Below are 57,522 nucleotides of genomic sequence, written 5' to 3'. Positions count from 1 at the left end.
TTTTGCATGATACAGGGAAAGGGCAAGGTGATCAGCAGATTGAAGGTGCCAAAACGGCGCGTGGAGCCTGTTTGCGATTGGGTATGGAGCCGGAAGAGGCTGAGCTTGTGGCATGGCTGGTCGGAAACCACCTCGAAATGAGTGACACCGCGCAAAGGCGGGATATTTCTGATCCTAGGACTGTGTCTACATTCGCGAAAAAAGTTGGTACTGTAGAACGGTTGCGTCTTCTTTTGATACTGACTGTTTGTGATATTCGCGCCGTTGGTCCAGGCGTTTGGAATAGTTGGAAAGGCCAATTGCTGAGGGAATTGTATTACGCCACCGAAGCTGCACTTCGTGGTGGACGGGCAGATGAAGTGTCTGTGCAGGCGCAAATTGCCAAAAGGGCGACCCTTGGACGTGAAGCTTTGTTTGAAAAGATTGGAAAGCTGCCAGCTTCTTTTGAAAATCTGGAAGATGCTTACTGGATTTCTTTTGAGACAGATGTACAAGCTTGGCATGCTGAAACTATCACCGCATCTGGTGGTGAGACGACATCTGCCGCCAGAATAGAAAAAGAATTAAGTGCCACTCAAGTTCTTGTTTTTGCTGATGATCGTGCGCGTTTATATGCGGATTTGTGTAAAGTGCTTACGAGCGCAGGGGCAGATATTTTATCGGCACGCTTATTCTCTACTGGCAATGATAAAGTGCTGGATGTTTTTGAAATTCAAACCAGTTCGGGGGAGCCTTTTTGTGAAGGTGATCCAGAGCGATTGAAGTTTCTTACGACTGCATTACAAGCGGTGGCTGCTGGTGAAAAACCTGAGCATGAATTGGCGGACGATAATTTTAAGGCCTCTCGTCGCCAAGCCGCGTTTATCGTCGAGCCAGTTGTTTCAATTGATAAAAAAGCATCTGATAATGCTATTGTGCTTGAATTATCTGGTCGCAACCGACAAGGTCTGATGCAGGAAATAGCAAATGTTTTTGTTAATCAGGGCTTGTCCATTCAATCGGCTCACGCCGAAAGTTATGGAATGCTTGTGCATGATGTTTTCTATGTTGAGGCTCAGGGTGAAGATGTCCTTGATGAAGCATTGCTGACAAAAGAATTGTTGGAAGTCTTGCGTCGCGGTGATTTAGAGGCTCCAAGAACACCAGCGCGAGCCTTGAAGCGCGCGAAGACCTCAGAAAACAGATAGGCCTGATATGAGCTTAGCCCGCAATGTCTTTGTCCAATCAAGTTTGACATTTGGAAGCAGAATTCTGGGCTTTATTCGTGAGGCCGTGATTTTTGCAAAATTGGGGGCAGGCCCTCTTACAGATGCCTATTTAACAGCGCAGCAATTTCCCAACCTGTTTCGGCGCTTGTTAGCTGAAGGAGCATTCGCGCAGGCATTTGTTCCTTTATATACGCGGTCGCAGGCAGAAGAGGGTGATGAAGTCGCGACACGGATGGCGACAGAAACGCTCTCCATGTTGTTTACGGTGACGATAATTCTGTCACTTATTGCCCAGTTTTGTATGCCGTGGATTATGATGGTTTTACAGGCGGGTTATCGTAATGATCCTGACATATTCAACCTGTCTATTTTACTCACTCAGATAACAATGCCCTATCTGGCGGGTATGGCACTTTCGGCCTTGTTTGCGGGTGTGTTAAACGCCGCTGGTCGGTTTGTGCTATCGGCAGCTGCGCCGACTTTGATGAATATCTGTTTGTTGATTGCTGCTTTCAGTTTTAATGAGCCCAGAATGGTCGCGCTTGCATGTTCTGTGGCAACTTTAATAGCGGGTATTTTGCAGGCAGCTGTTTTGTGGTTTGGCGCCCGTAATCAGGGTGTGCATTTAAAGTTCAGGCTGCCGCGCATTACGCCTGCTGTGAAAGATGTCGCTAAGATTGCTGTTCCCGGCGCTTTGGCTGCCAGTGCAACGCAGATAAATATCATTGTTTCATCATCAATTGCTTCTTTTGAAGCAGGTGCAAAAGGTTGGCTGGCTTCAGCGGATCGGTTTTATCAATTGCCGCTGGGTATTGTCGGTGTGGCTGTTGGGGTAGCGATATTGCCTAGATTATCCCGTGCTATGAGCAAGGTGGGGTCTTCTGAGGACACGCATAGGACGCTGGATGAAGGTATCTCATTGGCAATGGCTTTAACGCTGCCTGCCGCTGTGGCGCTGGCGATAATACCGTTCTTTTTGATTGATGCTTTGTTTGGCCGGGGCCAGTTTGATGCATCGGATTCAACATTAGCTGCGAGTGCTTTAATCCATTATGCGTGGGGTGTGCCGGCTTTTGTGTTGGTGAAGGTGTTGGCTCCAGCATTTTTTGCGCGCCATGATACAAAACGTCCAATGCAATTTGCTGTCGTGTCAGTTCTGGTCAACACAGTTTTGGGTGCGGGTGCTTTTTTCTGGCTACGTGGGCAAGGTGAATATGGGTTTCCTGCATTAGCTGCGGCGACAAGTTTTGCAGCTTGGCTGAATGTTTCCATGCTATGGCTGACATTGATTAAGCGGGGCGATTACAAACCTAGCGGGTTGTTGATTAGCCGAATGCTGCGCGTCTTTGTTTCGTGCGGAATACTGGGAGGCTTCCTGTATTTTGCTAATGATTATAAAAATTTGACCCAGACATATCTTTGGGAATCTCAGATATTGGCGTTAATCGCGACGGTTGCAGTCGGTGGTATATTGTATGGGATCGCCGCATTGGTGACGGGTGCGGTTTCTTTGCGTGAAATTCGCAATGCCATGCGTAGGTCTGCAACTTAATCGAAGCGAGGTGTTGAAACGCTTGCATGTGCGGCTTGTTGTGCGTTAGAGGCTAGGTTCTCTTCCAATTAAAAGGCGCAATTAGATGAGCGATTTAAATACAGGTTATCAAGGTCCAGAACGCGTGTTTTCAGGCATGCAACCATCAGGAGACCTTCATCTTGGCAATTATCTTGGCGCATTGATCAATTGGGTAAATATGCAAGACGCGCATGAATGTGTTTTTTGTGCCGTTGACTTGCATGCGATTACAGTGCCTCAAGACCCCAAATTGCTGGCAGGTCAAACTCGGGAGATTGTTGCCGCTTGGTTGGCCGCTGGAATTGATCCAAAGAAGAACATCGTGTTCGCTCAATCATCGGTTCGGGCGCATACTGAATTGGCTTGGATTTTAAATTGTACCGCTCGCATGGGCTGGGCAGAACGCATGACGCAATTTAAAGACAAAGCAGGTAAAGATGCTGAGCGCGCGTCTGTAGGGTTGTTTACCTATCCCGTTTTGATGGCAGCGGATATTTTGGCGTACAAAGCGACACATGTCCCTGTGGGGGACGATCAAAAACAGCATTTAGAGTTAACGCGCGATTGTGCAAATCGATTTAACCGTGATTTCAATGCGCCGGACTTTTTCCCAATTCCTGAGCCGCTTATACAAGGGCCGGGTGCGCGGATTATGTCTCTAAAAGATGGGACAAAGAAAATGTCCAAATCTGATCCATCTGAATTGTCACGAATTAATTTGATTGATGATGCAGATACGATTGCAAAGAAAATCAAAAAAGCTAAATCCGATGCTGATGTTCTTCCTTCTGAAGTAGAGGGATTGGACGGACGCCCAGAAGCGCGTAATCTGGTTGGGATTTATGGCGCTTTGTCGAATAAAAGTAGCGCCGATGTGCTTGCTGAATTTGGCGGTGAAGGGTTTGGAAAATTCAAACCAGCTTTAGCAGAATTAGCAGTTGAAAAGATGGCTCCCATTTCTCAAAAAATGCGAGATTACATAGCCGACCCTGCTCAGATTGATGCGGTATTGGAAGAAGGCGCTGAACGCGCGAGCTCGCTTGCAGATCCGATTTTGAAAGAGGTACGTCAAATTGTTGGGTTTTGGGGAAACTAAGCCTGAATTTGAACAATTGCATACATAGACTAGCTATAATGGAGCTTTAAATAATGTCTTGGAATACTTTTGGAAACTCACTCGGTTTAGTTTGTTCAGCGTTGATTTTGGCCTCGGCTTGCTCGCCTAGCAATAAAGTTGATGAGAATGTGTCTTCTGCAACTGAGCCTTCAACAATAAGTCAGCCTGATGTGAGCCTCGTTGAGTCAGCGATCAACATCCAAAACGGAATTATTCGTCCGCCTCTGGGTGGTAAAACTGTTACGGCTGGGTATTTCACTATGGTGTTAGGGCAAGATGATCGCATTATTTCAGTGTCATCTGATGTTGCCGAAACTATAGAGCTTCACACGCATGAAATGTCAGATGGCATGATGCAGATGCGCAAAGTAGATAGTGTTGATGTGAACGCTGGCGTGCCCGTTGTTTTTGAGCCCAAAGGTTTGCACTTAATGATTTTCGGTGTGAATGACGTTAAAGAGGGTGACACTGCTGATGTGACGTTCACTTTTGAATCTGGACGAACCGCAAGTGCATTATTTACAGTTTCTACGCCAGATGTGTCAAAAGACGCTGGACATAAACATTAATGAAACGTAATTTTTAGAGACGTTGTAAAATTGGTGCACTCAGTTCCTATTGAGTGCGCCAGTATTCGTCTTTTAGGTTGTTTTTTTAATGAGTGTTCTTCAATTCAGTCGAAAGAGTGAAGTTATCGCTGAAGAGCCGACGCCGGTCGAGATAAAGAAACCTATACCTTTAAAAAAGAAAACGGCCGAAGCTCTTAAAAAATCTCGTATTCCAAAAATTTTAAAACGCTATTTATTGATAGCGACTGGATTTGTATTGATCCTTGCTTATCCATTTATGGTGTTGCAAGCCAATAAGATTAGCGATGATCTAAACTTTCCAGAATCTATTCAGCAGACTTGGTCTTCGCCTTGGGCGGGGGTAGGGGCTCAATTACTGGAGCGCGAAGTTGAACAGCATGGTTGGGCAAATGATGCTCCCATTTGGTCGCCTTTGGCGCGTTTAACCGCTATGCCTGCTTACCAAAAGGCAATGGGGCATGCGATTGGTGATTATGCTGAACTGGTCAATGAAGAATTGGGCGGAAGCGCAGCCGCTGATTTGAATACTGTAGCCTTATTGTTGTCTCGGGATATCTCCAAAAATGAAATTCGGGCAGCAAGTGAAGCTTTAATCAGCTTTAATGGCGGGGTTCGGTTACATCGATATGATGATACTTTAACGTCCAAACGCTATGCTGAGCGCGTGGATTTGATGATATCTTGGATGAGACAGTCAACAGGTGAATTAGCAAGCGTTATTAATTCCCCTGATAGAAAATTGTTTGAAAAATCTGCAATTGAAGCGGTTTATACAGCCAAAGCGCGCGCTTATGTGGCACACCGGTTTTTGAGTATTATGCAGGCTCCCGTGGGGCTATCCATTAAAAATGAACATGCGGAAGCAATTTCTCAGCTGGAAAAGGCCGCAAGTTTTAAACCCTTATTGGTTGCAAATGGAAAAGCTGACGGAATGATTTTTGCGTCTCATCCTGCCGCTCTATATCAACTTTTAAATCGGGTTGAAATGGCACTTCTTGAAGTTGCTGAAGCAGTAGAGTCTCAGAGTTAATTGCTTTCTATCTCGCCTAAATTGAAAATCGTGTTACATTTCGGAAAAATATAAAGTGACAAAACCAAATCCGGGGAGGATTTGTACATTGCAAATTGAAACTGCTCAGAATCAATCTGGACTTGACGAGATAGCATTGATGGAGCCTGATACAGGCATGGCTCTGACACGTAAATTTCTGACACTTGCTGACGATACTCAAGAGTGTTTTTCAGCGATTTTATTTGCAGCTATGCGTGCAAAACGCGTGGGTGCAGGATTGGTCATTATGCGCGCGGTTCAGGTGTCGGGCATGGGGCATTGGCGCGGCCTTGATGAAGATATGCGAACTGAGGCTATGGATAATGCTTTGGCTGAGGTAAAATCTATCGCAAGATTGATTAAAGATCGCATTGATATTGAAGCTGAAATTATTGTTGAAATTGGCAAGCCCGAGCAAGCAATTTCTAGAATAACAAATAAAGACAAGACTATAAAAGTGATTGTGCTCGGTTCTGGATCTGGACGAGCCGGGCCAGGTCCGCTTGTCTCAAGGATTGGTCGAGGTAAGGCACTGACTGAACGGCCCGTGGCCATTACAATTATTCCCGGTAATTTGACCGATGATGAATTGGACGAAATGGGCGGGGCTAGCCACTAATATCCCACTGTGTCAGTAGGAAAAACCGGAAAAGACACTTGTTTTTGGTTTGTAAAAGAGCCATTTCAGGACTCTTAAAGGAGACCTATCATGTTTATTCAGACCGAAGCTACACCAAATCCAGAAACCTTGAAGTTTCTTCCGGGTCGTGAAGTGTCTCCTAAGACGCCGTATGAATTTCTAAATGAGAAGGAAGCTGGCTCATCTCCGCTTGCAGCTTTCTTGTTTACTCTCAAGGGCGTAAAAACGGTTTTCCTTGGTGCTGATTTCGTGGCTCTCACAAAAACACAAGAAACAGACTGGGCGATTTTGAAGCCTCAAGCGCTGGCTGCAATCATGGATCATTTCGTATCTGGAATGCCCGTCATGGCGGATTATAGTGATCCGGCTCCGGTTGAAGAAGTCATATATGAAGGCGAAAATGCAGAAATAGTCGCAGAAATCAAAGAATTGATTGAAACACGTGTGCGTCCAGCCGTTGCCAATGATGGTGGTGACATTATTTTTGAAAAATTTGATGTTGATACGGGTGTGGTGACGCTGCAAATGCGGGGTGCATGTGCAGGATGTCCATCATCAACGATGACGTTGAAAAGTGGTATTGAGAACATGTTGCGCCACTATGTACCAGAGGTAACAGCGGTAGAAGCCGCTGCAATGTAAGCGGCTTAATCAGGCGATATTCTATGCGAATTTTGGCGATTAATACCGTAGGGCAGGCTTGTGAAGCTGGTATATGGGAAGGCGATAGATGTCTTTCTCATATTAGAGAACCTATGCGTAATGGTCATGATACGCGTTTGCCATTGATTACAAAACAAGCTGTTTTAGAAGCGGGGCTGAATTTTGATCAAATTCAGCGTATCGCTGCCGTTGCAGGTCCGGGGTCGTTTACGGGTGTGCGGGTTGGGGTCGCATTTGCTAGAGGGCTAGGGGTGGCTCTAAATGTGACTGTAGCTGGCATTAGCAGTCTAGAAGCAAGTTTGCCGGATGAGACACAGGGGCGAGTCTTGGTGGCGCTTCCTGCGCGTCGACGCGAACCTGACCTAAGCTGGTGGGCGCAGATGTTTGTTGATGGTGAGCGCGCAGGAGAGCCTGTCGAAGCTGATATTACTCAGATGCGAGGCTTGGTTGGTGAAGCTGATCATGTTTTTGGGGATGGTTTGGCAGTTCTCAAAGACGTTGTGTATGAGGAAGCGTTTCCCAAACTTTCAAGAGCTGCGAAGTGGGCGGTTTCGATCTCAAATAATGAACGGGCAAACCCCCAATATGTGAGGGAGCCTGATGCTGTGCCGATGAAACTATCGGTTTCCAACGAAAACACGTGAAAGTATCTCAATGACAGAAGTCAGAAAGATAGAGCTTTCAGATTGTCCAGCCATTGCGCAAATCCATGCCGATTGTTTTGATAAGCCATGGTTGAGTGGTGATATGGAAGAATTGTTGAAGCAATCTGCAAATTCTGGTTTGCTTATTACACAGCAAGGACAAGTTTCTGCGTTTGTGATGGTAATGGAGAGTGTAGATAGTATCGAAATTCTTACGATCGCGACCCATCCTGAAAAACAACGGCAGGGTTTAGCCAAAAAATTGCTGATATCGGCTGATCAAATGTGGGCTGATAATCAAGACAAGAATTGGTTTTTGGAAGTTTCGAAAGCCAATGAAAGCGCTATTTCTTTTTACGAAAAACTTGGATTTTTAAAGACAGGCATTCGGAAAAATTATTACAGAAAATTAGATAATAGCCGTGTTGATGCATTCATTTATAGTACTAAACTTGGTAAATTATCGCAGTAGTTGTAGGGTTTCTAAATATACTTGTAACGAATAATGGGTGGTCTCTGGACAATTAATAGCGATACGAGCATACAGTTTCTAAGGTAGGATAAGGGTTTGACATGATAGAGAAGCGTTGCATTGAAAAAGGCCTCCGTATGACGGAGCAACGTCGCGTTATTGCGAGAGTTTTATCTGACGCAAACGATCATCCCGATGCTGAGGAACTTCACCGTCGTGCGGCAGTGATCGATGATAATATCTCACTTGCAACAGTTTATCGTACCGTTCGTTTATTTGAAGAATATGACATTATCGAGCGTCTTGATTTTAGGGATGGTCGTGCACGGTATGAAGAAGCGGGTGCGGGCCACCACGATCATTTGATCAATGTGAAAACAGGTGAGGTCATTGAGTTTGTCGATGAAGATATTGAACGTCTTCAAGAAGAAATTGCCAAAAAACTTGGTTTTAAACTCGTAGATCACCGCCTTGAATTGTATGCAATTCCGATCGACAGTAAGGACAAATAATCCTGATATTTGATTTTCTTTTGCGTTGTGATTGTCACACGAAAAAATTGAATACAAATCGGGCTTGGAATCTCCTAGCGTCTTTGTTGGTTTTAGGGCATAACCCAGCCCCATGACTGATACGACACAAATACCGAGCCCTAAAAAGCTATTTATCAAAACATATGGCTGCCAAATGAACGTCTACGATTCCGATCGTATGAAGGATGTTCTTAAGCCACTTGGATACGCCCCGACAGATGCGCCGGAAGGTGCAGATCTTGTTGTGCTCAACACTTGCCATATTCGTGAGAAGGCGACTGAAAAGGTCTTTTCCGAACTTGGGCAATTAAAGCGCATGAAAGCAGACACTGGCGGCAAGATGACCATTGCTGTGGCAGGGTGTGTGGCACAAGCGGAAGGCGCAGAGATTATGCGCCGTCAGCCGGCAGTTGATTTGGTGCTAGGCCCGCAAAGTTATCACAAGCTTCCTGAGATGATTGCGAAAGTCGCACGTCAGACCGGTGATGTGCTTGAAACAGAATTTGACGTTGAAGAAAAATTCGATGCTCTGCCGATAAAACGTGATGCTGATGGCATGTCAGCGTTGGTTTCCATACAAGAAGGTTGCGATAAATTCTGTACTTTCTGTGTGGTTCCTTACACGCGGGGTGCAGAGTTTTCGCGTAATGTTGATGCGATTGTTGCAGAAGTGCGTGGATTGGCTGCGCAAGGTGTCAAAGAGATCACCTTGTTAGGTCAGAATGTGAATGCGTTTCACGGTGCTGCACCTGATGGCGGAGAGGGTGAGTGGGGCCTTGGCCAACTTTTGCGTCATCTTGCGAAAATTGGTGGATTGGAACGTCTACGTTTTACGACGTCTCACCCTAAAGATATGGAAGAGGATCTCATTACAGCTTATGGTGAGCTGGATGTGTTGATGCCGTATTTCCATCTGCCTGTTCAGGCCGGATCGAATAAAATTCTAAAATCTATGAATCGCAGCCATACGGCAGAATCCTACATTGAAACGATGAAGCAAATTCGTGCTCAACGTCCTGATGTGGCGCTTGCATCTGACTTTATCGTCGGTTTCCCTGGCGAAACAGATGAGGATTTTGAAGCGACAATGGATTTGGTGCGTGAAGTGAAATATGCTTCGGCATATTCATTTAAATATTCACGCCGCCCGGGTACACCAGGCGCTGAAATGTTTGGTCAGGTTGATGAAGCGGTAAAAGACGAGCGCTTACAACGTTTGCAGGCGCTTATTCGTGAGCAAACAACAGAGTTTAATAATAATCAGATTGGCAAAACACTGCCGGTCTTGTTTACGCATAATGGTAAACTTGAGGGACAAGCATTGGGCAAGTCGCCTTATTTACAATCAGTTCACGTCGAAAATGCGCAGCACTTGATAGGTAAGATTGTCGATGTTGAGATTGTTGGCGCAACATTAAGCTCACTCACAGGTGTGCTAACCACAAAGGAAGAGAATTAGGGCTTGAGCACTAAAAAAACAGCTTCAAAAAATAGAGCGAAATCTGCAAATCGTTCATCTCGCATATTTAAATTGGAAGACAGTAAACGTCTGCGTGATTTATGCGGTCCGGGACATCATAATTTACAGGTGCTCGAATTACATCTCGCCGATTTTGATTTGAAAGTGGAAAGCCAAGGCGGAGAAATTCGCATTGATGGTGAGGGGCAGGGCCCTAAACTTGCCGAGCAGGCGCTGACAGCTTTTGCTGATCGCGTAGAGGCTGGTGCAGATCCATCTGGCTTTGAATTGGAGGGCGTCATCCGTCTGGTGCGAGATGATGCTTTACCAACGGCATCTGGTGGCGGTGAAATTATTGCTGGGCTGAACAAGCCAGTCACGCCGCAAACACCGGGTCAACGCACATATTTGAAAACACTTCGTGATGATGCTTCGGGACTTGTCTTTGGAACGGGCCCTGCAGGAACCGGAAAGACATTTCTTGCGGTTGCGGTGGGTGCAGCTGAATTGAAGACGGGTAAGAGAGAGCGTTTAATTGTCGCACGTCCGGCTGTTGAGGCGGGTGAGCAATTGGGTTTCTTGCCGGGTGCTTTGGAAGAAAAAGTTGATCCTTATATGCTTCCAATTTGGGACGCATTGAATGAATTGCTTGGTGCACAAGAAGTAGAGCGCCGCAAAGCACGCAAAGAAATTGAAGTGGCACCACTTGCTTTTATGCGGGGACGGACGCTGAAAAATGCATTTGTCATTATTGATGAAGCGCAGAATGCAACAATTCCACAAATGAAAATGGTTTTGACGCGTTTAGGGCGTGGTTCACGCATGGTTGTGACGGGTGATCCATCACAAACTGATTTACCGGACCGTTCACCATCAGGTTTGGCGCATGGAATGCGAATTCTGGAAGGTGTTGAGGGCGTTGCGCAGACTGCGCTGACAGCCAAAGATGTTGTTAGGCATGATCTTGTTGCCCGTATTGTCACAGCTTATGATGATGACGAGAATGGACGCAATGCCTGATAATCCAGTTATTTTATCAGTTGATTTGAGAATCGAAGATGATGGCTGGTCTGTCGCGCTTGATGATTGTGAAGCAATCATCGAGACGGCACTTGAGGCTGCCGCTCAGAAAACAGGTGAGAGCGGTTTGGTCGAAGTTCTTTTGACAAATGACGCCGAAATGCAAACTTTGAATGCCCAATGGCGTGGCAAGGATAAGCCAACGGATGTGCTATCCTTTCCGGCTGAAGGTGCATCAATGCCCGGTATGCAGACTTTTCTAGGTGATCTTGCGCTTGGCCTAGACGTTGCAAAGGCAGATTCAGATAAACTTGGACGTGACTTTAGATTGCATGTTATGCATCTTTTGGTGCATGGCTTCTTGCATCTTTTAGGTTATGATCACATGTCTGATGATGAAGCGAACACAATGGAAGGGTTGGAGGCACAAATTCTTGCGCCGCTTGGACTACCAGACCCATATGGAGATGCGGCATAGACATGCCCGATGATGATTCGAGTAGCGAGGAAATCAGCCGTAGGAACGGCGGGCTTTTCTCGAAATTAGGAAATTTGTTTTCTGGTTCTAATCGTGCGACCCAAGACGTCGAAACGATAAATGAATCCAGTTCAACGACACCGTCCCCCTCAGAAATGCGATTGAGGGTGGCCGAGTTTGAAACAGCTACAGTTTCAGATGTCATGATCCCGAGAGTTGAGATAAAAGCTGTTGAGGTTGAGACGACTGTTGAAGAGTTGTTGAAAATCTTCACTGAGGAGTCTCATTCGCGGCTGCCAGTCTATCGCGAAGCTCTCGATGATCCGATCGGTCTTGTTCACATCAAAGACTTTGTGGCTGAACTTGCGAGCGGCGACGGCGTTGATAGCATGAGCAATGAAAAACTGCTTGCTAAGATAAAGCGGGAAATACTTTTTGTTCCGGCATCCATGCGTTTGCCTGATCTTCTTGTGAAAATGCAAACTAGCCGAATTCACCTTGCACTTGTGGTTGATGAATATGGTGGGACAGATGGTCTCGTATCTTTGGAGGATCTGGTAGAGCAGATTGTCGGAGATATTGAAGACGAGCATGATGAAGAAGAAGCGCATTTTGAACAAAGAGCGCCGGGTGTGTGGGAAGCGGATGCGCGGGCTGAAATTGAAGATTTTGAAGAAGAATCTGAACTTTCTCTTGCCCTAGCAGACTATGAAGATGAGATAGACACACTGGGCGGATTGGTGTTTGCGCTTGCAGGCCGAGTTCCCCATAGAGGGGAAATTGTTCAGCATCCTTCAAATGTCGCTTTTGAGGTTATAGAAGCAGATTCACGACGTATCAAAAAGCTGAGAGTCCGTTGCGGAGCAACCCATTCACCTGCTACGACAGCAGGCATAAAAGAGTCGGCCAAGGCGGTAAGCTAAGGCATATTTGAGGATGCCTATGTTTGAGAAGTTCAAGACTGTTGGTGAAGAGTTCGCGCCAAGCGGGAATTTTTTGGCAGTGCCATATAATTTTCTGAATGGCTTAAGTGGGACACCAGCATTAGTCGCTTGTTTTGTCTTCGGTGCTCTATCAAATTTGTCATTTGCGCCATTAAATTTCTGGCCAATGATGATGATATCATTGGTCGCTTTGGTTTGGATGATTGATGGGGCGACTCGTCAGAAAAAACCTCGATCAGCCGTGTTTGCGCGGACTTTATTGTTTGCTTTTGGACAATTTGGGGTTGGATTTCATTGGGTCGCTTTTGCGTTTCTTGTCGATGCAAAAGCCCATGCTGCACTTGTCTGGATGTCGATGCTCTTGCCATTAGGCTTGGCATTTATCTGGGCTGTTATTATGCGCTTGGCGATTAATTTCTGGGTTCCCGGTCCAGCGCGCGTTATGCTTTTTGCCCTGACTTTATTTATTGCTGAATGGACGCGCGGGCATTTATTTGGCGGCTTTCCTTGGAATATTCCAGCCATGGTTTGGGCACCGGGTGGGTCTGTTTCTCAGACAGCTTCCGTCTTCGGTGTTTGGGGGTTAAGTCTTCTCACACTTGTGTTTTTTAGTGCGCCTGCAGCCCTTTGTGATGGCCGCACACAAGTGGGTACTAAGATGGGAAGCGTTGGACGCTCCGTGCCTATTATCTTAGTTGCAGTCATTTTTGGATCGGCTTGGGGCTGGGGCTCACATCGTTTATCTGATGCAACTAGCCAAAGCGTTGGACCGGAAGTTCGACTCGTCGATGTTGGTGTGCCGCAAAGCGAAAAATTCAAGCCAGAAATTAGAAAGCTGGTTTTACGTCGTTACTTACAACTGACTCAACCAGACACGGGCGACAATCCAAGAATTGTGATCTGGCCGGAAGGGGCCGTTCCGTATGCATTATTGCAGTATCCCGATGCTTTAGACCCTGTCACTGAAACTTTGGGCGCGCGTCGTTTGATTGTCGGAACGAGTTTTGTAGATAGAACACAGCGTCCTGAACGTTGGTATAATTCAATGGCTGTTTTGTCCGCGGAAAGTCCCGTGGCAGAAGCAATCTACAAAAAGCACCGTCTGGTTCCCTTTGGAGAGATGGTTCCATTTCGTAAATTAGCCTCGCGTATTGGTATAGGTGCCTTACAACAAATAGCAGAAGCAGGTTTTCATGCAGGGCCACCGCCAGCGCCTTTATCAGTGGAAGGGGTTCCTGATTTTCAGCCTCTGATTTGCTATGAAGCTTTGTTTCCAGGGCTTCTTCCAAAGCGAAATGTTGAAACAGAATTTAGCGGTGTAGAATCCGACATGGCGTTCGAACGAGCCGACTGGATCGTCAATATTTCGATAGATTCATGGTTTGGACCGTTGTGGGCACCATATCAGCACTTTGAACATGCCAAATATCGTGCAATCGAAGAAGGGTTGCCTATGGCGAGGGTTGCATCTCGCGGTATTTCAGGGATGGTGGACGGTTATGGGCGTGTGACTGATTTAGCACACGCACCAGATTTTGAAATATATCCAGAAGATCCTAAAGGTTGGAAGTCGCGAATACTAGACTCACACATTCCGAACGCTTTGCCACCGACGATGTATAGTAAATATAGAGATGTATTCGCAATTGGAATGATTCTGTTAATTTTAATTTGTTGGATTACTTTGCCAAGAGATTGAACCTTTAGGTTGACAATTTAGACGATTTACTATGGAAAAAGATCATTGAGCTAGGGTAATCCCTACATATTCCCGTCTACTGTTGTGGGGCAGTAGTTTTACAAAGTGTTTTGAATGTCTGAGAATAAGTTACCAAATTCAATCGATAAACATGTCGGAAGACGTGTTCGCTGGAGACGACGAGAGTTAAACTTTAGTCAAGAGAAGTTAGGGGAACTTCTGGGGTTAACGTTTCAACAAATCCAGAAATATGAGAAGGGCGTGAATAGAATTTCAGCGGGACGGCTGTTTGAAATGTCACGCGTTCTCGAAACGACAATCGGTTATTTCTTCATGGGTGTTGAGGAAATGGACGAGGCGATGAATCGCTCGTTTGCCGAAAGTGATAAGGATCAAGCTTTGACGGGGTTGATCGATGCTGATGCAGTTGACCTTGTCGTTGCATTTCAATCGATTCCTGATCCGAAATTACGTCAGTCAATTTTGACGATGGTACGTAATTCTGCAGAAGCATTCGCAGACAATGAGTCAAACGCATAGTTTGACAAACAACATGTCACATCAACCTTTTTGAGGGATCGACCTCAAAAACTTATTTGGTTGCTGTGACGTGTTGATTGTTCTTACGGAAAATGCCAAATAGTCCAGCAAGTCTGCACCCATAGCTCAGCTGGATAGAGCGCTGCCCTCCGAAGGCAGAGGTCAGAGGTTCGAATCCTCTTGGGTGCACCATTACTTCTTTCTTCATATTGTCACGCCGCTTGTTAAAGATGTGCAGCTTTCAAAGCTTCCTACTTTATGCCGGAGCAGGCCCGGTTGAATTTCGGATGATGAGTTTATGAGGAAGAAAATTCTTTGTAGATACATCTTTTGTGTTTTGGGATTTTGCGATCAGCAATTCAGTTGCAACGCTTCCCAATTCCAAGAGGGGCTGGCGAATAGTTGTTAGAGTAGGCCAAATTTTTGAGGCTAGTTCTGAATCATCAAAACCAACAACAGAGAGTTGGTCAGGAACAGAAACCCCCAATTGGTGAGCAGCACTTAACACACCTGCCGCCATGTCATCATTTGATGCGAAGATCGCAGAAGGTGAATTAGACAATGTTAGTAGATGTTTACCCGCAGTGAAACCGCTTTCAAATTCGAAATTACCTGGCTGTGTTAGCGTAGGATCAATTTCAAGTTTATGCGCTTTTAACGCATCAACATAGCCATTATAGCGTTCGAGCGTGGCATTCTGATCTTCTTTACCGCGTATAAAACCAATGCGGTGATGACCAAGTTTGATTAGGTATTCGGTGATTTCTTGGGCGGCTTCACGTTCGTTTATTTTGACATCGTATTCATCATCTTCAATGTCATTGGGGCCAATACGTGCGATTGGGATTTTCATGCCTTTAAGGATATCATTGACTTTGGGATGATTGGAAAGGGGTGATACAAGCACAGCTCCATCGGGTGCCCCGTGTGTGGGTAGGCGTTCTAGACGCTGCACTATTTCATCATCGGACATTGCATCAATATTTTTCAGCATTGACACAACCAATTGATACCCATGGTCCTGACAGGTTTGGATGGTGCCTGCCTGAATAGAATTCACATAATTACTGCGATTATTGTGCATAATATAGTGAATCTTGTAGCCGCGATTGCTTCGCAGGCTGCGCGCATTGGCGCTGGGCACATAGCCAAGAGCTTCTATAGCATTTTTGACTTTATCTCGTAATTCGTCTTTGACGTGCGGTTCATTGTTTAAAACGCGAGAGACTGTTTTTATAGAGACGCCAGCAAGTTCTGCCACATCTTTCATTTTGGGGGGTAGACCGTTCATTAGAACATCCTCACACACTGCGTTTTAACCGTCATATTGGCGGGATTTTGATAATTCATTGATAATATTTGCATGCCGCCGTCTATTTAGAGGCATTATGAATATGACAATGGTGGAGATAAATAATAAGAGACCGGGTAAGAGAGAAATAAATAAGCGAATCCCTTGAACGACAGGCGTTGATTGGGTCTCAAGGTGGGCATCATATCCCAGATAAGACAGCATCATACCGACAAATAAGCCTGTCATGCCGCTGGAAATTTTTTGAACGAGTGTGACCGAGCCAAATACTGCTGCTTCATTTCTGACGCCTGATGTCCATTGCCCATATTCAACAGTATCCGGGATGAATGACCATACTAGGACACCAAATGCGCTACTTCCAAATCCAAGGCCTATTATCTCAGGCGGAATACGATGAATGAGAGGCAATTGGATGAAGGCTAAAGATATACCAGAAAGCGTGACAACTGAAGTCGCCGCTAGCCATGCGATTTTCTTACCAAATTTGGAGATAGCAATTGTCCATACAGGGACGCCTGCCAACATCGCAATGGCTGAAACTGTCAGAATTGCCTCTTTTGACGCAAATGTTGATTGATTGATTTCAATAAAGAAAGTGAGTGGGATTAAATAACTCGCACCGCCAGCAGATTGAAAGCATATTGCCAAAAGCATGAGCATGAGTGCTTTGTTGGAAATTGTGCTGGTGATGAAGTCTAGTAACTTCTTGGTTGGTAGTTGATCTTTTCCGGGGGGGCGGCGTTCCTTGGTATTGAAAAAACAAATGAGCAGCATACTGGTCGCAATGATACTGCCGAACGTCGCTGCGAGGAGGAAGCCGTTTGGCTCCGTTTCTTCACCATTATTGAAATATCTAACCAATGGAAACCACAAAAGTGAAACGGCAAGCATACCACTAAATGCGCAAAACATGCGGACGCCAGAAATTACTGTCCGGTTTCGACTGTCAAAGGACAATCTAGAAGATAGAGCGGAATAGGGGACGGCTACAAAAGTATAGCAAGTTCGAAATAATATATGTGTGATCAATAGAGATGCGATCAAAAGGCTTCCTTTGAAAGGAGGAATCCAAAAGAGCATTGCAAATACTAGCCCCAAAAGTCCACTTCCGAATAATATATAGGGCCGGTAAGTTCCGTATTTTGTTCGCGTTCTTTCAGCGAAATAGGCAACGATCGGATCTGAGATTGCATCCCATAGCAATCCGACAAAATAAATAACACCTGCTATTGCTGGGGGAAGACCCACAACATCAGCATACCAGAACATCAATATTAATGAGAGTGAGTTCCAGTATATGTTGAGGCCAAAATCTCCAACCCCGTAACCGATCATGGTTCGCCACGCGATTGAATCAGACCGTTTGTCCATGCAAATGCTTTCTTAATCGCTGGAATCTAATCGGTTTTCAATTCCAATCTGGTTTGAGGCAGCTTATGCGAATTTTACTTCAGGGACAAATTGGAGATTTTTGATTAGGCGTGACAAAGTGTTGGTAGTTTTAGCAAGCTATCGCCAGCTGTGATGAAAAGCGTGTTGCCGGCTTCTCCAAATACACAATTTGCTGTGGCTTTCCCAGTATTGATGCGTCCCAATGCTTTACCTTTAGGTGACAATAAGAACACGCCACCAGGTCCAGTAACGAAGAGGGCACCATCGCTCACCATTGCCATGCCATCAGGTAATCCCGGGCTGGTTTCTGATTGATATTCTTTGGCATCGAAGAACACAGAATCTGACACGACAGCATAATTTTCATCAATCGTGATATTTCTGACGATAGGATTTTCAGGATCTGATTGGCTAATCAGAATAGTTTTCTGATCGGGAGAAACTGCAATACCGTTTGGAAAAGTCATATCCTCAAGCAAGCGAAGAATTTCATTTTCGGAGGTTAGAACATAAACGCCATTGGCCTTCATTTCCTTGAGTGGAGACGCATCTAGATCGGTAAGTCCATAAGGGGGATCAGTAAAAAACAGATCACCATTTTTAGCTTTAGCCACATCATTTGGACTGTTAAATTTCTTACCTTCGAAAGAAGATACTAATTGCGTGCGTGTGCCTGATTTTAGGTCGAGGCGTTCAAGTGCGCGTTTACCGTGATTACATATGAGGAGGGTGTCACCATCTTCATACCAAAGGCCGTTTGCTCCGGGTTCGCGAAAACCATCTTCTGTTGTTACATCTGAACCCGATGGCTTTAGAAAAGTAGAAACACCATCTGCTTGGTTCCAAGCATAAGCAATATTTTGTGGGACATCAGTGAAATACAAAGTTTCACGATTGGAATCCCAAGCTGGGCCTTCCAACCATTGATGGCCCGTTGATAGACTGATTGCAGATGCATCTGGCGCAATGTATTTTGCAAAATCAGGGTCAAATGCTTCCAAAGTGACGAGGCCGTTGTCTTCAACAGGTGAGTTTGCGGCTGTACATGCAGCGATGGCGAGCGCGCCACTACCAAGTAAATATGTTCTTCTGGAGATCATTTAGAGACACTCACTTTTGTTTCAATGGCCGCAGCAGGGATTTTGCTTTTTGCGCTCGTTGTTATTTCAATAGTCTGACTAGATGTTAAATCTTGTGCAGAATGACCGATGAAAAACTCCAGTTCACCCGATTCAACCGCCCAATTATTTCTGCTTTTGTAGACTGCCGCTTGCTGTGGAGAAAGCGTAAATGTGACATTTGCAGTTTGGTTTGGTTCAAGCGAGATGCGTTTAAAGCCGCGTAATTCCAATTTAGGTCGCGCAACGAAAGAAAGTTTGTCTCTCATATAAAGTTGAACAACTTCATCGGCCGCAACATCACCGGTGTTTGTAACTTGCACTGAAAGTTCGATGGAGCCATCGGCAGTCACCTGATTGGATGCGGCGCTTAAATCACTGTATTCAAAGCTGGAATAGCTCAAGCCATGACCAAATGCATATAGCGGTGTGATTGGCAGGTCCATAAATCGGTTAGTATCTTTGGTGATGTCTGGATCTGCTGGACGACCACCGGGGTTTTCTGAATAAGTGAATGGTGCTTGTCCGGTTTTATGCGGAAAAGAAATCGGCAAACGACCTGCTGGGGATACTTTTCCGTAAACAAGGTCCGCTACTGCATTTCCAGTTTCGATACCGCCCATCCAGATGTTTAAGATTGCATCCGCGCCTGCATCAACCTCAGGAATGGCAAGTGCACGTCCGGTCACAAGAATAACAGAAACAGGTTTTCCTGTATCAATTGCCGCTTGCAGCATGGCTTGCTGGCTTGGGGGAATTTCTAGGTCGGAGCGGCTACGCGCTTCACCTGAAAGGTCGAAATGCTCACCCAATACGAGTAGGATACGATCTGCATTTGCTGCTTTTTCTGTCAGGTCTGATAGGCCGGAAACATCGTCATTATATGGATCAGCGCCGACCACATAATCTATTTCTATGCCTTCAGGGGCGTTGTTTTTTAGACCATCAATAATATTGACGACATCGTTAACATCACCGCGTGCACGCCATGAGCCAAGTTGAGTTAGCGCATCTTGAGCTAGAGCGCCTGCGACAAGCACTCTTTGGGGTTCAGTAGAAAGCGGAAGCGCATTATTGTCGTTTTTCAAAAGAACAGCAGCCATTTGCGCTGCTTTTCTGGCTTCAGCGCGATTAGCTGGTGTCAGCAATTGCGAAGCTTCTCGTGCTTCATCATGATAAGCCATAGCATTATCAAATAGTCCGAGTTTTTCTTTAATCGTAATGATACGGCCCGCAGCTAGATCAAGGTCAGCCATCAATGATGGATCGCGTTTTATGGCTTCAGCCAGATCATTTTTATAAACTTCGCTCGTCATATCCATATCGACACCGGCTTTAAGCGCGAGTGCAGCAGCATGTGGACGGTCGGCGGCGATGCCGTGGTTTCGTAGCTCGTCAATGGCGTTCCAATCGCTGACGATCATGCCACAAAAGCCCCAATCTTCGCGTAAAACGCCGTCTACGAGTTCTTCATTTGCTGTCGTTGGTATGCCGGCAATATCGTTAAATGCCGTCATGTAGGAGCCGCTTCCTGCAGCGTTCGCAGCATAGAAAGGAGGCATGTAGATTTCGTGGACTGTGCGCTCAGATACGTCGCTTGTTCCATAATCACGTCCACCTGTAGGTGCTCCATAAACACCTAAGTGTTTTGTGGTGGCGAGCATTGTGTTTCCAGCGGCAAGGTCATTTCCCTGAAAGCCTTTGACCTGAGCAACAGCCATAACTGAACCAAGATAGGGGTCAGCACCAGCACCTTCGACTATACGGCCCCAGCGTGGATCACGGGCAATGTCGACCATGGGTGCAAATGTCCAGTGTAGGCCGGAAGCTGTTGATTCTTCAGCGGCTATTTTGGAAGCTGATTCCCACATAGCTGGTTCCCATGTGCTTGCCATGCCAAGGGGAACAGGGAAGATGGTTTTATATCCATGCACAACATCCATTGCGAATAGAAGCGGAATGCCATGAGTGCTTTCTTCGATAGCAACTTTTTGCAACTCACCAAGTTCTTTTGCGCCAGCAACGTGAAGATAGGAACCGATTTCGCCGCGCCGTACCTTGTCTAATTCTTCAGGTGTCAGTTTTGAATTGAGGTTTTTGCTGCGTCCACCGGCAGCCTGATGCAGCTGCCCAATTTTTTCTTCAACGCTCATAACGGCTAATAGGTTTTTAGCGCGCTCAGAGAGACAAGCCATTGCCGCATCATTTTGTGTAACTTTACTAGCTGCGACCATTTCAGCTTGACTTGCAGCACTAGGGTTTTCTGCACCGGAGAGTGCGGTACATCCAGTTAAAGCTGCAATACATAAAGCTGATTGTAGGCTGTTTTTCAAAGAAATTTTCATGCTTTTATATGTGCTCCATTATTTGAAAGCTGTTTCAAATTCTGGTTCCGACACAAACCCCTATCTTTTATCAAATTAATATTTTGCCGTATTTATTCACAAGTATGGCTTATTTGTCAACGTTGTCAAAATATAGAATATGGTGTTTTTTATCTATAATTTTAATTAATCCGTATACTGATGATTATGGCTGGATTAGGTTATTAGCCAGAGCGAACACACAATCAGAAACGCCGTTCCGCCTAGTATCGTTGTGGACGCTGTCCAGCTTTTTAAGGTCTGTGCTTCACTAAATTTTAAATACCGACTGACCAACCAAAAACCTGAATCATTGACATGTGAAAGCACTGATGCGCCAGAAGCAATTGCGATAACGAGCAGGGCGAGTTGTGGGCCTTGTATGCCGATTGTTTCAGCAACGGGTGCTGTAAGCCCTGCAGCGGTTATCATTGCGACGGTAGACGAGCCTTGAGCAACGCGGACAATAACCGCAATAACAAAAGCAAAACAAACAATTGGCAAGGCATTGGCTTGCAATAGGGCTGCTACATCTGCACCAGCTCCTGATGAAACAAGCATTTGTTTAAACACGCCACCAGCACCAGTGACGAGTACGATAATTCCTGCTGGTTCTAGGGCTTTTACCATGGCTGTATTCAAGGTGGGGGCGTCTACACCGCGTCTAATACCGATGAAATACCATGAGAAAAGACAAGCAATTAACAAGGCGATGAAAGGGTGTCCGGTGAAGAGAATGACCTCAATATACAAAGGCGTTTCTTGTGTGTTGTCGATACTCATTTTTGTAAGTGTGCTTACGAGGATAAGCGCAAGAGGTATCAAAATGGTCGAGATCGCTGCCATAAACCCGATTGGATTTTTAATCTCTTCAATCGGGGTATCCGGACTTGTATCAAATAGACCTTCAGGTGTTAGAAATTCTTTCATTTTTGCGAGTTTTTTTGCGAAAATTGGCCCCGCAATAAGGGTGGCTGGCAGGCCTGCAATAGCCCCAAATGCGATGACCCATCCAAGGTCTGCATTTAAAATGTCGGCCACGGCGATTGGGCCGGGGGTTGGCGGGATGAATGCGTGTGTTGCGGCAAGGCCTGCAAGGAGGGGAATTGCGTAGAAAACAAGTGGCTTTTTCGTTGATTTTTGTAAGCCCATCAAAACGGGCATTAATATGATGAAGGCGATATCAAAGAAAACGGGGATGGCGACAATAAATCCAATAAGACCAAGTGCGTATTGAGATCTGTCAGCTCCAAATCGTTTGAGGACAGTGGTTGATATTGCCTGCACACCACCAGATTGTTCGAGCAATACTCCCATCATAGCGCCAAGTCCGACGACAATAGCAACAAAGCCTAACGTGCCGCCCATGCCTGATTTTACGGCTTCAATTACATTGTCGGGCGTCATGCCGACACATAATCCAAACCCTAAACTCACCATGAGCAAAGCGATGAATGCGGGGAGTTTTACTTTCAAAACCAGAAATAAGAGTGTGGCGATAGCGATGATCGTAAAGAGTATTGGTGCTGAAAACATGTCTTACCTCCCCAGGCGATTTTTGGGTTGACTAGGCCACCAAATGATAACGTTGTCAAACATTAATCTGTAGTTTCTCGACGCTAAGATGGGGTTTTTGATATGATTAAAAGGGTCTGTAGTAACGCAAATTTATCGGGTGATATTGTCGACAGAAGTGTCATTGAGGGCGGAATGTGTGATGACCTTCTGTGGTTTTCGTGTTGCTATAGTCTCGCGTTTTTGGGTTTGTCATGTGGTTTTGGTGGGTTCGTGTGCTTGCGGGTAGGGATTGCTTGTGGTTGACGTATTGTAACGAATTATTACTAAGTTAATTCAACCGATTTTTTATTCGACGGAGATCCCCATATGGCGGACTGGAACTTCCCTAAAGGTGACTTGATGGCTGGCAAGCGTGGCTTGGTCATGGGTGTCGCAAACCAAAACTCCATTGCATGGGGTATTGCCCAGCAATTGGCCGCACAGGGTGCGGAAATGGCTTTTACTTATCAAGGTGAAGCTTTGGAGCGCCGCGTACGTCCCCTGATTGAATCCATCGGCATGGACACGATGATTTCAGCGGATGTGACAAATGATGATGAGATGGACGCAGCTTTTGCGACACTCAAAGAAAAATACGGCAAGTTGGATTTCGTTGTTCACGCAATTGCCTATGCTGGCAAGGATGAGCTGAAAGGTTCCATGGTTCACAACACAACGCGTGAAGGTTTTGCGCGTGCGATGGATATTTCTGTTTTCTCTTTTATTGATGTATGTCGCCGTGCTTCTGAAATGATGGAAGAGGGTGGGTCTATCATCAACCTGACTTATCTTGGGTCTGAGCGTGTTATTCCATCTTACAATGTGATGGGTGTGGCAAAGGCTGGACTTGAAGCGGCGACACGCTATGCCGCCCGCGATATGGGTAAACAGGGCGTGCGCGTGAACGCGATTTCTGCGGGACCAATGCGGACTTTGGCGTTGATGGGTATTAAAGGGTCTAAGTCTCTTATGTCTGCTGGACGTGATATGTCTCTTTTGGGTGAAGATACAAAAATGGAAGGTGTGGCTGGAGCCGCTCTTTATCTATTGTCTCCTATTGGTGCTTCTATCACGGGTGAAGTGCTTCACGTAGATGCAGGTTTCCATGTTGTGGGTGTGCCTGAGCCATCTGAGGAATAGAAAAATTGCGTTACACCCTGATTGGAATATCCTTGCTTTTAGGTTTTGTGTTCCTTTCAGGGTGCATGCATCAAGTGCCTGTTTTATCCCAACAGTCTGAGCAATCAACGCACATTGAAGGTGTTGCGGAAAAGCCCGTAGAGTTTGTAAAACTCGGGACGGGCGTATGGATGCACACGGGTTATAAAGTTGTGCCGCCATGGGGAAATATCCGTACAAATGGACTGATCATTGAGCGCGGCGATTATAGCGTGCTTGTTGATACGGCTTGGAATGATGCCCAAACTGCTGAAATTGTTGCATGGGCAAAAGATACCTTACAAAAGCCGATACGGGCTTCCATTCATACGCATGCACACAGCGATAAAATGGGCGGCATGGACGCTTTGCATATGCTGGGGGTTGAAACCTTTGCAACTGATTTAACAAATAGATTGGCGATTGAGCGCGGTTTAATGCCGGCTAAAAATGTTCTGAATATTTCTGAAATTGGAAGCCAGATTGAATGGGAAGGGTTGACGATTCTCTACCCTGGCGGTGGGCATTCCGAAGATAATATCGTGGTCAATGAGGGCGTGAATAACATATTATTTGGCGGGTGCATGATCCGCCCCGGAATGACGACTTCATTGGGAAATATCGATGATGCAAATCTTGGCTATTGGTCAAAGGCTGTTGAAAACGCAGCAAACGCATTCCCAGATAGCCAGATTGTTATTCCAAGCCATGGCAAGCCAGCGGGGCGCGAGATTTTGAAAAATACAGCGTATATTGCACGGCCAAAACTTGATTAAATCCTGAGATCATTTTCATGCCAGCATCACGATCAAAAAATAATGAATTGGGACCTGACCCGCTGACCCCGCGACCGATATGGGATACGGAATTTTTAAAAGCTGTTGTGACATCCCCTAATATCGAAGTGGGGGAGTATAGCTATTATAATGATCCGAAGGGCCCTGAGCATTTTCAAACACATTGCGTGAAATATCACTTTGATTTCATTGGTGATAAACTCATCATTGGGAAATTTTGTGCCTTTGCAACAGACATTGAATTTATCATGAATGGTGCAAACCACGCCATGACTGGCTTTTCTACTTTTCCGTTTCACACTTTTGGAAAAGGGTGGAAAAATGGATTTGATATGGCGACTGTCACCGATGGTTTGCGAGGCGATACGGTGGTTGGACATGATGTTTGGATTGGACGCGGCGCGACCATTATGCCGGGCGTGAGCATTGGCCATGGGGCCATTATTGGGGCTAAGGCAGTTGTCGCCAAAGATGTGCCGCCTTACAGCGTTGTTGTTGGTAATCCAGCGCAGATTGTGCGTCAGCGCTTTGATGAGAAGACGATCAATACACTTTTAGAACTTGCTTGGTGGGACTGGCCCATCGAGCGCATTTCTAAGGCGCTAAATGCCATTCGCGGCAATGATATTGAAGTCTTGAAAAGCTTTAGCTAGCATTTGCTAAGGCGAGCCTTAGCTTTTGATGATGCCTTCTTCGAGGAGATAACTCCATAAAGGGGCAAGTAGGCGTGCTTCAGCGCGCGCATTGGGTGAGCCAACTTGTGCCGCCAGCGGGCCTTCATCTTTGATGATGAGATCACAGAGGAATTTGGCTGGTTCAGTGAATTGCGCATGGGCGGGGCGCACGAAATTGAGATATTGTGCAAGCACGCGGTCTAGATCGCGATTGCGCTCGTTTACATCGCGCTCAATGCGGCGGGCCAGACGTAAATCCGCAGGTGTTTCGACAAAAATCGTTAGATCAAACAGGTTGAAATAAGATTTGTCACTGAGCGTGTGCACACCTTCACACACAATGATTGGGGGCGGTGATAACACTTTTTCTGCGCCATCAATGCGGTCATGCTTGGTGAAATCATAAACGGGTTGAGAGATTGTTCTGCCTTGGCGAAGCGCGACGAGGTGGGCTTCATACATGTCCATATTTTTGGAAGCAGGGTCATCAAAATCGACGCGTTCTTCCATTTCCTTCATCGACCATAAAGGCGCATCTGGATGTTGGTGTTCGCGCGGTTTGTAATAATTATCTTCGCCCATAAGCAGGACTTTGTCCTCGCCCAATTTATCAAGCAGGGCTTGGGCGAGTGTAGATTTTCCAGAGCCTGATCCGCCCGTAATTGCGATCATATAAGGTTTGTTCATGAGGGAAGGCTCTTTAAAATTGTTTTGGATATTGCACCGATAGCTGACGAATAAGCAAAGCACAATCTTGAGATCTCTAAAACACTACTGACATGAGCTGGTAATTGGCTGGTTTATCTAGATTCCACCGCTTTACGGGGCAATTTAGGGTTTGGAGATACCAAGATGAAATTAAACTATGTGGTGCTTGGCACGAATAATATGGATGCTGGCGTTAAATTTTATGACTCACTTTTTGATCATGCCGAGATGAATAAAATGGTGGCAAGTGATCGTATGACCTATTGGCTAAGCGAGGATTTTGCTTTTGCTCTGGCTATTCCCTTTGATGCGCAAACCGCCACGCATGGCAATGGCAGCATGATTGGCTTTAGTGTTGGTTCGCCTGCGGAAGTGGAACGCCTTTATAAAAAAGCAATTGATCTTGGCGGCACATGTGAAGGCCAGCCCAATCAACGCGGCCCGCGTTTTTCTGCTTATGTGCGGGATCTAGACAAAAATAAGATTTGTTTTTCTGATTAAGGGGCTGGGATAAGTTTAGACTTGTCCTACATAATTTGTTCTCATAATGTTCTATCTATGAGCTATGCTATCTATATTGTTGCATCCAAAGATCAGGGCACGATTTATATTGGTGTGACCAATAATATTGCGCGCCGCATTTGGGAGCATAAACAAGGTGTTGTGGATAGTTATACGAAGCGATACGCGGTCAACCGGCTCGTCTATGTTGAATGGTTTGACAATATTGAGGCGGCGATCAAGCGCGAAAAACAACTCAAAAACTGGCAAAGGCGATGGAAAATTTCGTTGATAGAAAGTGATAACCCGTATTGGCGCGATCTGTATTTTGACCTTTGCCCTGAATGATTTTGTTGTGTCGCGGGAATGATGTGAGGCTGACTATAGGGTGGGAAAAGCTAGTACATCTTGGTGAGTGGAGGCCGTCATGTCCGCGACAACACATGTCATCCGAAACTTGATTTGGGATCTACTTGTGGGCTGGAGCTGGCTTTGATATTTAAGAAAAATGCTCTCGTTTTGGATGCGTGCGTTGAATTTGAAACGCCAGTCTGTTTTGAAAAGTGGATCCCGAGTCAAGCTCGGGATGACAGTGGAGACAGGATTTTTGTCATTTACCTAATTCAAGGCATGTACCTGTTCTTACTGTATCACCGGAGACATATAGGAATTCAAATTTAGAAAAGGTGTTTATACGAAAAGTTTCTAAGACAGTGGAGGCCGGTCCTTGAACAATTCGTATGGCTTTGAGTGAGTTAGCGCTGCTTCCATTTTCAATTACTTCAAATTTTAAATTTTGAGAGTTTCCTAGTATTTTAAAAAAACCTGAATTTGGGACGAATATTATCCGTTCCTTTTGCTTTTCCAACATTTTAGTCCATTTTGTTTGAACTAAATTCCCCTTTTCACTCAACTGAACAATTTTTTTAACTCCACAATTATAAGAAATATCCGCGTTTGCGGAGGAGATAAAAATTAGTCCTAAAAAAGCTAAAGTAATATATTTCATAGCAAAATTCTCCCCAACAAAAACGGCCGTATCATTTCTGACACGGCCGCTTTCGATATTCAATCACTGCTTGTCATCCTGACGAAAGTCAGGATCCACTTGTCAATCTAGTCTGGCCTTGTGATTGGCTAATCTTCGTTTTTAAGCCAATGCGCCAAATCCAGCTGTGAGAATAAGTCGCGCTTGGCGCGTCTTTAATTGTTTTACTGGATTCCTGTTTTCGCAAGAAAGATGGTTTCGGGTGGCTTTGCCAGCAAACACAAAGTTATATATAGCTTCCCAAATGTGCCATTTCATCACTCTTATTATTCATAAAAATTTCGTTTCTGAATTGACAGAAGTGATGAAAGACTATCGTCGTTTAATTTCAACCATTGATAATGCATCTGTAGCCGATGTTTTAATGACAGGTGAGCAGCAGTTTTTGCTAAGTGGCAAACATTGCGATTGTGGAACCGTATTATCATTCTCACAAACCAAAATTTCTGATGAGGATTTTTCTAAAGATCTCACCCGTTTGAAACGCAAAGGGTGGTCACAGTCAAAACTTGACCGTTGGTTGAAGGATCGATTGAAGACCAGTAACCGCGTGTCTGGTGGGTCTGGCCCTGACAGTCTTTCTATGTGGAAGGATGTTGTAGAACGACTACTGAATATTGAGGGTATAAACAATGTAGGGATTTTACTGCATTTTTATAGCGGGTCTGTGGACGATGAGTCGTTTGAGGTTGCCAGAAAGACTTTTTCTGTTTCTCATTTGGAGGAGGTGTTGGCCGATTTTCCCAGCGATAGTGTTGTGACTTTCATAAGGAATAATCCCCCATAAAAAACGGCCGTATCATTTCTGACACGGCCGTTTTAAATATTCAATCATCTGTCATCCTGACGAAAGTCAGGATCCACTTGCCTATCTCGTCTGGCATTGAGATTGGCTAATCTGCGTTTTCGCGCCGAAGAGCCAATCCCAGTTGATAAGTGGATCCCAAATCAAGTTTGGGATGACAGTCGCTTTTTAGTTTTAAGCGTCGTCGCCTTCTTTGGCGATTTCTTTTCCTGTTTCTTGGTCGACCACTTTCATGGAAAGACGAACTTTACCGCGGTCGTCAAAGCCAAGAAGTTTAACCCAAACAGTTTGGCCTTCTTTGACCACATCAGATGTTTGCTTCACGCGCTCTTCAGCAAGCTGAGAGATGTGAACCAAACCGTCTTTTGCGCCGAAGAAGTTTACGAAAGCACCAAAGTCCATGACTTTAACAACTTTACCTTCGTAGATTTCACCAACTTCAGGCTCAGCAGTTAGGCCGTGGATCCATTTGTAAGCCGCGTCGATAGATTCTTTGTCCACCGCAGCGATTTTAACAGTCCCATCGTCTTCCACAGACACTTTCGCGCCTGTTTCTTCAACGATCTGACGGATAACTTTACCACCGGTTCCGATAACATCACGGATTTTGTCAGTCGGGATAGACATTGTCACGATGCGTGGTGCATTTCCAGACACATCATCACGTGATCCATCAAGGGCTTTGTTCATCTCATCTAGGATGTGAGCACGTCCGCCTTTAGCCTGCTCAAGCGCAGTCTGCATGATTTCTTTTGTGATACCAGCGATCTTAATGTCCATTTGAAGTGATGTTAGACCTTCAGTCGTACCAGCCACTTTAAAGTCCATGTCACCTAAATGGTCTTCATCACCAAGGATATCTGAAAGAACGGCGATACCGTCTTCATCCTTGATAAGACCCATAGCGATACCAGATACTGGACGTGTGATTGGCACACCCGCATCCATCATTGCCAATGAGCTACCACAAACAGTCGCCATTGAAGATGATCCGTTTGATTCAGTGATCTCAGATACAAGACGAAGTGTGTAAGGGAAGTCTTCATTTGATGGAAGAACAGCCTTAAGCGCACGCCAAGCCAATTTACCGTGACCGATTTCACGGCGACCAGCGCCGCCCATGCGTCCAACTTCACCCACAGAGTAAGGCGGGAAGTTGTAGTGAAGCATGAAGTTTGATTTTGATGTACCTTCTAGGCCGTCAATGAATTGCTCGTCTTCACCCGTACCAAGTGTTGCCACACAGATTGCTTGTGTTTCACCACGTGTGAAGAGGGCAGACCCGTGTGTACGCGGAAGGATAGACACTTCACCAAGGATTGGGCGAACCTGATCCAAAGCACGGCCATCAATACGCACACCTGTTTTGATGATGTCGCCACGAACAACTTTTGCTTCAAGGGATTTGAAAATACCTTTGAAGAAAGCTTCGCTCCAGCCTTCAGGGTTTTCTTCAGAAACAACCAATTGAGCAGCGGCTTTTTCGCGGGCTTCACCCACAGCAGCGTAACGCTCGGCTTTTTCTTTGATTTTGTAAGCGGCTGAAATGTCAGCGCCAACAAGCTCTTCAAGTTTAGCAAGCTCAGCAGATTTGTCTTCTGGTTGGAAGTCCCAAGGCTCTTTTGCAGAACGCTCAGCAAGGTCGATAATGCCATCGATAACTGTTTGGAAGCTCTCGTGACCAGCCATAACAGCGCCAAGCATAACTTCTTCAGAAAGTTCTTTAGCTTCTGATTCAACCATCATCACGGCGTCTTGTGTACCAGCGACAACAAGGTCAAGCTGCGTGTCAGCCATTTGGTCAAGTGTTGGGTTGATGATGTATTCGCCATCTTTATAGCCAACGCGCGCTGCACCGATTGGACCCATGAAAGGTACACCGGAAACTGTTAGCGCAGCAGAAGCAGCAACCATAGCCACAACATCTGGATCGTTTTCCATGTCGTATGACAAGACAGTCAGAACAACTTGAGTTTCGTTTTTAAAGCCCGGTACGAATAGTGGACGGATCGGACGGTCGATCAAACGTGATGTCAGCGTCTCTTTTTCAGTCGGGCGAGCTTCACGTTTGAAAAAGCCACCTGGAATACGTCCAGCGGCATAATATTTTTCTTGGTAGTTTACAGTTAGCGGGAAGAAATCCAAATCAGGATTTGCTTTTTTCGCTGCGACAACTGTCGCAAGAACTGACGTCTCACCATAAGTGGCAAGAACAGCACCATCGGCTTGACGGGCAATGCGACCTGTTTCCAGTGTCAAAGGGCGGCCTGCCCAATCGATAGTAACTTTTTGAATGTCGAACATATATTTTTTTCTTTCCTACATACGAAAACCGCCGGTCCCGAGGACCGGCGGATGAATGGGCGCGCCCTAGCGGCGAATACCCAATTCTTCAATGAGAACCTTATAACGGTTCACGTCTTTAGACTTAACATAGTCTAGCAACTTACGACGCTGAGACACCATTTTCAGGAGTCCGCGACGAGAGTGGTTGTCTTTTTTGTGCTCTTTGAAGTGCTCAGTCAAAGTTGTGATGCGGTCTGTAAGGATCGCAACTTGTACTTCTGGTGAACCTGTGTCGCCTTCTTTAGTGGCGAATTTTTTGATTAGCTCAGCTTTACGCTCAACAGTAATCGACATCGTGTTACTCCATATTAAAGTTAAATACACGAACCGGCACAAACCGACCCGCACGAACTTCGCCAAGAGCGACTGCCTTTTCACCTTCTTTTGCTAAAGCGATCCTAGAGGCGTCTTCCCCGTTGACTATACGAGGGCGACGCTTTTCTTTGAAAGCTTCAACCAAGTGTGGCAAAAGGACGATTTCGCGACCTTGCCTAAGCTTTGAAGCGTCTTCCCCACTGATGGCCAGCGCCGGGATGTCGTCCAGCGCGGTCTCAATCGGGACTAATTGAGCCTCAAGTGCATCTCTATCGCCGATTTCGGCGAACTTTTCTAGTGTTATTGATGATTCTTCGAAAAAACTTCCGACTCTTGTGCGTCTAAGGGCTGCAACATGGCCTTCTGTTCCCAAAGCGGCACAGATATCGCGTGCTAAAGAGCGAATATAGAAGCCTTTCCCGCTTGTAACTGAAATAACGGCAAGGTCTGGTGAGGGGCAATTTTCTAATTTAGCGGCATAGAGGTGCACTTTTCGTGCTTCTAATTCAACGTCTTCACCATCACGCGCCAAATCATAGGCGCGTTCGCCATTGACTTTTATTGCCGAGAATTTGGGTGGAACCTGATCAATCTCACCAATAAAGGTTTCAAGTATGTCTGCGATTTGTTGCGGGCTAGGGCGCACATCAGATGATGCATACACATCGCCTTCACGGTCTTGTGTCGTCGTGGATGTGCCAAAGCGTATGGTGAAGCGATAATCTTTTATGGCTTCCATCACATAAGGCACTGTCTTGGTGGCTTCACCAAAAGCAATTGGAAGAATACCTGAAGCGAGGGGGTCTAGCGTGCCGCCATGGCCTGCCTTTTGTGCGTTTAAAAGCCAACGCGTTTTGCCGACAGCCTGCGTTGACCCCAATTCTTCGGGTTTATCAAGAATAAGCCAACCGTGAACGGGTAAACCTTTTTTGCGTTTACGTCCCATATGAGTCTCCAAAGCCATTCTGACGGCTTGGACGTCATGAATGGGGGGTGTTCGTTAAATCTGGTTGTATAAAGCAGATGTGCAATTGCTATGCGCGCTGGCTAGCATACATGGACCAAGGGTCAATGCATTTAGATAATCTAGGATAAAATACCGGTTTCTAATTCGATGCCTGCATGGAAACGAGAATATTCTCACTGACAGGGGCAGTCGCACACGCAGTTAATGTGGCTAAAAGAATTACGAAAAGGGCGCTACATATTGTTTTCTGATTCATCATCGTCTTTTTCTATGAGATCACGCGCGACCTCAGGTGAAGCCAGCAAGTCACCAATTTTGCCGGCTTCCGTATAGGAATCATCAGACAAAAAGCGCAATTGAGGCGTATATCTCATGTCGATCTCCCTTCCGAGTCGACCTCTCAAGAAACCCTTAGCACGATTTAGTCCGTGTACGATACTTTCTTGTGCAGATTCATCACCACCTAATGGGGCAACATAGCAGGTCGCATGCTGAAGATCTGGTGACATGCGCACTTCAGACACTGTGATTGAAACATCGGCGAGGGCAGGATCGTTGAATTGTTCTCTGAGCAAAATATCGACAAGAGCGTGGCGTACAAGCTCTCCAGCGCGAAGCTGGCGTTGAGAGGGTCCTTTGGCGGATGAAAATCTACTTTTTGGCATTTTAGGACCTTTCTATGAATTCTTCAGTCGGACGATATAGCACAATTTGCATTGTTTGCAGATTGGCGACGTATACCTTTCCAACAATTTGGTCGGCATTAAGTGTTGAAAGGAGGCGGCCTTAGCGCAGCTATTTTATTTGTGGCTTCTTTCATCTGATCACGGTCTTTGAACCAATCAACAGGTATAAAGAAATCATTTGCGCCTTCTACAATGAAAGCGATGTAGTGCTTTGTGGTCCGAATGTCCACTATGGCCGGCCATTCTATCTTTGATTCAATATTTTTTCGGTTAAGCAGGATGCCGGAAGCATCTATTTTAAAGCTCTGAGCTTGCGTTATTTCATTATCTCTAGCTGATTTCTGGCGCTCTGCGAGCCTGTTAAAAATCAAAAACCATGACAATCCCGCACTTGCAGAGAAAAACATGGAAAGCATCATGACGGTGTAATCAGATATATTATACTGTGAGAAAAACGTTTCGAACAAATTCAATGTAGATGCAGAAATAACCGGAGCAGCAACGCCAGCATAATAAATAGTTGTTGGCCCCAATCCATTGGAACGTCTTGTTTTGATGAATTTTTTCAATTGTTGAGGCGAAATATATCCCGAGGCGGAAATATGGTCCCGATAGGAAAGTTCAATACCCGTGGAGTGATCGGGGCGAAGCGGGACCTCTGTTTCAGGCATATGTTTCTCTCAGTATTACGATGTGTTGTAAACAAACTAGGCTGATTACTTAAACATTTCGTTTGGGAGGTAGAAAATATTCCTGTGGAAGCGTGGCGATCGAAGTGTGTACAAATAAAAAGGGCCGCAACTCATATGAATTACGGCCCTAAATCTATAAAAATTCGATGCCTAGTCGAGTGAACGCTCGATCATTTCAACTTCGAAACATTCGATAACATCGTCTGGTTTCAAATCTTGATACCCAACAAAGCCCATACCACATTCCATACCGGATTGGACTTCTGAGACTTCGTCTTTGAAGCGTTTCAATGTTGAAAGTTCGCCATCGTGGATAACAATGTCATCACGTAGCAAACGAACACCACAACCGCGTTTCACAACACCTTCTGTGATGAGACACCCAGCCACTTTTCCAAGTTTGGAAATGTTGAAGACTTGAAGCACTTTTGCGTAACCGATGAATGTTTCGCGGCGCTCTGGAGCCAACATACCGGAAAGTGTCGCTTTCACATCATCCAGCAATTGATAGATCACTGAGTAATAGCGAATTTCAACGCCTTCTTTTTCTGCCAATGCAAGCGCTTGCTTATTCGCACGCACATTAAAGGCAATGATTGGCGCTTCGGATGCTTTTGCAAGTAGAATATCACTTTCAGAGATACCACCCACAGCACCATAAACGACGCGTGCTTTCACTTCATCCGTTGAAAGCGTGTCTAGGGAATGCGTAATCGCTTCGATAGAACCTTGAACATCACCTTTAACAACCAACTGAGCTTCTTTAGCTTGTTCTGTTGTTACACCATCTTTTAGGCGGGCAAGCATGTGCTCAAGTGATGCACGTGCACCCGGAGCAGAAGCTGCTTTGTCTTTCAGCATGCGTTGGCGATATTCAGTAATTTCACGCGCACGGGCTTCATTGTCGACCACAACGAATGGGTCTCCAGGGGAAGGGGCACCATCAAGACCTAACACTTCGGCAGGAACTGTCGGGCCAGCTTCTTTCATTTGTTGACCGCGTTCGTTGACGAGTGCGCGAACTTTACCCCATTGACCGCCAGCGACCAGAATGTCTCCGCGTTTCAATGTACCACGTTGCACAATAACAGTTGCAACAGGACCACGACCTTTATCCAGTTTGGATTCAATCACGATACCATCGGCTTCACGGTCTGGGTTGGCTTTCAACTCAAGCAGTTCAGCCTGCATAGAGATCGCTTCAGTAAGCTCATCCAAACCTGTTTTCTTGAGTGCAGACACGTTGATTGCCTGAACATCACCGCCCATGGCTTCAACTTGAATGTCATGTTGAAGAAGTTCGGTCAGAACTTTTGTTGGATCCGCGTCGACTTTATCACATTTGTTCACAGCAATAATGATCGGAGCATCGGCCGCTTTAGCGTGTTTAATCGCCTCGATAGTTTGAGGCATGACCCCATCATCAACAGCCACAACTACAATCACAATATCGGTGACATTGGCACCACGGGCACGCATCGCAGAGAATGCCGCGTGACCAGGTGTGTCAAGGAATGTGATCTTGTCACCAGATTTCAATTTAACCTGATAAGCACCAATGTGTTGGGTAATTCCACCCGCTTCGCCGCCAACAACGTCTGTTTGACGAAGAGCATCGAGGAGGGAGGTTTTACCATGGTCGACGTGACCCATGATTGTTACAACGGGTGGACGGTCTTTTAGGTCGCCATCATCATCTGTTGGGCCGTCTAGTCCGATCTCAACATCAGCTTCAGATACACGTTTGATGGTGTGTCCAAATTCCTCGACGATAAGCTCGGCTGTATCAACATCAAGTGTGTCTATCCCGCGGATCATTTCGCCTTGCTGCATCATGAATTTCACAACGTCGGCGACGCGTTCTTTCATACGGTTAGCAAGTTCTTGAACCGTGATTGTTTCAGGTACGACAACTTCACGAGACTGTTTTTCAGCCTCTTGTTTGCCCATTTTCAAGCGGCGTTCGCGTTCTTTTTGCTTCGCACGATTGTATGAAGCAAGTGAACGTTGACGATCCTCATCGGCACCAAGTGCCGCTGTGATGGTTAGCTTACCTTGACGGCGTTTTGGTTGTGAACGACGTGATGGAGCAGGTTTATTACCGCGATTTTCAGCAGGTTCTTCACCAACTGGACGGGCCTTTTTGATACGTCCGCCAAGTTCAGAAAGTGCATCTGGATCAGGTGGTGGACCTTCAGCTTGTATCTCAACCGGTTTTGAACTTGGTTTGTCCGGTTTCGTGATACGTTTTTCACGTTTTGGGTTAGGCGCAGCTGTACGCTTTGCCATGGATTCTTCTTCGGCAGCAGCTTTTTTCTCTTCGGCGGCTTGCTTGCTTGCTTCAGCTGCTGCTTTCTTAGCATCAATTTCAGCTTGCTTGCGCTCTTCTTCTTCAGCCTTACGGCGCACATCTGCGTCGACGCGCTCTTGTGCTTCGGCTTCAAGGGATTTGGCTTTCTCAACGCGTTGACGTTGAGCATTTTCCAATAGCTCGCGTTCAGCTTTGCGCTTTTCTTCGGCAGCTTTTCTGTGTGCCAGAGCCACTTGACGTGCACGCAACTCCTCTTCGGAAAGACCGAGTTTGCGGGCTGCGGCTGCAGCAGCTGACATCGGCTTTCCGCCTTTGGCATTGGGTTGCCCGCCAGGCCGACCGTTTTTATTGGGTACAACTACACGCTTTTTCTTTTTAGTCTCAACAACGACTTGTTTTGACCGTCCGTGAGAAAAGCTTTGCTTCACAGTCCCGCCGCCTGCGCCGCCAGACACAGATAGGGGTTTGCGACCGGCTGGTGTGCCGTTAGCATTGGAGTTGTTATTGTTCTGCGCGTCTTTAGTGTCGCTCATGCAAATTCTTCATGTTGTGGCCGGTTCGATTATCGAGACGACCTAAAAATCAATTAAACCGCCAAAGACATCCAGTCTGACGGACGCAATGGACGAAAACCGCCCAATCGCTCTACCTCAATGATCCAATTACGGGCGGATCGACCCTCTTTGACGATAGCATGTATCACACGCTCACGCCCTAAGGCCATGCCCAATTCTTCAGAAGTGAAACATCCGACAATAATCGGTTGCTCTGAAGGCTCGTCATCGCCGAAAATGGCTTTGGCAAGAGACAAAATCTTCTTGCGCCCATCGCTAGCGCCATCTAGCGCTTCAATCAAGCAAGAAGGTTCGTCCATGCGAATTTCTTCTCTGACTTGATCAAACCCTAAGATAAGGTCTCCAGCCCGTTTTGCGAACCCCAAAAGATCAAGACAGCGTCGAAACAACAATTGGTGTGTCTGTTGTGTCAATGTTGGATCTGTCTGAACAGATTTTTTAAAGGCTCTAGAAAAGGCTTTCTTGGAAACAGCCAAGTCTAATGCTTCTGATGTCGCAGTTACCCATGCGCCGCGTCCCGGAAGGGTGGCGGCGACATCGGGTATGACCATTCCATCAGGAGACACCACAAATCTGATCATAGCAGATTGTGGTTGGTTTGTCGCCGTTGCAATACAACGACGCATAGGATCACTTGGTCCACCGCTTTTTTTCTTTGGCGGACCAGTGTCTGTTTCTATCTCAATGTCTGCGCCAGACTTCCCGTCTGGATCTACATCATTCGTCTGTTTCCGGGGCAGGTTCTGAGTCATCAGATGTGCCCTCCAGGTCAACGAATGCAGCTTCCGCTGCTTCTAGGTTTCCGAGTTCACCTTCGAACTCGGCTTCGGCAGCTTCTAATTCAGCTGCGCGTTTTTCTAATTCTGCTTCTAGAACTTCAGCTTCTACCCAGCCCGCTAGAACACGCGCACGTAGAATGAATAATTCAGCAGCATCGCGTGTCATTTCCCCTTTGGCCAATAGGCCGGGTTGCCAGCGTGATTTGCCTTTTGCATCTGGTTCTTTCCAACCGATAAGATCGTCAGGTACGAGGCCTGCTAGATCATCAATTGTCTTGATACCATCATCACCAAAGCGAACTGCCATGACAGGTGTTACACCGTCCATAAAGGCAACTTCATCTGTGACGCCAAGATCTTTGCGCTTCTTGTCCATCGCTGCGGCAAGAAGTTCAAGATATTCGCGTGCACGTGTTTGAAGCTCAGAAGCAACGGCTTCATCAAAGCCATCAATAGATGCGAAGTCTTCAAGATCGACATACGCGATCTCTTCAATGTTTTCAAAACCTTCAGAAGCCAGCAATTGCGCCAGCATTTCATCAGCATCAAGCGCGCGCATAAAGAGTCCAGAGCGTTCTTGGAATTCTTTCTGACGGCGTTCAGAATCTTGAGCCTCAGTTGTTAGGTCAATCTGCCAGCCTGTGAGTTGTGATGCTAGTCTTACGTTTTGACCGCGACGACCAATTGCAAGTGGGAATTGGCTTTCTTCGACCACCACTTCAACACGTTCTTCGTCTTCATCAACAACAACTTTAGAGACCTCAGCAGGCTGAAGCGCGTTCACAATGAATGTGGCTTCATCTTCTGACCAAGGGATAATGTCGATTTTTTCGCCTTGAAGTTCTGACACAACAGCCTGAACACGCGCACCGCGCATACCCACACAAGCACCAACTGGATCAACAGACGCATCGTGTGACAACACACCGATTTTTGCACGAGATCCTGGGTCACGCGAACATGCTTTAATCTCGATAACGCCTTCATAAACTTCAGGCACTTCTTGTGAGAAGAGGGCAACCATGAAGGTTGGGTGTGCACGAGAAAGGAAAAGTTGTGGACCTTTAGGCTCACGGGAAACTTTATAAAGAATGGCGCGAACACGATCACCCGGATTGAGGTTTTCACGTGGAAGACCATCATTGCGGCGGATAATACCTTCCCCGCGACCAAGGTCGACTATGATATTGCCGTGCTCAACACGTTTGACAATACCATTGATGATCTGACCTTCTTTGTCTTTGAATTCTTCGTATTGGCGATCACGTTCAGCGTCTCTAACCTTACCAGTGATAACCTGTTTTGCTGTTTGAGCAGCCACACGACCAAATTCGAAAGGCGGAAGAATTTCTTTGAACTCGGTGCCGATTTCAGCATTTGGGTCAATTTCTCTGGCTTCTTCCAAAGACAAATGGTGAGCAGGGTCTTCAACTTCTTCAACAACAGTTTGCACACGTGTTATCGTCGTCTCGCCAGATTTTGGGTCGATGTGAACGTGAATATCGTGCTCTTGGCCGTAACGCGAACGGGCTGCTTTTTGAATAGCCTCGGCCATTGCTTCCAGCACGATCATTTTGTCGATCTGCTTTTCAGCTGCCAATATGTTTGCGATTGCTAGGATTTCCAGCTTGTTTGCTGAAACGCCGATGGTGCTCATCAGTCATCCTCTCTTTGTGCCGCGTTGTCGACATTATTGTCGGGGTTCGCATTATTGTTGTCGTCTATTTCGTCTTCAAATTCGTCGAATTGGTCTTCATCCAGTTCGGGTGCTTGTCCGCGAGATTGGGCTTCTTCAATCAGGCGATCATTCATCACCAAGGAGGCTTTCACCATATCGACGATAGAAATTTCAGCTTTTGAACCATCTTTAAGGTCCAAGGAAACAATGCCATTCACTTCATCGGTGATCGTGCCGTGGAAGCGACGGCGACCGTCAATAGGGATACCTAATTCAATACGAACTTCGTATGTTTTCCAATTTGCAAAGTCACCTTCTCTTGTCAAAGGGCGATCAATCCCAGGAGAAGAAACTTCTAAATTGTATTCTGAATGAATAGGGTCTTCCACGTCAAGTACGGGACCAATAGCGCGAGAAAGTTTGGCACAATCTTCGACATCCATTGTACCGTCGGGCTTTTCAGCCATGATCTGAAGAATGGGCGTATTGGCACCCATCATGCGTACACGTACGATTTCCAAACCGATGCTTGTCGCTTCAGGTTCGATAATATCGAGAATACGTTTTTCTATTTCAGATAATGCGCGCAATTTAAGTCCGTTTAGATGGTAATAACAGGGTTCTGGAACGAAAAGCGGCGGCCTAGTTACCAGGGCCGCCGCTGTTTAATTTCAGCTTTGCATACCCTATACGCCATGTTTTAAAGAATGTCGAGTGATGGATTTAAACTGTCATGACAAACAATATATTGAATATTTCATGCCGCCAATTTCCTCAACACCGTATACGCAATTGGGCCAACTGGTTTTGATATATGGAATATATTTCAAGTAATCATGAGTTTTCGACTGAAATTCGAAGTGTAATTTCAATATAAGTGGCCTTATTTTGTAGTTACAGGAATTTGGTAAACAAATACACACCTTATGTTAATCAAAATTAGGGATAGTTCATTCTCGATACAAGCATATACAATAATGTAGGTTTTTTATGATTGAGAAATTTGAAGCCCCTAAAAGGGACCCTAAAAATCAGCAATTATTGATATATAGCGAAAACATTGAATTGGTTCGCATGCAGCGTGACATGCTTAAACCATATGGCGTTCGCAATATTGTTAGCGCAACAAGCCCTGATGAAATGATGGAGCAATCTGCTGTTCACAGCATGGGTACGATACTCGTCAATGGTAGTAGCCGTGTTGATCCTAGAAAGATTATTTCTGCCCTTCGCAATGAAGAAAAAGTGCGGGATCCGTTTGCTCAGGTGTTTTTTGTAACAGGAAGTAGCTCTGCGCAATTGATCAATATGATTGTTCGTTCGGGTTATGATGGCATTTTGTGTCTACCTTTCTCACGTGCGCGTTTGTGGAAAACCATAGAGCGTATGAGTGAAACACAGCGCCAATTTGTGCGTGTCGGTGACTATTTTGGGCCAGACCGCCGCACAGCTCCCGCAGCTACGCCTCCTAAAACGGAAGAGCGCAGAAAAGAAGAATTACTCAAGAAAATGGGTCAGCAAAGTCAAAAGGCTGGTTAGATTTTTGCAAAGTCCAAGAAGACGGGTTTGCAATCTCCTAGACCTTTGGTTTGATAACGTGTCGTGACATGGTCAGCAGGGGGGATGCGCCAATCGTCCGCCTTGGTTGCTGTCCATTCAAAATGTGGTGATTGTTCAAAACGTTCCAAAGCCCAATCTGCATAATTTGCCCAATCTGTTGCAAATCTTACTTTGCCGCCGGGCTTTAAAACGCGAGATAAAGTTTCCAGAAATTCGGGTTGGATGAGGCGGCGCTTATGGTGTTTTGTTTTATGCCATGGGTCGGGAAACATGATAAAAACGCGATCGAGGCTTTGATCTGCCAGACCATTTAGAATATCCCGCGCATCATAGGCATGAAGCCGAATATTTGGAATCTCATTTTCCCAAATGAGTGTCACAGCTTTGGCGACACCTTCTAGAAAAGGTTCGCAGCCAATAAATCCGATATCGGGATTGTTTTGCGCCTGCCCAATTAGATGTTCGGCACCGCCAAATCCAATTTCAAACCAGATTTCTTTGGGTTTTCCTTCAAACAATTCGTTTGGATCAAAACTGGCAATATGATCATTTATATTGACCGAGAGTTTAGGAAGTAGCTCATCCATCAATTTTTGTTGACGTGTCGATAAAGGACGTCCGCCCGTTCTACCGAAAGTACGCAATGGACCAAATTCTGATCCATTGCTTTTCTTTTCATCTTCGGGCGTCGTCATGAGCTATTTTTATCCGTCTTCCAGTAAAATTAGAAGAGCGTTCTATGCCAGACTTTTAAGAGAGTCGACTAGGTCTGTCTTTTCCCATGAGAAACCACCATCAGCTTCTGGGTCACGGCCGAAATGTCCGTAGGCAGCTGTGCGTGCATAGATTGGCTTGTTTAAACCAAGATGTGTACGAATGCCGCGTGGAGACAGGTCCATAAGTTTTGGAATTGCAGCTTCAATTACCGCTTCATCAATTTTGGCTGTGCCATCAGTATTGATGAAGATGGAAAGTGGTTTAGCAACACCAATCGCGTAAGAAAGTTGAATTGTACAGCGGTCAGCTAGGCCAGCCGCAACAATGTTTTTAGCCAAGTAACGGCTTGCATAAGCAGCTGAACGGTCAACTTTTGTTGGGTCTTTACCGGAGAAAGCACCACCACCGTGAGGTGCAGCTCCACCATAAGTATCAACGATGATTTTACGGCCTGTTAGACCTGCATCACCATCTGGACCACCGATAACAAAGTTACCCGTTGGGTTTACATAGAATTCTTCTTCAGGTGGAAACCAACCCTCAGGCAAAACACTTTGAACAACAGGGCGTACCATTTCACGAATATCGGATGGTGTGAAACCGAATTTGTGTTGTGTGGATACAACCACAGAAGAGACACCAACAGGACGTCCATCTTCATAGCGAAGGCTAACTTGTGATTTTGCGTCTGGTTCAAATTCTGGTTGAGATCCAGATTTGCGAAGCTCTGCCATTTTTTTCAAAATTTGGTGGGAATAAATGATTGGGGCAGGCATTAATTCAGGTGTTTCGTTTGTTGCATAACCAAACATAATACCTTGGTCGCCAGCACCTTCTTCTTTAAAATCACCAGTACCCTCATCAACACCCATGGCGATATCAGTTGATTGACCATGTAGTCGGTTGATCAATTCAGCTGTTTTCCAGTGGAAGCCTTTTTGGTGATATCCAATGTCACGCACAGCTTCGCGTGCTGTTGTTTCGATCTCTTCCATAGATGGCATGAGGTCATCTGCAATACGCATCTCACCGGCAAGCACGATCAGGTTGGTTGTCGTTAGTGTTTCACAAGCCACACGCGCTTCTGGGTCGCGCGAAAGGAATAGATCAACGATAGAATCTGATATTCTATCGGATACTTTGTCAGGATGTCCCTCGGACACACTTTCACTCGTAAAGTAGTAATTCTTTTTCACTGACAACATCCCTATACTGAATTGCACATATAAAGATACCTTTATATGATCATAATAACTGTTTGGGAAGGGGAGAATTGAATCAGTTTGGTGAATTTCCAAAAGAAAGCCCTCAATCCATAGGATTAAGGGCTATTGCGTTTTTAAATATATGAGGAAATTCTAGATCTTTGAGAAGATCACAGACCCATTTGTTCCACCAAAACCAAATGAGTTCGACATTACCATTTTAAGGGCAGCATCTCGCGCTTCCCGAATAATATTCATGCCAATGGCAGCAGGGTCTAAATTTTCGATGTTGATTGAAGGTGCAACGAAATTCTCTTTCATCATAATCAGAGAATAAATGGCCTCATTCACCCCCGCTGCTCCCATTGCATGTCCGGTCATTGACTTGGTGCCGGATATCATGGGTTGGTCTTCTGCATTATTCCCAAATAACTTGCGAACGCTTTCCAGCTCGACCATGTCACCAACTGGTGTCGCAGTGGCGTGAGGGTTTAGATAGTCTGGTTTCGCATTCACTGTGGCAAGCGCTTGTTGCATGGCACGTAAACCACCTTCACCAGAGGGGGCAACCATGTCATGGCCATCAGATGTTGCGCCATAGCCTGTGATTTCACCATAAATAGTGGCGCCGCGCTTTTTGGCATGTTCATATTCTTCCAATACAAGAATACCGGCTCCACCTGAAATGACGAAACCATCGCGACTTTCATCAAATGCGCGAGAGGCTTTTGTTGGTGTGTCATTGTATTTGGAAGACATCGCACCCATAGCATCGAAGAGGGCAGAGAAGCTCCACTCGACTTCGTCGCCGCCGCCGGCAAACATAATATCTTGCTTACCCCATTGGATTTGCTCAGCAGCAGCACCAATACAGTGAAGGGATGTCGTGCAAGCAGAGGAGATTGAGTAGTTTACACCCAAAATCTTAAACATGGTCGATAACGCAGCAGATGCAGTCGAACACATGGCTTTAGGTACGGCAAAAGGTCCGATGCGTTTAATGCCTTTTTCGCGTGCAATATCGGCTGCTTCTACAATCGCGCGCGTTGAAGGGCCGCCTGTGCCAACAATAAGGCCTGTGCGGGGATTGGAGACCAATTCTTCTGGAAGGCCGCAATCTTCAAGCGCTTGTTCCATTGCCATATAGCAATAGCCAGACCCATCGCCCATAAAACGCATTGCGCGCTTTTCGATGTGTTCTTTAGGGATTGCTTTGGGTTTTCCAACAAGATGACACCGGAAACCACGATCTGCATAATCTTGGCTGAACGTAATTCCAGACTTGCCGTTTTTTAGACTCTCGGTGACTTCTTTGATGTTATCACCAATAGAAGAAACAATTCCCATTCCTGTAACAACGACGCGACGAAGACCAGTTGCACTCATGTGCGCTTACCTTTTTGACTCGGGCGCGCCGCTTGTGGGGCGCAGCCATATTGAAACTATAGAGCTTAGGCTTCGGGTTTAAATAGCCCTACCTTTAGGTCCTTAGCTTGATATATCTTCTGATCATCAGCAAAGACTTGACCATCAGCGATCCCCATAACCAAACGACCGCGAATTGCACGCTTGATGCTAATCTCATATCGTACTTTTTTGATGTCATTTGTCACCTGTCCAGTGAATTTAACATCACCAACACCCAAAGCACGACCTTTTCCTGGGGAACCAGACCATCCAAGCCAAAATCCGACAAGCTGCCACATAGCATCTAGGCCAAGACAACCGGGCATAACTGGATCGCCGGGGAAGTGACATGCAAAGAACCATAGCTCAGGATTTACATCGAGTTCTGCGACTAATTTACCTTTACCATATTCACCGCCTTCAAGGCTGATGTTTAAAATACGATCTAGCATAAGCATAGGTGGAGCCGGAAGCTGGGCATTTCCAGGTCCAAACAATGTGCCTTCGCTAGATTTTATAAGGTCTTCATATGAGTATGAAGCTTGAGCTTCATGATATTCAGCAGGGTTGGACATTTAACGCCTTCTCCAAAACACAAAGGCCGAATTGGGGTGTGCTATACAGTTTAGCAAATCAAAACGACAAACATTTTGGAGACGGGTTAGCACGAGGTTTCAGAAGGGCAAACCCCTGTGTGGGCTGATAGGGTGAATGAAATCGGTTTCTACTAACCTAGATCGTCAACGCCCCAGATAGAATTTCTGTAGGCCCAACCATTTCTACCATCAATATCAACACGGCACCAATCACCCTCACATTCAGCAATATCGGCGACAACGCCCATTTCCACTTCTGCTATGGGAAGCGTTTCAAGGTCCGGTTTTTGGTACATGATAACGTTCGTGGAGGTAATGCCTGTACGACGTGCACCTAACATGCGTTGGTGCACCCATACTTCATCGCCTTGTGGGTCACGAATTTTACGCCAATTCTTAGATTCTTTGACGACTAAGACAGGTAGGCCGCTTCTCTGATATTGCCATTTTATCGGATATTCCAATCCCGGCCCTAAGCGTCCATTGACTTCATTATATTTGAGGCTGGCATAGCGCGGAACTGGCATGCTGGAAAATTTGGAAATACGTCTTTCCTGTTGGGGATTCACATAAGGTGTCAGGCTCGCAGGTTCGATTGTGAAATCGGATTGAGCGAATGCCGGCACCATAGCAGACATACCCATTGCAGAAAGCAAAAGGAAGAAAATTACAAAGAGACGTTTAGAGTGAGCGTTTTGACTCGAATACATAATCATGACCATCATTTAATGATGGGTCACAATGTCCTCGCATGATGAATGACGTCTTAACCTTAATTTCCAAATTTGTTGTACCCATGCATTTAATTCAAAATTTGGAATTTTAGTGCTGATTTGCTATGTGCTCATAAAAAAGAAAATAATATTGGAGACACTGAATGCCACGGGACACGGTAAAAGTCGTCATATCTCGCAAGCTCCCTAAACCAGTCGAGCAGCGGATGAGCGAATTATTTGATGTGGAACTAAATACAAATGACGAAGCTTTCACAGAAAATCGCTTAGCCGATGCGCTGGAGAGGGCTGATGTTTTTGTTTCCACACTCACTGACAATATTACGGCAGAATTGATTGCCAATGCAGGCAGTCAGTTGAAGATGATCGCTCAATTTGGAGCGGGTGTTGATAATATTGATGTTAAAGCAGCGGCTCAAAAAGGCATTATTGTTACTAACACGCCGGGTGTTCTGACTGAAGATACGGCTGATATGACCATGGCGCTGATATTGGCTCTGCCGCGCCGTATGGTACAAGGGGTTGATGCTTTACGTGCGGGTGAATTTAAAGGCTGGTCACCAACTTATATGTTGGGTCACCGTATTTTCGGCAAGCGTATCGGTATTATTGGGATGGGGCGCATAGGGCAGGCCGTTGCGCGTCGCGCCAGAGCTTTTGGGCTGGAAGTGCACTATCACAATCGTAATCGTGTTTCTCCTGCGATTGAAGCCCAATTTGCGACGACATATTGGGAAAGTCTGGACCAGATGATCTCTCGTATGGATATTATTTCTGTCAATTGTCCAGCAACGCCGGCCACATATCATTTGTTGCATGAGCGCCGGTTAAAGCTGCTTAAACCTCATGCTTACATCGTCAACACGTCGCGTGGAGAGGTGATTGATGAGGATGCGCTGATAAGTGCGTTGGAAGCGGGGCAGATCGCTGGAGCGGGATTGGATGTTTTCCAGAATGAACCAGAAATAAATCCACGCTTATTGGCATTGAAGAATGTTATTCTCTTGCCGCATATGGGGTCAGCTACCGTTGAGGCGCGGACGGAAATGGGTGAAAAAGTCATCATCAATATTAAGAATTTTCTTGATGGCCACATGGTTCCAGACCGTGTTTTACCAGAATTGATTTAAGCCTGATGCATGACGGACGATACAAGCCAAAGCTCCCTAATGACGGGAGTTTTGAGGATTGATTATACCGATATCTAGAAATGCATAACTGAAATGTGCTTTTTCATAAACTTTTTGTAACTTTTCGCGTGACATTAACTTTTTTTAAGGACAATAATGGGAAACCTTAACTTGATTTAATGTAGTGTCCGCGCGGGGAGTTTTGTTGTGAAACTCAAATTGATGTGTCTTAGCTTTTTAGCGATTACGAGCCTAGCTGCCTGTGAAACAGCAGAGGGTTATCGTAAGCAGCTGACTCAATACCAAGGACAGTCGACTCAACAATTGTTAAATGAGTGGGGTAAGCCGTCTACAGTAAATAAGCTGGAAGATGGTCGTGAAATCTGGATCTATAAAGCTTCCAAGGATCTTCCACGTGGTGGATATTTTGATCACCGTTATTATCGCACGTCTGCTAAGTTTGAGACAGATAATGGCAAAACTCAAACACGTCGTTTTGTTGAGGCGCGTAAAGTGTGGGTGCCCAGATATATTCTTAAATCAGTTTGCAGCACGCAATTCATTGTTGAAGACAGCAATGTGATTGAAGAATTCTCTTTTCGCGGCAATGGCTGCCTCGCAAACGAGTGGGGCGTCTAAGTCTTCGAGCATTTAGTTCTTGGAGACTGGCAAAACCGTATCTGACTCTCTCGTATAAGAAGATGTTTCCAATTCCTGATAGGAATTGCGCGGTCTTGGACGCTGTTCATTCGTTAGAAATTCTAGCACATCCTCAAGTGACCGCCTTGGGGCTTCCATATGTAGATTGTGACCCGCCATTTCATAGGTCAGCAGCGTTGAATTAGGTGCGAGCTGATGAAATTTCGTGGCGTAACTTAATGGCACGATCGCATCTTTTTCCCCTTGCAAGATGAGGGTAGGAATTGAGTTTTCCCTTTGGGGATCAAGCGTGTGTTTCTGTAAGGCGAGTTCAACCAGACCTTTTCTGTGGTTTGGTGCGAATGTGAAATCAGAAAATCTGTCTATCAATTCAGGGTTTGCTTCATCAGGGTTTAGAAAACTCTGTTGGACCCTCGCTGTGATAAAGGTTTTCATATCAAAAAACCTCAATACAGGTGCCAGAAGTGGGTAGGAATTGAGATCTTTTATGATGGGATCAAAGGATGTTGCTGTTTCTGATACTTCCCAGCCATCCGCGCCAATTAATATGAGAGAGTCCACTTTTTCAGGGTGAATGAGACTGTATTCCCAACTAATGCGTCCGCCCAGTGAAGAACCACCCAATACAAAGCTAGATAAATTGAGGGATTGGGTAAATTCATCGACGAAATTTACCATGCCGGCTTCTTCGCGAATATAATTCATCGAAGCTTCCGTTAGACCGTGGGCGGGTAAATCTACCGCTATGATGTGATATCTGCCTCTTAAAGATTTGATCCAATTGCTCCATTCAAACGAGCTACTTGTGTAACCGTGGATTAAAATGAGCGGAGGAGATGTTGTGTTTTCGGGGGCGGGCCCAGAATCCAGATAGTGGACACGTGCGCCAGATTCTAACGTTATGAATTTTGATGCAGAGACTGCGTATTTTTCATCGAGTTCAGCATAAGACATATCAGGATGAGTGAGTGAAAACCACGCAGCTGTGAAAACCAACGTAAAAAAAACGACAACCCCAAGGATGAAGCGCACCATATTGATTAACTCCCAGCGTTCGTTTGTGTTCGCAATTTATTTGGCGACCACATTATAGAAGGTAGGAGAGTGTCGAATATCCGGCAAGAGCGTGCGTGCATTGTATTTCTCAAGAACAACATGGACAAGCGGGATCAATGGGTAATTTGATCGTACGGCCATCGCCAGATAGCGCATCATAAATCCACAAACGTCCTGCCATGGATTGGCCTGCTTTGGTAATTTCTTTAACTGTTTCCATCGCCATGCGTGCGCCAACAATGCCGGTAAGGGGACCAATGACACCGATTTCTGCGCAGCTGATTTCGGTTTCGGGCAATTCAGGTGTCAGACAGCGATAGCAGGGGAGTTTATCTTTTTTCTCATTGGCTTTGGTCAAGCCCGATTTATAAACAGAGACTTGTCCTGACCAACGGCCAACTGCCCCAGAAATAAGCGTGCGATTATTGTCATGACAAAATTGGTTCACATCAAATCGCGTCTGAAAACTGTCTGATCCATCCAGCACAAAATCAGCACCACCAATACATTCGGCGGCGTTATCGGCATTTAGGCGTTTGGAAATTTCAGTGATTGAGCAATCAGGGTTGAGTGCGGCAAGCCTTTCTTTGCCGCTTTTTACCTTTGGGGCACCAATTTCAGAGGTTGAAAACAAAATCTGTCTTTGCAGATTGGAAAGTGACACTTCATCATCATCTATCAATCTAATATTTCCAACGCCCGCAGCCGCCAAATACAAAGCTGCTGGTCCGCCCAAACCGCCAGCGCCGACAAGCGCGACTGTTGATTTAAGCAATTTTTGCTGGCCCGGACCGCCAATTTCACGCAGCATGATGTGGCGTGCATAACGTTGGATTTGTTCTGAAGTTAGATTCATGCTTTGTACCTAGCTGATTTGCGGCGAATCGGTCCTGAATTTTCAGAGATTGTCGTCGCTAGCATTTATTATTGTATCAGCTCAATTACTCATAGGAAGTCTTTCACTTGGTGATTTATGTGACCCCAAACAAGGATGGTGAGTCGGCAACTTACGATCCTTTGCTCAAGGAGATATTGACGGGTCACCGCAATCTCTTCCTGACGGGGCGCGCAGGCACCGGTAAAACCACCATGCTGAAGCGACTTTTGCGTGCAACGGGAGATAAATCCGTTGTGCTAGCACCCACTGGTTTGGCGGCGGTAAATGCAGGCGGGCAGACAATACATTCATTTTTTAAATTCCCGCCCCGCTTGCTGGATGCGGCTGATGTGAAAAAAATGCGTAATCAGCGCCTGGTCAAAACAATGGAAACGCTCGTCGTGGACGAGATTTCAATGGTGCGTTCGGACATGTTGCAATGCATGTCGGATATGTTGCGCCTAAACCGCAATGATAAGCGGCCTTTTGGCGGTGTGCGCGTGATTTTATCAGGCGATTTGCATCAATTGCCGCCTATTGTGGAAAGTGAAGTTGAGCCAATTCTGCATGACCGTTTTGGCGGGCCATGGTTTTTTCTTTCCCAAGCTTTTAAGGATGGCGCATTCCAGCTTGCGGCGCTTAAACATGTGTTTCGACAAGAAGATGAGCGTTTTTTAAATGTGCTCAATGCGTTGCGAAATGGTCGGCTTGGACCCGAAGAAGAGCAAACTCTGAAGGAGCGTGTTTCATCGCGCACGCCTGCCGATGCATCCGAAACGCATATTGTGCTCACCCCCAATAATGCGGCGGCATGGCGGATAAATCAGCAACGCCTCGATGAATTACCCGGCGTCGCCACAAGCTATGAAGGGGTGAGTGATGGTCAGTTTGATGAGCGCTCTTTCCCCACCGATGCTTTTCTTGATCTGAAAGTTGGCGCGCGCGTTATGCTGATCAAGAATGATCCAGAGGGCAGGTGGGTGAATGGCTCAATCGGTATCGTTGAAGCGTTGGGCGAGAGCTCAGTATTTGTGAAAATTGACGGCGAGACCTACCGCATTGCGCCCCAAGCTTGGGAAAAATATCGCTATGATTTTGATTCCGATAAAAAATCTGTCAGCCGAACGGTCGTGGGATCATTCAAGCAATTGCCATTACGATTAGCTTATGCGGTCACCATTCACAAATCCCAAGGCATGACGCTGGATAATGTCTATATCGATTTTGACAATGGCATGTTTGCCCACGGTCAGGCCTATGTGGCCTTTTCCCGTTGCCGCACGCTTGATGGCTTGGAGCTTTCCCGCGAACTACGCCCGCGTGACATTATCATAGACCGCACAGCTTTTGCTTTTGGCAAACTCAACATCAATGCCAATAATGATGACTACCTATTGGCAGATATGGCAGGGGAGCCGTTTCAGTTGGAGTAGGGTCTTAATTATTTTGATAGATTTGATGGAGGTTAAATATGCGCCAAGATTATTTGCAATGGCTTGAGGAGCAGAAATATGCAGAGGGGACGCAATCTGCTCAAATTCATCGAGTGAAAAAGGTAGAAGAGTTTTACGGAGACCTTGAAGAGCATTTTCGTCAAAACACTCTTCAGGACGTAATAAATTCTCTGCAATATTCCGTTTTTGATGAGCGAGCGCGAAAACCAAACCCGTCGAAAATTGTATTCAACGGAAACATCAGGAATAACCTACAATCATATAAAAATGCTGTTGTAAGGTACGAGAAGTTTTTAGGTGGAGGCTTTTTTGAAAGAGAGTTTACATCCGACAATGTAAACTCTGATATAGAAAACCAGACAAAACAAAAATTTTCGTTAGAGCGTGATATGCAGTCAATGTTGCGCAACAATATAACTCAATTAGACGAAAATTTAAGAATCATAGACGATGGAGCGGAGCGGTCAGTCGATTCAGGTTTTATCGATATTACTTGTGAAGATGATGAAGGTATAGTCATCGTCGAATTAAAGGCTGGTAAAGTTGACAGTCGCGCAATCGGACAAATTTTGGGTTATATGGGGGATACAGAACTAGAAGAAGATAGGCCTGTACGGGGAATTCTGATCGCTCATGATTTTGATAAAAGGACTAAAGCTGCTGCTCGTATTGTTCCTTCCCTGGAGTTAAGACAATATTCAATTGAATTTAAGTTCACTTCCCTCGAATAACAATGCCAACATCGCGGGTCGCTATTTGATCATCTGCTTGCATTTTTTGAAGGTGTGAGATGTCGTGTGAGCGACCCGACCCGTTGGCAAAAGAGGACGGGGAGGAACTCTTCAGTTTGTCGGTATCGCCAGCTTCTCACATTACGGTTTATTCATGTTGAGTCAGAAGCATAAAATTCAATCAAATAAATTTATGTTTTGTTAACTCAATTTGGACCTTTTAGCGCCCTGTAGAGCCAAATCCACCTGTGCCGCGATCGGTGCTGGAAAGCTCATCAACTTCTTTCCAAACGCCTTGCGTGACGGGAGCCACGACCATTTGCGCAATGCGTTCGCCGCGTTTGATGGTGAATGGTTCTGACCCTAAATTAATCAAAATGACTTTCACTTCACCGCGATAATCAGCATCAATTGTGCCGGGCGTGTTGAGGCATGTAATACCGTGTTTAGCGGCTAGGCCAGAACGCGGGCGGATTTGCACTTCATAGCCATGTGGAATTGCCATGCTCAAACCTGTCGGGATCATATCGCGCGCCATTGGGGCCAGTACAATGTCTTCGCCTTCATTATTGGCTGCGCGCAAATCCATGCCAGCCGCACTTGTGGTTTCATAAGCAGGCAAAGCCAAACCTTCAAAATGGGGGAGGGGCTTAACTTCAATAATCGCTGTGTTTGCTGGCTGGCTCATGACATGTCTCCTAGATTTGAAGACATGCTTAAACTGGTTGTTGTGGTTTGGAAACTTGCCATATCTTTTTTCAATTTTAAAACAGACATTTACCTGAGGGTGTATATTAGGTTGAAAATGTAGTAAGATAAGTATTCATTGCTAGTTGGGGGCTACTATGCAGTTTAAATTTATCATTCTTACAGTATTCGTGTATCTTTCAGGGTGTTCAAATGCACCACACATTAAAGATTATTCCAATAAACTAACATTACCCGCAACATTGTTGACGGTGAACAATATAGTGGATCCTACAAATGTTGTTGGTCTTTTAGATGCTGGCAATGTTGCAAAATATGAGACTTGTATAGGCAAGAAACTGAAGCCCAAACCGCGAAAGCATTTAACCAATTCGGACATTAGAGATTGTAGTCTCTTGGCAAGTGCAAAGCAGGAAGTTCCAATTGAGAATGTTTTGGGGGTTATGGGAAGGGCAGAAGAAATAGTCCAGCGTCAGATATTGATAGCCGCTTATGCCAAATCGGATCGGCTTTGTGATGCCTATATGTCGGAAGTCATAACGCAATCAAAGGTAACGAAGTCTTCCATGGGGGTAGGAGGTTTGGCTTTGGCTGTATTGGCGGGTGTGAATACGCACGCGCAATCTGCCAATCAGCTTGCAAATGGTGGTGCTTTTCTTATCGGCGCGAGAGATGAATTGAGCAATACTATTCTAGGAGGAGACAACACAGATCTTCACTATAGAGCAGTTCGCGTGCGGCGTTTAGAAGAAAAAGAAAAGGCTCAACAAATGCTTGAGGCTGCAGATTATGATGGATTGCAGCTTCATATTGTAAACTATCATGCGCTATGTGGAATTGTGCACGGGAAATCTGTGTTGGAGGCGGCAGTCTCCACGAAAGAAGACCAAGTGGAAGTTAGTCAAATTAAATCTATTGCTGAATTGCAGGCGAATAGAATAAGTGAACTACAAAAACAGATTGTAGAATATAAAAAAGCTATACAAATAAGTGAGACTGAACTTTCAGAAGAAGGTGGATAGTGCGGCAACCGAGGATGTGGCTAGTCCTTAAAGCTCTCAGCGATACGTTTGGCGAGATTTTGGGCGACAAATGCTTTGCTCATGCGTGGTAAACGTTCAATGCCATCACGTTTAACAATGGCGATTTCGTTTTCAGCTCCGCCCATCACATCGCCAGACACATCATTTGCCACGATCCAATCACAGCCTTTGCGTTCCAGCTTGCCTTGCGCGTGATCTTCCACATCATTTGTTTCTGCTGCAAAGCCAATAACAAGCTTGGGGCGGTCTTCGCTCATGTGGGAAATGGTTTTTAAAATATCAGGGTTTTCAACAAGCGTGATTGAACCCATGCCTTTTTTTGTTGTTTTGGCTTTGATTTTTACATCTGATGGTTCTGCCGGTCTCCAATCCGCGACTGCTGCGACGGAAACGAAAATATCTGATGGCAAACCTGATTTTACAGCATCTAGCATCTCTATTGCTGTTTCAACTTGAACAAAATTTAGACCAGCCGGTTGAGGTAAGGAAGTTGGACCAGACACCAATGTGACGTCGGCTCCAAGACGAGATAGTGCAGAGGCAATTGCATAGCCTTGCCTACCTGAAGAATGATTTGAAATATATCGAACCGGATCTAGGGCTTCGCGTGTTGGGCCGGCTGTAACAACGGCTTTTTTGCCTGCAAGAGGCGCATCAATCGGGCGTGCTAAATGATCCAGAATTTCATCTTTTATCCGCATAACATCCGGCAGCCGACCAGGCCCATATTCACCACATGCCATTTCGCCAATATCTGGTTCCATCACTTCAATACCATCAAGGCGTAATTGTCTGACATTGCGTTGGGTTGCTGGATGGTCCCACATACGCACATTCATGGCTGGCACCATGAACACCGGTTTATCAGTCGCAAGTAGAGTCGTTGTCGCTAGATCATTCGCAATACCGGCACAGGACTTCGCCATTAAATCCGCAGTGGCGGGACAGACAACAACCAAATCCGTGGAACGAGAGAGTTGGATATGACCCATATCGGCTTCATCATCGAGGTCGAAAAGTTCGGAAAATACTTTCTCACCTGTGAGGGATGAGACGGTGAGTGGGGTTACAAATTGCTCGCCACCTTTAGTTAAAATGCAGCGTGTGGAAACGCCAGCGCGGCCCAATTCACGGATCAGCTCAAGGCTTTTATAGGCAGCTATCCCGCCGCCAATGATAAGTAGAATTGATTTATCAGCCACGTTTTGTGTCTCCAAAGGGGTCTGTACGTTCTTGTTCTAACGTATATTTATGAGGAATGCACGGATTGGGCCGAACAGATTTTATGTAATCTCTTAAACGTGAATACCAACAAGATAACCAATTAGAGCGGCGAGTGCTTTGCCTAATATCAAAGTCACAGTCCACAATGGCCAATTTGAACGTGGTTTGGGCGGTGTCGGCGGATTTTCAATTTGAATCAAGGCATTATCAACGCGGTCCATGAATTCAGGTAGGCGTTTAATGCGGTTAGTTGCTTCATTGGCGACATTCTGGGCTAGCTTGGCCGCGCCAACAGGACCAAATTCTCTCGCAACCCAACGCTCAACGATTGGACGCGCCGATTCCCATATATCATGTGGCGGGTAAATAGCGCGGGCAACACCTTCAACTTGTACCATTGTCTTTTGAATTAGCACGAGTTCTGGGCGCATGCGCATTCCAAATTGTTCTGTAATATCAAACAATTGCATGATGATACGGCCCATTGGAAGATCTTCTGCTGTTTGCCCATGAATAGGCTCGCCTACAGATCTTAATGCTTGTGCAAAATCATCCATTGAATGCTCTGCCGGCACATAGCCATTTTCAAAATGCACACGGGCAAGGCGGGTGTAATTGCGCGTTAGGAAGCCATTTATGATTTCAGCAAGGAAAAGACGCTCATTTGGACCTATCCGTCCCATAATTCCAAAATCAATAAAGGTCAGTTCATATTCATCCCCGTCTTTTTCTGGGGGGTGTAGTATCATATTGCCTTCATGAATGTCGGCATGAAAAAAGCCATGATCTAGCGCGGAAGCAAGAAAACTACGATTAACCTTATAAGCGAGCGCTTCACGATCTTTGTCACTTATCCCCTCAAGCCGGGTCATGGCCTGTCCAGATATCCATTCAGTGGTTAGAACGCGTTTGCTTGTGCGTTTCCAATCAACTTCAGGTGCGCCGGCATAATTATCGATTTTGAGAACTTCTTTAAATTCAGAAGCAGCGCCGGCTTCAAAACGCAGGTCCAACTCTAATGTTAAAGAGCGAGCTATTGTTTCAACGGCGTCTATTGGGCGTAAACGTCTGGAATCAGGAACAAATTTCTCGATTATACGCGCAAGGCGCCGAAGGGCGCGCAATTCTTTTTCGATGTGTTTTTCAACATCGGGTCTTAAAATTTTGAGGGCTTTATACCCATCTTCTGTGTGTATTTTGTGGACTTGGGATATAGATGCTGCGGCAATAGGTGCACTTAATTGTGGAAAGAGTGTTGAACATTCGTCTCCAAATTCGGCTTTGAGTGCTTTTTCTGCGAGTGCGACTGAAAAAGGCGGAACGCGGTCCTTTAGACGAGAAAGATCTTGTGCGTTTTTTATCCCTATAATGTCTGGTCGAGTGGCGAGGATTTGTCCCAGCTTCACATAAGCTGGGCCCATTTTTTCAAGGGCGGATGCCAAGCGGTCGCCAGTGCTTTTCTTTTTGCTGCCACCAGAAAATAAACGCAGCACCATGCCCACAAGTTTGCCCGGCCACGGCAAGTGGCGTCGAATATCGCTAGGTATCAAAACATCATGTCTTGCGAGTGTCGTCCCCGCTTTTATCAAGCGGTAATAATCTGCAATGGCTTTAAACATAATCGGTTAAATCGCCCAACCTGTGTGTAGAGCAGCAACACCGCCAGTATAATTTGTGAAGGAGACTTTGGAAAAACCTGCTTCTTTTATCATGTCTGCAAATTTTTCTTGTTTAGGGAAGCGGCGGATCGATTCGACAAGGTATTGATAACTGTCTTTATCGCCGGTCACTATTTTTCCTAATTGCGGGATGACATTAAAAGAATACGCATCATAGGCAGCCTGCATTTCTTTGGTCGCCATATGTGAAAACTCAAGACAGGCAAAACGGCCGCCAGGTTTTAAGACGCGGCGAAACTCTCGCAGTGCTGCTGGAATATCGACAACGTTTCTAATGCCAAATGAAATTGTCACGACATCTACGCATTTGTCGGGGAAGGGGAGTTTGGTTGCATCGGCACATGCCCATATCAATCCGTCATCGCCGCGTTGCTCTAATCCCGCCAATAGCATGTCGTCATTAATGTCTGTGACAATAGCCATAGCAGGTTCGCCGCCTCGGCGTTGGCGAACTTCCTCTGCCTTTGCAACGAAAGCGCGCGCGATATCACCCGTGCCGCCTGCGCAATCAAGAAGTAATTCACCCGGTTGCGGATTTAAGCGGGCAATCGTGTTGGATTTCCAGATACGATGAATGCCCCCAGACATGAGATCATTCATAAGATCGTATTTGGAAGCAACGGAACGGAAAACACCTTTAACGCGTGAGACTTTTTCTTCTTCTGAAACGTCTTCAAACCCGAATGATACTTTTTCGCCCGTCATCAATTCATCCTGTGGACTATAGTTTTAGTATTTTGACGAACACCATAGGCGAAGCTTTGCTTACGCGCTATAGCTATCTGAATGCCAGAGCTTCCTGAAGTAGAGACTGTTCGTCGCGGTTTAATCCCCGCAATGCAAGGTCGCGTCATTGAACGCGTCGAATTGCGGCGTGCTGATTTACGTTTTCCGTTTCCTGATGATTTTTCTCAACGCCTTCAAGGTGTAAAAATAGAGCGTTTGGATCGGCGCGCAAAATTCTTGATGGTTGAGCTTTCATCAGGTGAATTGTTGACCATGCATTTGGGGATGACGGGCCGTTTTTCCATAGAAGGAGAAGGCTTCGATATATTTGCGCATGCAATTGCTGGAAATCCAAAACATGATCATGTTGTCTTTCATTTAGAGGATAATCTGAAAGTGACGTTTAATGATCCAAGACGCTTTGGGTTTATGGAGTTATATCGTGCTGGCGAAGCCGAAAAATCCAAGCGTTTTTCAAAGTTAGGGCCTGAGCCTTTATCAAATCATTTCTCTGCAGCGCATTTAAATGAAGTTTTGCAAAAAAAATCTTCGCCCATTAAATCAGCCTTACTTGATCAAAGAGTGGTTGCTGGGCTTGGCAATATATATGTGTGTGAAGCGTTGTTTCGCGCAGGTATTTCTCCGACACGAATATCTTCCACTATAAAAGGTAAGAGAGCTGAAAAACTGGCACCCATCGTTAAGGATGTCATCAGTGAGGCAATTGAAGCGGGCGGTTCTTCTATATCCGATTTTGCTCAAACAGATGGCAAACTAGGTTATTTTCAGCACAATTTCTTGGTTTACGGTCGAGAAAATGAGCCTTGTAAAGTGTGTGACAAACCGGTGCAGCGTATCTCTCAGTCGGGCAGATCGACATTCTTTTGTGCGTCTTGTCAAAAGTAAGCTTTTGAAAAGGTGTGCTTGTTAGAAAGTGGGTATAGCGCTATTTTGCTATCTTTGGGCAACAAGCTACAAAAGGAAGGGGCTGATGATGTTTCTTTGTGCATCAATATTGCGCCGACACTTTTTATCATTGCTGGGGGCTCTTGTATTTTCGTTGAGTTTTGCTGTACCAGCCAGCGCAGTAGATTTTTTAGAAACAATTCAGGATATTCCTTTGCCAGCTGGTTTTGCCGAGCTGGCGGAACCTGTTGAGTTTGAAACACCTTTTGGGCGCATCGTAGAGGTGTCGGCCGAAGGCAAAGGAACGGTAGATCAGTCACGGTTTTTCTTTGAGGAAACTTTGCCGGCATTCGGTTGGGTTTTAAAAGAGCAACCCTTGGTATTTGAGCGCGGAAATGAGCGCCTTTATATCAGCCTGATCAGCGGTGATGGTATTGTGCGATCTGAGTTTAAGCTTGTCGTACGTCCAGCATCATCGGTTATGAACGACTAATTTGCAGTTTGCCGTCGAGGCGGTACGACGCAAGGAGAATTTTTATGAGCTATGTGCTGATTGAAACGAACGTAGATGAAGCCACAGGTGTTGCCACTATTGTGCTTAATCGGCCAGAGCAGCGTAATGCTCTTTCTAACCAGCTTATGAAAGAAGTCGCCCTTGCGATTGATGATTTCGAAAGCAAAGATACGATTGGT

58 protein-coding genes and 1 tRNA gene (2 of these 59 cut by a window edge) are annotated in these 57,522 nt (G+C 45.7%); 32 read left to right on the top strand and 27 right to left on the bottom strand.

Annotation, left to right across the window (positions count from 1 at the left end):
* From HBAL_RS15575 to HBAL_RS15495, 17 genes are all read left to right on the top strand, one after another.
* Positions 1-1,187, top strand: the 3' end of a protein-coding gene (locus tag HBAL_RS15575) for a [protein-PII] uridylyltransferase (protein WP_015828915.1). It extends 1,645 nt beyond the left edge of the window; the window shows 1,187 of its 2,832 coding nt (coding positions 1,646-2,832); the start codon falls outside the window, past its left edge; the stop codon is at positions 1,185-1,187.
* A 7-nt stretch (positions 1,188-1,194) separates the two neighbouring features.
* Complete coding sequence (gene murJ, locus HBAL_RS15570; RefSeq protein ID WP_015828914.1) at positions 1,195-2,760, top strand: murein biosynthesis integral membrane protein MurJ; 1,566 nt, start codon at positions 1,195-1,197, stop codon at positions 2,758-2,760.
* Between the two features lie 85 nt (positions 2,761-2,845).
* Positions 2,846-3,877: a tryptophan--tRNA ligase gene (trpS, locus tag HBAL_RS15565; RefSeq protein WP_015828913.1), complete on the top strand. Its 1,032-nt coding sequence runs from the start codon at positions 2,846-2,848 to the stop codon at positions 3,875-3,877.
* A 53-nt stretch (positions 3,878-3,930) separates the two neighbouring features.
* Positions 3,931-4,467: a copper chaperone PCu(A)C gene (locus tag HBAL_RS16500; RefSeq protein WP_015828912.1), complete on the top strand. Its 537-nt coding sequence runs from the start codon at positions 3,931-3,933 to the stop codon at positions 4,465-4,467.
* A gap of 88 nt (positions 4,468-4,555) precedes the next feature.
* Positions 4,556-5,518 (top strand): hypothetical protein, encoded by a 963-nt coding sequence (locus HBAL_RS15555; protein ID WP_015828911.1) that lies wholly within the window; start codon positions 4,556-4,558, stop codon positions 5,516-5,518.
* 88 nt (positions 5,519-5,606) lie between these two features.
* Positions 5,607-6,158: a universal stress protein gene (locus HBAL_RS15550; RefSeq protein ID WP_015828910.1), complete on the top strand. Its 552-nt coding sequence runs from the start codon at positions 5,607-5,609 to the stop codon at positions 6,156-6,158.
* A gap of 90 nt (positions 6,159-6,248) precedes the next feature.
* Positions 6,249-6,821, top strand: a complete 573-nt coding sequence (locus HBAL_RS17000) for a NifU family protein (RefSeq protein ID WP_015828909.1) — start codon at positions 6,249-6,251, stop codon at positions 6,819-6,821.
* A 23-nt stretch (positions 6,822-6,844) separates the two neighbouring features.
* The gene (tsaB, locus tag HBAL_RS15540) at positions 6,845-7,486 is read left to right on the top strand and encodes a tRNA (adenosine(37)-N6)-threonylcarbamoyltransferase complex dimerization subunit type 1 TsaB (protein ID WP_015828908.1); all 642 of its coding nucleotides are present in this window, start codon (positions 6,845-6,847) and stop codon (positions 7,484-7,486) included.
* Positions 7,487-7,496: 10 nt separating this feature from the next.
* Complete coding sequence (gene rimI / locus HBAL_RS15535; protein WP_015828907.1) at positions 7,497-7,958, top strand: ribosomal protein S18-alanine N-acetyltransferase; 462 nt, start codon at positions 7,497-7,499, stop codon at positions 7,956-7,958.
* A gap of 101 nt (positions 7,959-8,059) precedes the next feature.
* Positions 8,060-8,470, top strand: a complete 411-nt coding sequence (locus HBAL_RS15530) for a Fur family transcriptional regulator (protein ID WP_015828906.1) — start codon at positions 8,060-8,062, stop codon at positions 8,468-8,470.
* Between the two features lie 112 nt (positions 8,471-8,582).
* Positions 8,583-9,950 carry a tRNA (N6-isopentenyl adenosine(37)-C2)-methylthiotransferase MiaB gene (miaB, locus tag HBAL_RS15525; RefSeq protein ID WP_015828905.1) on the top strand — a complete coding sequence of 456 codons (1,368 nt, stop codon included), beginning with the start codon at positions 8,583-8,585 and terminating at the stop codon, positions 9,948-9,950.
* Between the two features lie 3 nt (positions 9,951-9,953).
* Complete coding sequence (locus tag HBAL_RS15520) at positions 9,954-10,970, top strand: PhoH family protein (RefSeq protein ID WP_015828904.1); 1,017 nt, start codon at positions 9,954-9,956, stop codon at positions 10,968-10,970.
* Positions 10,963-11,448 carry an rRNA maturation RNase YbeY gene (gene ybeY / locus HBAL_RS15515; protein ID WP_015828903.1) on the top strand — a complete coding sequence of 162 codons (486 nt, stop codon included), beginning with the start codon at positions 10,963-10,965 and terminating at the stop codon, positions 11,446-11,448. The genes HBAL_RS15520 and ybeY overlap by 8 nt, the downstream gene beginning before the upstream one ends.
* A gap of 2 nt (positions 11,449-11,450) precedes the next feature.
* Positions 11,451-12,371, top strand: a complete 921-nt coding sequence (locus HBAL_RS15510) for a transporter associated domain-containing protein (protein WP_015828902.1) — start codon at positions 11,451-11,453, stop codon at positions 12,369-12,371.
* Positions 12,372-12,390: 19 nt separating this feature from the next.
* On the top strand, positions 12,391-14,091 hold the full coding sequence (lnt, locus tag HBAL_RS15505; protein ID WP_015828901.1) for an apolipoprotein N-acyltransferase: 1,701 nt from the start codon (positions 12,391-12,393) through the stop codon (positions 14,089-14,091).
* A 114-nt stretch (positions 14,092-14,205) separates the two neighbouring features.
* A complete protein-coding gene (locus tag HBAL_RS15500) occupies positions 14,206-14,631 on the top strand; it encodes a helix-turn-helix domain-containing protein (RefSeq protein WP_015828900.1) in 426 nt (141 codons plus the stop codon).
* A gap of 115 nt (positions 14,632-14,746) precedes the next feature.
* Positions 14,747-14,823: transfer RNA gene (locus tag HBAL_RS15495), tRNA-Arg, on the top strand.
* Positions 14,824-14,887: 64 nt separating this feature from the next.
* Here the strand turns inward: HBAL_RS15495 and HBAL_RS15490 are convergent.
* The 5 genes from HBAL_RS15490 to HBAL_RS15470 all read right to left on the bottom strand — a co-directional run bounded on the left by HBAL_RS15490 (position 14,888) and on the right by HBAL_RS15470 (position 22,355).
* Positions 14,888-15,922 (bottom strand): LacI family DNA-binding transcriptional regulator, encoded by a 1,035-nt coding sequence (locus HBAL_RS15490; protein WP_015828899.1) that lies wholly within the window; start codon positions 15,920-15,922, stop codon positions 14,888-14,890.
* 24 nt (positions 15,923-15,946) lie between these two features.
* On the bottom strand, positions 15,947-17,317 hold the full coding sequence (locus HBAL_RS15485) for an MFS transporter (protein WP_015828898.1): 1,371 nt from the start codon (positions 17,315-17,317) through the stop codon (positions 15,947-15,949).
* 104 nt (positions 17,318-17,421) lie between these two features.
* The gene (locus tag HBAL_RS15480; protein WP_015828897.1) at positions 17,422-18,438 is read right to left on the bottom strand and encodes an SMP-30/gluconolactonase/LRE family protein; all 1,017 of its coding nucleotides are present in this window, start codon (positions 18,436-18,438) and stop codon (positions 17,422-17,424) included.
* A complete protein-coding gene (locus HBAL_RS15475; protein WP_015828896.1) occupies positions 18,435-20,801 on the bottom strand; it encodes a glycoside hydrolase family 3 N-terminal domain-containing protein in 2,367 nt (788 codons plus the stop codon). Before HBAL_RS15475 ends, HBAL_RS15480 begins: the two co-directional genes overlap by 4 nt.
* A 195-nt stretch (positions 20,802-20,996) precedes the next feature.
* Positions 20,997-22,355 carry a GntT/GntP/DsdX family permease gene (locus HBAL_RS15470; protein WP_015828895.1) on the bottom strand — a complete coding sequence of 453 codons (1,359 nt, stop codon included), beginning with the start codon at positions 22,353-22,355 and terminating at the stop codon, positions 20,997-20,999.
* Positions 22,356-22,703: 348 nt separating this feature from the next.
* Between HBAL_RS15470 and HBAL_RS15465 the strand changes: the two genes are divergently transcribed.
* From HBAL_RS15465 to HBAL_RS15455, 3 genes are read left to right on the top strand one after another with little or no spacing between them, the layout of a single operon-like run.
* Positions 22,704-23,516 (top strand): enoyl-ACP reductase FabI, encoded by an 813-nt coding sequence (locus HBAL_RS15465; protein WP_015828894.1) that lies wholly within the window; start codon positions 22,704-22,706, stop codon positions 23,514-23,516.
* Positions 23,517-23,521: 5 nt separating this feature from the next.
* Positions 23,522-24,310 (top strand): subclass B1 metallo-beta-lactamase, encoded by a 789-nt coding sequence (gene bla, locus HBAL_RS15460; protein WP_015828893.1) that lies wholly within the window; start codon positions 23,522-23,524, stop codon positions 24,308-24,310.
* A 17-nt stretch (positions 24,311-24,327) separates the two neighbouring features.
* Positions 24,328-24,984 carry a CatB-related O-acetyltransferase gene (locus tag HBAL_RS15455; RefSeq protein ID WP_015828892.1) on the top strand — a complete coding sequence of 219 codons (657 nt, stop codon included), beginning with the start codon at positions 24,328-24,330 and terminating at the stop codon, positions 24,982-24,984.
* An 18-nt stretch (positions 24,985-25,002) separates the two neighbouring features.
* Here the strand turns inward: HBAL_RS15455 and udk are convergent, their stop codons facing one another.
* The gene (gene udk, locus HBAL_RS15450; protein ID WP_015828891.1) at positions 25,003-25,692 is read right to left on the bottom strand and encodes a uridine kinase; all 690 of its coding nucleotides are present in this window, start codon (positions 25,690-25,692) and stop codon (positions 25,003-25,005) included.
* Positions 25,693-25,857: 165 nt separating this feature from the next.
* Here udk and HBAL_RS15445 point away from each other — a divergent pair, with 165 nt between their 5' ends.
* Together HBAL_RS15445 and HBAL_RS15440 are read left to right on the top strand one after the other, a co-directional pair.
* Positions 25,858-26,214 carry a VOC family protein gene (locus HBAL_RS15445; protein WP_015828890.1) on the top strand — a complete coding sequence of 119 codons (357 nt, stop codon included), beginning with the start codon at positions 25,858-25,860 and terminating at the stop codon, positions 26,212-26,214.
* 57 nt (positions 26,215-26,271) lie between these two features.
* The gene (locus HBAL_RS15440; RefSeq protein WP_015828889.1) at positions 26,272-26,562 is read left to right on the top strand and encodes a GIY-YIG nuclease family protein; all 291 of its coding nucleotides are present in this window, start codon (positions 26,272-26,274) and stop codon (positions 26,560-26,562) included.
* Positions 26,563-26,824: 262 nt separating this feature from the next.
* Here the strand turns inward: HBAL_RS15440 and HBAL_RS15435 are convergent, their stop codons facing one another.
* Positions 26,825-27,223, bottom strand: a complete 399-nt coding sequence (locus tag HBAL_RS15435; RefSeq protein WP_015828888.1) for a hypothetical protein — start codon at positions 27,221-27,223, stop codon at positions 26,825-26,827.
* Positions 27,224-27,464: 241 nt separating this feature from the next.
* On the opposite strand from HBAL_RS15435, the gene HBAL_RS15430 reads away from it, so the two are divergent.
* On the top strand, positions 27,465-28,049 hold the full coding sequence (locus HBAL_RS15430; RefSeq protein WP_041301708.1) for a hypothetical protein: 585 nt from the start codon (positions 27,465-27,467) through the stop codon (positions 28,047-28,049).
* A 192-nt stretch (positions 28,050-28,241) separates the two neighbouring features.
* On the opposite strand, the gene pnp is transcribed toward HBAL_RS15430, so the two are convergent.
* The 9 genes from pnp to rimP form a co-directional block, all read right to left on the bottom strand.
* Positions 28,242-30,371 carry a polyribonucleotide nucleotidyltransferase gene (gene pnp / locus HBAL_RS15425; protein ID WP_015828886.1) on the bottom strand — a complete coding sequence of 710 codons (2,130 nt, stop codon included), beginning with the start codon at positions 30,369-30,371 and terminating at the stop codon, positions 28,242-28,244.
* 66 nt (positions 30,372-30,437) lie between these two features.
* Positions 30,438-30,707: a 30S ribosomal protein S15 gene (gene rpsO, locus HBAL_RS15420; RefSeq protein WP_015828885.1), complete on the bottom strand. Its 270-nt coding sequence runs from the start codon at positions 30,705-30,707 to the stop codon at positions 30,438-30,440.
* Positions 30,708-30,711: 4 nt separating this feature from the next.
* Positions 30,712-31,674 carry a tRNA pseudouridine(55) synthase TruB gene (gene truB / locus HBAL_RS15415; RefSeq protein WP_015828884.1) on the bottom strand — a complete coding sequence of 321 codons (963 nt, stop codon included), beginning with the start codon at positions 31,672-31,674 and terminating at the stop codon, positions 30,712-30,714.
* A 254-nt stretch (positions 31,675-31,928) separates the two neighbouring features.
* Positions 31,929-32,360 (bottom strand): 30S ribosome-binding factor RbfA, encoded by a 432-nt coding sequence (gene rbfA, locus HBAL_RS15410; protein WP_015828883.1) that lies wholly within the window; start codon positions 32,358-32,360, stop codon positions 31,929-31,931.
* A 98-nt stretch (positions 32,361-32,458) separates the two neighbouring features.
* Entirely contained in the window at positions 32,459-33,052 is a 594-nt protein-coding gene (locus HBAL_RS15405; protein WP_015828882.1) for a YcxB family protein, read from the bottom strand.
* 171 nt (positions 33,053-33,223) lie between these two features.
* Entirely contained in the window at positions 33,224-35,917 is a 2,694-nt protein-coding gene (gene infB, locus HBAL_RS15400) for a translation initiation factor IF-2 (protein WP_015828881.1), read from the bottom strand.
* Between the two features lie 53 nt (positions 35,918-35,970).
* A complete protein-coding gene (locus HBAL_RS15395; RefSeq protein WP_015828880.1) occupies positions 35,971-36,711 on the bottom strand; it encodes an RNA-binding protein in 741 nt (246 codons plus the stop codon).
* Positions 36,677-38,395, bottom strand: a complete 1,719-nt coding sequence (gene nusA, locus HBAL_RS15390) for a transcription termination factor NusA (RefSeq protein WP_015828879.1) — start codon at positions 38,393-38,395, stop codon at positions 36,677-36,679. The genes HBAL_RS15395 and nusA overlap by 35 nt, the downstream gene beginning before the upstream one ends.
* Positions 38,395-39,006, bottom strand: coding sequence for a ribosome maturation factor RimP (rimP, locus tag HBAL_RS15385; RefSeq protein WP_015828878.1), 612 nt, complete (start codon positions 39,004-39,006; stop codon positions 38,395-38,397). The genes nusA and rimP overlap by 1 nt, the downstream gene beginning before the upstream one ends.
* Positions 39,007-39,406: 400 nt before the next feature.
* On the opposite strand from rimP, the gene HBAL_RS15380 reads away from it, so the two are divergent.
* Positions 39,407-39,955, top strand: a complete 549-nt coding sequence (locus tag HBAL_RS15380) for a response regulator (protein ID WP_015828877.1) — start codon at positions 39,407-39,409, stop codon at positions 39,953-39,955.
* On the opposite strand, the gene trmB is transcribed toward HBAL_RS15380, so the two are convergent.
* The 5 genes from trmB to HBAL_RS15355 all read right to left on the bottom strand — a co-directional run bounded on the left by trmB (position 39,952) and on the right by HBAL_RS15355 (position 44,611).
* Positions 39,952-40,671, bottom strand: coding sequence for a tRNA (guanosine(46)-N7)-methyltransferase TrmB (trmB, locus tag HBAL_RS15375; protein ID WP_015828876.1), 720 nt, complete (start codon positions 40,669-40,671; stop codon positions 39,952-39,954). The two genes, HBAL_RS15380 and trmB, sit on opposite strands and share 4 nt — an antisense overlap.
* A 42-nt stretch (positions 40,672-40,713) precedes the next feature.
* On the bottom strand, positions 40,714-41,898 hold the full coding sequence (gene metK, locus HBAL_RS15370) for a methionine adenosyltransferase (RefSeq protein ID WP_041301705.1): 1,185 nt from the start codon (positions 41,896-41,898) through the stop codon (positions 40,714-40,716).
* A gap of 153 nt (positions 41,899-42,051) precedes the next feature.
* On the bottom strand, positions 42,052-43,284 hold the full coding sequence (gene fabB / locus HBAL_RS15365; RefSeq protein ID WP_015828874.1) for a beta-ketoacyl-ACP synthase I: 1,233 nt from the start codon (positions 43,282-43,284) through the stop codon (positions 42,052-42,054).
* Between the two features lie 65 nt (positions 43,285-43,349).
* On the bottom strand, positions 43,350-43,880 hold the full coding sequence (fabA, locus tag HBAL_RS15360) for a bifunctional 3-hydroxydecanoyl-ACP dehydratase/trans-2-decenoyl-ACP isomerase (RefSeq protein ID WP_015828873.1): 531 nt from the start codon (positions 43,878-43,880) through the stop codon (positions 43,350-43,352).
* Positions 43,881-44,032: 152 nt separating this feature from the next.
* A complete protein-coding gene (locus HBAL_RS15355; RefSeq protein WP_233356704.1) occupies positions 44,033-44,611 on the bottom strand; it encodes an SH3 domain-containing protein in 579 nt (192 codons plus the stop codon).
* A gap of 167 nt (positions 44,612-44,778) precedes the next feature.
* On the opposite strand from HBAL_RS15355, the gene HBAL_RS15350 reads away from it, so the two are divergent.
* A complete protein-coding gene (locus tag HBAL_RS15350; protein WP_015828871.1) occupies positions 44,779-45,765 on the top strand; it encodes a 2-hydroxyacid dehydrogenase in 987 nt (328 codons plus the stop codon).
* A gap of 207 nt (positions 45,766-45,972) precedes the next feature.
* The gene (locus HBAL_RS15345) at positions 45,973-46,404 is read left to right on the top strand and encodes a hypothetical protein (protein ID WP_015828870.1); all 432 of its coding nucleotides are present in this window, start codon (positions 45,973-45,975) and stop codon (positions 46,402-46,404) included.
* Positions 46,405-46,416: 12 nt separating this feature from the next.
* On the opposite strand, the gene HBAL_RS15340 is transcribed toward HBAL_RS15345, so the two are convergent.
* Both HBAL_RS15340 and HBAL_RS15335 read right to left on the bottom strand, forming a co-directional pair.
* A complete protein-coding gene (locus tag HBAL_RS15340; protein ID WP_015828869.1) occupies positions 46,417-47,460 on the bottom strand; it encodes an alpha/beta fold hydrolase in 1,044 nt (347 codons plus the stop codon).
* A gap of 109 nt (positions 47,461-47,569) precedes the next feature.
* The gene (locus tag HBAL_RS15335; RefSeq protein WP_015828868.1) at positions 47,570-48,337 is read right to left on the bottom strand and encodes a HesA/MoeB/ThiF family protein; all 768 of its coding nucleotides are present in this window, start codon (positions 48,335-48,337) and stop codon (positions 47,570-47,572) included.
* 107 nt (positions 48,338-48,444) lie between these two features.
* On the opposite strand from HBAL_RS15335, the gene HBAL_RS15330 reads away from it, so the two are divergent.
* Both HBAL_RS15330 and HBAL_RS15325 read left to right on the top strand, forming a co-directional pair.
* Positions 48,445-49,791 (top strand): ATP-dependent DNA helicase, encoded by a 1,347-nt coding sequence (locus HBAL_RS15330; RefSeq protein ID WP_015828867.1) that lies wholly within the window; start codon positions 48,445-48,447, stop codon positions 49,789-49,791.
* A gap of 38 nt (positions 49,792-49,829) precedes the next feature.
* A complete protein-coding gene (locus tag HBAL_RS15325; RefSeq protein ID WP_015828866.1) occupies positions 49,830-50,543 on the top strand; it encodes an endonuclease NucS domain-containing protein in 714 nt (237 codons plus the stop codon).
* Between the two features lie 220 nt (positions 50,544-50,763).
* Here the strand turns inward: HBAL_RS15325 and dut are convergent, their stop codons facing one another.
* Complete coding sequence (gene dut, locus HBAL_RS15320; RefSeq protein ID WP_015828865.1) at positions 50,764-51,231, bottom strand: dUTP diphosphatase; 468 nt, start codon at positions 51,229-51,231, stop codon at positions 50,764-50,766.
* A gap of 157 nt (positions 51,232-51,388) precedes the next feature.
* Between dut and HBAL_RS15315 the strand changes: the two genes are divergently transcribed.
* The gene (locus HBAL_RS15315) at positions 51,389-52,273 is read left to right on the top strand and encodes a hypothetical protein (RefSeq protein WP_015828864.1); all 885 of its coding nucleotides are present in this window, start codon (positions 51,389-51,391) and stop codon (positions 52,271-52,273) included.
* Between the two features lie 20 nt (positions 52,274-52,293).
* Here the strand turns inward: HBAL_RS15315 and coaBC are convergent, their stop codons facing one another.
* The 3 genes from coaBC to HBAL_RS15300 all read right to left on the bottom strand — a co-directional run bounded on the left by coaBC (position 52,294) and on the right by HBAL_RS15300 (position 55,902).
* A complete protein-coding gene (gene coaBC / locus HBAL_RS15310) occupies positions 52,294-53,496 on the bottom strand; it encodes a bifunctional phosphopantothenoylcysteine decarboxylase/phosphopantothenate--cysteine ligase CoaBC (RefSeq protein WP_015828863.1) in 1,203 nt (400 codons plus the stop codon).
* 93 nt (positions 53,497-53,589) lie between these two features.
* Positions 53,590-55,137, bottom strand: a complete 1,548-nt coding sequence (locus HBAL_RS15305; RefSeq protein WP_015828862.1) for an AarF/UbiB family protein — start codon at positions 55,135-55,137, stop codon at positions 53,590-53,592.
* A gap of 6 nt (positions 55,138-55,143) precedes the next feature.
* Positions 55,144-55,902 (bottom strand): class I SAM-dependent methyltransferase, encoded by a 759-nt coding sequence (locus HBAL_RS15300; RefSeq protein WP_015828861.1) that lies wholly within the window; start codon positions 55,900-55,902, stop codon positions 55,144-55,146.
* 81 nt (positions 55,903-55,983) lie between these two features.
* Between HBAL_RS15300 and mutM the strand changes: the two genes are divergently transcribed.
* From mutM to HBAL_RS15285, 3 genes are all read left to right on the top strand, one after another.
* Positions 55,984-56,829: a bifunctional DNA-formamidopyrimidine glycosylase/DNA-(apurinic or apyrimidinic site) lyase gene (gene mutM, locus HBAL_RS15295; RefSeq protein ID WP_015828860.1), complete on the top strand. Its 846-nt coding sequence runs from the start codon at positions 55,984-55,986 to the stop codon at positions 56,827-56,829.
* A gap of 85 nt (positions 56,830-56,914) precedes the next feature.
* Positions 56,915-57,322: a hypothetical protein gene (locus HBAL_RS15290; RefSeq protein WP_015828859.1), complete on the top strand. Its 408-nt coding sequence runs from the start codon at positions 56,915-56,917 to the stop codon at positions 57,320-57,322.
* A gap of 44 nt (positions 57,323-57,366) precedes the next feature.
* Positions 57,367-57,522, top strand: partial view of an enoyl-CoA hydratase-related protein gene (locus tag HBAL_RS15285; protein ID WP_015828858.1) — the beginning only. It continues 630 nt past the right edge of the window; only the first 156 of its 786 coding nucleotides appear in the window; the start codon lies at positions 57,367-57,369; its stop codon lies beyond the right edge, outside the window.

It is taken from the genome of Hirschia baltica ATCC 49814 (genome assembly GCF_000023785.1).
Lineage (GTDB): Bacteria > Pseudomonadota > Alphaproteobacteria > Caulobacterales > Hyphomonadaceae > Hirschia > Hirschia baltica.
This window is presented reverse-complemented; position numbering and strand designations above follow the sequence as displayed.

Coding starts and splice junctions, on each gene's coding strand:
- HBAL_RS15305 (WP_015828862.1), bottom strand. CDS start 55,137: ATGTTTAAAGCCATTGCAGATTATTACCGCTTGATAAAAGCGGGGACG.
- HBAL_RS15315 (WP_015828864.1), top strand. CDS start 51,389: ATGCAGTTTAAATTTATCATTCTTACAGTATTCGTGTATCTTTCAGGG.
- HBAL_RS15530 (WP_015828906.1), top strand. CDS start 8,060: ATGATAGAGAAGCGTTGCATTGAAAAAGGCCTCCGTATGACGGAGCAA.
- fabA (WP_015828873.1), bottom strand. CDS start 43,880: ATGTCCAACCCTGCTGAATATCATGAAGCTCAAGCTTCATACTCATAT.
- HBAL_RS15510 (WP_015828902.1), top strand. CDS start 11,451: ATGCCCGATGATGATTCGAGTAGCGAGGAAATCAGCCGTAGGAACGGC.
- HBAL_RS15290 (WP_015828859.1), top strand. CDS start 56,915: ATGATGTTTCTTTGTGCATCAATATTGCGCCGACACTTTTTATCATTG.
- murJ (WP_015828914.1), top strand. CDS start 1,195: ATGAGCTTAGCCCGCAATGTCTTTGTCCAATCAAGTTTGACATTTGGA.
- rpsO (WP_015828885.1), bottom strand. CDS start 30,707: ATGTCGATTACTGTTGAGCGTAAAGCTGAGCTAATCAAAAAATTCGCC.
- mutM (WP_015828860.1), top strand. CDS start 55,984: ATGCCAGAGCTTCCTGAAGTAGAGACTGTTCGTCGCGGTTTAATCCCC.
- HBAL_RS17000 (WP_015828909.1), top strand. CDS start 6,249: ATGTTTATTCAGACCGAAGCTACACCAAATCCAGAAACCTTGAAGTTT.
- pnp (WP_015828886.1), bottom strand. CDS start 30,371: ATGTTCGACATTCAAAAAGTTACTATCGATTGGGCAGGCCGCCCTTTG.
- udk (WP_015828891.1), bottom strand. CDS start 25,692: ATGAACAAACCTTATATGATCGCAATTACGGGCGGATCAGGCTCTGGA.
- trmB (WP_015828876.1), bottom strand. CDS start 40,671: ATGACGACGCCCGAAGATGAAAAGAAAAGCAATGGATCAGAATTTGGT.
- HBAL_RS15470 (WP_015828895.1), bottom strand. CDS start 22,355: ATGTTTTCAGCACCAATACTCTTTACGATCATCGCTATCGCCACACTC.
- HBAL_RS15445 (WP_015828890.1), top strand. CDS start 25,858: ATGAAATTAAACTATGTGGTGCTTGGCACGAATAATATGGATGCTGGC.
- HBAL_RS15485 (WP_015828898.1), bottom strand. CDS start 17,317: ATGGACAAACGGTCTGATTCAATCGCGTGGCGAACCATGATCGGTTAC.
- HBAL_RS15300 (WP_015828861.1), bottom strand. CDS start 55,902: ATGACGGGCGAAAAAGTATCATTCGGGTTTGAAGACGTTTCAGAAGAA.
- HBAL_RS15480 (WP_015828897.1), bottom strand. CDS start 18,438: ATGATCTCCAGAAGAACATATTTACTTGGTAGTGGCGCGCTCGCCATC.
- HBAL_RS15465 (WP_015828894.1), top strand. CDS start 22,704: ATGGCGGACTGGAACTTCCCTAAAGGTGACTTGATGGCTGGCAAGCGT.
- HBAL_RS15455 (WP_015828892.1), top strand. CDS start 24,328: ATGCCAGCATCACGATCAAAAAATAATGAATTGGGACCTGACCCGCTG.
- miaB (WP_015828905.1), top strand. CDS start 8,583: ATGACTGATACGACACAAATACCGAGCCCTAAAAAGCTATTTATCAAA.
- rbfA (WP_015828883.1), bottom strand. CDS start 32,360: ATGCCAAAAAGTAGATTTTCATCCGCCAAAGGACCCTCTCAACGCCAG.
- HBAL_RS15500 (WP_015828900.1), top strand. CDS start 14,206: ATGTCTGAGAATAAGTTACCAAATTCAATCGATAAACATGTCGGAAGA.
- metK (WP_041301705.1), bottom strand. CDS start 41,898: ATGTTGTCAGTGAAAAAGAATTACTACTTTACGAGTGAAAGTGTGTCC.
- ybeY (WP_015828903.1), top strand. CDS start 10,963: ATGCCTGATAATCCAGTTATTTTATCAGTTGATTTGAGAATCGAAGAT.
- fabB (WP_015828874.1), bottom strand. CDS start 43,284: ATGAGTGCAACTGGTCTTCGTCGCGTCGTTGTTACAGGAATGGGAATT.
- HBAL_RS15355 (WP_233356704.1), bottom strand. CDS start 44,611: ATGTATTCGAGTCAAAACGCTCACTCTAAACGTCTCTTTGTAATTTTC.
- dut (WP_015828865.1), bottom strand. CDS start 51,231: ATGAGCCAGCCAGCAAACACAGCGATTATTGAAGTTAAGCCCCTCCCC.
- infB (WP_015828881.1), bottom strand. CDS start 35,917: ATGAGCGACACTAAAGACGCGCAGAACAATAACAACTCCAATGCTAAC.
- rimI (WP_015828907.1), top strand. CDS start 7,497: ATGACAGAAGTCAGAAAGATAGAGCTTTCAGATTGTCCAGCCATTGCG.
- truB (WP_015828884.1), bottom strand. CDS start 31,674: ATGGGACGTAAACGCAAAAAAGGTTTACCCGTTCACGGTTGGCTTATT.
- HBAL_RS15555 (WP_015828911.1), top strand. CDS start 4,556: ATGAGTGTTCTTCAATTCAGTCGAAAGAGTGAAGTTATCGCTGAAGAG.
- HBAL_RS15350 (WP_015828871.1), top strand. CDS start 44,779: ATGCCACGGGACACGGTAAAAGTCGTCATATCTCGCAAGCTCCCTAAA.
- HBAL_RS16500 (WP_015828912.1), top strand. CDS start 3,931: ATGTCTTGGAATACTTTTGGAAACTCACTCGGTTTAGTTTGTTCAGCG.
- trpS (WP_015828913.1), top strand. CDS start 2,846: ATGAGCGATTTAAATACAGGTTATCAAGGTCCAGAACGCGTGTTTTCA.
- HBAL_RS15440 (WP_015828889.1), top strand. CDS start 26,272: ATGAGCTATGCTATCTATATTGTTGCATCCAAAGATCAGGGCACGATT.
- HBAL_RS15380 (WP_015828877.1), top strand. CDS start 39,407: ATGATTGAGAAATTTGAAGCCCCTAAAAGGGACCCTAAAAATCAGCAA.
- HBAL_RS15395 (WP_015828880.1), bottom strand. CDS start 36,711: ATGACTCAGAACCTGCCCCGGAAACAGACGAATGATGTAGATCCAGAC.
- HBAL_RS15490 (WP_015828899.1), bottom strand. CDS start 15,922: ATGAACGGTCTACCCCCCAAAATGAAAGATGTGGCAGAACTTGCTGGC.
- HBAL_RS15435 (WP_015828888.1), bottom strand. CDS start 27,223: ATGAAATATATTACTTTAGCTTTTTTAGGACTAATTTTTATCTCCTCC.
- lnt (WP_015828901.1), top strand. CDS start 12,391: ATGTTTGAGAAGTTCAAGACTGTTGGTGAAGAGTTCGCGCCAAGCGGG.
- tsaB (WP_015828908.1), top strand. CDS start 6,845: ATGCGAATTTTGGCGATTAATACCGTAGGGCAGGCTTGTGAAGCTGGT.
- HBAL_RS15335 (WP_015828868.1), bottom strand. CDS start 48,337: ATGAATCTAACTTCAGAACAAATCCAACGTTATGCACGCCACATCATG.
- HBAL_RS15340 (WP_015828869.1), bottom strand. CDS start 47,460: ATGGTGCGCTTCATCCTTGGGGTTGTCGTTTTTTTTACGTTGGTTTTC.
- nusA (WP_015828879.1), bottom strand. CDS start 38,395: ATGAGCACCATCGGCGTTTCAGCAAACAAGCTGGAAATCCTAGCAATC.
- HBAL_RS15325 (WP_015828866.1), top strand. CDS start 49,830: ATGCGCCAAGATTATTTGCAATGGCTTGAGGAGCAGAAATATGCAGAG.
- HBAL_RS15475 (WP_015828896.1), bottom strand. CDS start 20,801: ATGAAAATTTCTTTGAAAAACAGCCTACAATCAGCTTTATGTATTGCA.
- HBAL_RS15405 (WP_015828882.1), bottom strand. CDS start 33,052: ATGCCTGAAACAGAGGTCCCGCTTCGCCCCGATCACTCCACGGGTATT.